This window comes from Phreatobacter stygius, assembly GCF_005144885.1.
GTDB classification, from domain to species: Bacteria; Pseudomonadota; Alphaproteobacteria; order Rhizobiales; family Phreatobacteraceae; genus Phreatobacter; species Phreatobacter stygius.
In genome coordinates this window covers 6,612,754-6,670,424 of record NZ_CP039690.1, presented here as the reverse complement: position 1 = coordinate 6,670,424, position 57,671 = coordinate 6,612,754, and the positions used below count along the sequence as shown (strand labels likewise).

Genomic DNA, 57,671 nt, shown 5'->3' with positions numbered 1-57,671 from the left:
CGTCAGGCTCACCGGCAATGCCACGACGCTGTGGCGCTGGGTCGCCCAGGGCGACGGCGACATCGTGATCACCGACGTGGTGATGCCCGATGAGAACGCCTTCGATCTGCTGCCGCGCATCAAGAAGCTCCGGCCGGAGCTGCCGGTGGTGGTGATGAGTGCGCAGAACACCTTCATGACCGCGATCAAGGCCTCCGAACGCGGCGCCTATGACTACCTGCCGAAGCCGTTCGACCTGAAGGAACTGGTGTCGATCGTCGGGCGGGCGCTGGCCGAGCCGAAAGGCAAGCTCGGCGGCAAGGCGCCGCTGGCCGACGCCGACACGATCCCCCTGGTCGGCCGGTCGCCGGCCATGCAGGACATCTATCGGGTCCTGGCCCGGCTGATGCAGACCGACCTGACGGTGATGATCGTCGGCGAAAGCGGCACCGGCAAGGAACTGGTCGCGCGCGCCCTGCATGATTACGGCAAGCGCCGCGCCGGGCCTTTCGTCGCGATCAACATGGCGGCCATCCCGCGCGACCTGATCGAGAGCGAGCTGTTCGGCCACGAGAAGGGCGCGTTCACCGGCGCGCAGGCGCGCAATCCCGGCCGGTTCGAGCAGGCCGAAGGCGGCACGCTGTTCCTCGACGAGATCGGCGACATGCCGATGGAGGCCCAGACGCGGCTGCTCAGGGTGCTGCAGCAGGGCGAATATACAACCGTTGGCGGGCGCACGCCGATCAAGGCCGATGTCCGGATCGTCGCCGCGACCAACAAGGACCTGCGCCAGCAGATCCAGCAGGGCATGTTCCGCGAGGACCTGTTCTTCCGGCTGAATGTCGTGCCGCTGAGATTGCCGCCGCTGCGCGAGCGCAGCGACGACGTTCCGGATCTGGTCCGCCACTTCTTCGCCCAGGCCGAGCGCGAGGGCCTGCCGGCCAAGCAGATCGATTCCGGCGCGATGGAGAAACTGAAGCGCTATCGCTGGCCGGGCAATGTCCGTGAACTCGAGAACATGATCCGGCGGCTGACCGCGCTCTATCCGCAGGAAATCATCACCGGGCCGATCATCGACAATGAATTGTCGACGCCGGAGCCGATGTCGTCGCGCGAGGCGGCACGCGAGGACGAGACCCTGATGGCCTCGGTGGAACGCCACATGGGAACCTATTTCAAATCGTTCGGCGACGACGTGCCGCCGCCCGGCCTCTATCACCGGGTCTTGCGCGAAGTGGAGATCCCGCTGATCTCGGCGGCGCTGGCGGCGACCCGCGGCAACCAGATCAAGGCGGCCGATCTGCTCGGGGTCAATCGCAACACATTGCGCAAGAAAGTGCGCGACCTGGACATCCAGGTGATCCGCACCTCGCGGTGACGTGAAGCCCGATTACGTGACTTTTCGGACACAGTTGTTGTAAGAGGGCCGCAGGATTCCTTTGCGATTGGGCTGTCGAGCTGCCAATAAGGGCTGCTCGACGCTCCGTCCGGAGAGCATTCACTGCATGACGGCTCAAGCACCGCCCGATCCCGCGATCCGTGTCATCGACAGCGCGGCGAGCATGCCGCGCCTGCGTTCCGGGCGGGCAGGGCCCGTCATGGTCGGCGTCGCCCTCTTGGCGGGGCTCGTCACCTTCCTGCTGGTCACCGGGCTCTCGCCGGTGACGCCGACCCACGAGGTCGTGCTCAGCGTCCTGGTGGTCGATGCCGTCCTGGTGCTGCTGCTGGTATTGATGATCGTCCGGGAGATCCTGGCGCTGAGGCGCGCCCGGCGCAGCGGCCAGGCCGCCTCGCGCCTGCACGAACGGGTCGTGCGGCTGTTCGCCTTCGTCGCCTCTATTCCCGTGGCGGTGCTGGCGGTGGCCGCCTCGGTGACGCTCGACCGGGGCATGGAGGGCATTTTCTCCGGCGGTGTGAGACGCGCCGTCGAGGCCTCGGCGCAGGTCGCCAATGCCTATGTCGGCGAGCAGATCGAGCTGGTCCGGGCGGAAGCCGGCGCGCTGACCCAGGATATCGAGCGGATCCGGGCGCTGGACAGCCGGCAGGTCGATTTCAAACGGTTCCTGACCGCCCAGGCGCTGGTGCGCGGTTTCGCGGTGGTCAGGCTGGTCCGCCCCGACGGCAGCGTGGTCGAGGCGGCCGACCTGCCGGTGCAGGTCGATTTCAGCATTCCGGCGTCGATTCTCGACGAGGTGAGCAAGACCGACGACATCATCGTCAATGTCGCCTCGCGCGGCGAGCGCGACTTCATCGAGGCGATCCTCAGGCTCAAGCGCGGGATCGACGAGTTCCTCTACATTGTCCGGCCGATCAATCCGCGCATTGGCGAGCACCTCAGGGCAACCCAGTTCGGGCTGTTCGAATATCAGCAGCTGCAGGACCGCAGGCTTGGCCTGCAGATCGCCTTCGCCCTGATGTTCGCGCTGATCGCGCTTTTGGTGACCCTGTCGTCGGTGTTCCTGGGCCTGAGCTTCGCCAACCGCCTGGTCCAGCCGATCCGGCGCCTGATCGGCGCCGCCGACCAGGTCGCGGCCGGCGATCTCGCCGTCGAAGTCCATATCCGCAAGTCGGAGGGCGATCTCGCCAATCTCGGCGACACGTTCAACAAGATGACCGCGCAATTGCGCCAGCAGCGCGAGGATCTGATCAGCGCCCGCGACCAGATCGACAGCCGCCGGCGTTTCACCGAAGCCGTGCTGTCGGGCGTGACCGCCGGCGTGCTCGGCCTGGACGAGGCCGGCCACGTCACCTTGATGAACCGCTCGGCCGCCGACATTCTGGGCCTTGCCAGTGCCGAACTGTCGGGGGCGGTGCTGGCCGAGAAAGTGCCCGAGCTCGCCGACCTGATCGGCCGCGCGGGCCAGGGCGGCGCCAATCTGGTCCAGGGCCAGGTCATGCTGGTGCGCGGCGGGCGCGAACGAACCCTGGTGGTGCGGGTCGCGCTGGAGGCCGACGAGGAGGGTGCCCATGGCGCGGTCGTCACCATCGACGACGTGACCGACCTGGTGGTGGCCCAGCGCACCTCGGCCTGGGCCGATATCGCGCGCCGCATCGCCCATGAGATCAAGAACCCGCTGACCCCGATCCAGCTGTCGGCCGAGCGCCTGAAGCGGCGATACGGCCGGGTGATCACCGAGGACCGCGAGGTTTTCGACCAGTGTACCGACACGATCATCCGCCAGGTCGGCGACATCGGCAGGATGGTCGATGAGTTCTCCTCCTTCGCCCGCATGCCGAAGCCGGTGTTCGAGCGCGAGGACGTCGCCGAGACCGTGCGCGAAGCCGTGTTCATGATGCGCATCGGCTATCCCGAGATCGATATCGCCGCGGATATTGCCGAAGGCCCGTGGCCGGCCTCGTTCGATCGCCGCCTGATCAGCCAGGCCCTGACGAATATCATCAAGAACGCAACCGAGGCGATCGCGGCGGTTCCTGAGGATGAGCGCGGCAAGGGACGCATCATGGTGCGCCTGGTCGCAAATCCGCCTTTCTTTGCGATAGACGTGATCGACAACGGAATGGGCTTACCTAAGGAGAACCGTCACCGGCTGCTCGAGCCCTATGTCACCACCCGCACCAAGGGAACGGGACTGGGGCTCGCGATCGTCGGCAAGATCCTCGAAGAGCATGGCGGCGGCCTCGGCCTGTTCGACGCGCCGCCAGATGCCGAGGGACGGATACGAGGGGCGTGCATCCGCTTGAGTTTCAAGGACCAGAAAGTCGTCGTGGCATCCGCCACGGCGGCCGAGTGAGATCGGAACGGGTTTCGTAGTATGGCAGGCGATATTCTGGTGGTCGATGACGAGGTGGATATCCGTGACATCGTCGCGGGTATTCTGGACGACGAAGGCTATCGAACCCGCACCGCCCGCAATTCCGACGAGGCGCTGGCGGTGATCGAGGCGCGTCGGCCCAACCTGATCTTCCTCGACATCTGGATGCAGGGCAGCCGGCTCGACGGCCTGCAGCTTCTCGACGTGGTCAAGGAACGCCATCCGGACGTGCCGGTGGTGATGATCTCCGGCCACGGCAATATCGAGACCGCCGTCTCGGCGATCAAGCGCGGCGCCTATGATTATATCGAAAAGCCGTTCAAGTCGGACCGGCTGGTGCTGGTCGCCGAGCGCGCCATCGAAACCTCCCGGCTGAGGCGCGAGGTCAAGGCGCTGCGGCAGATTTCCGGGCAGGCCACCGGGCTGGTCGGCCGCTCCTCGGCGATGAACCAGCTGCGCCAGACGATCGAGCGGGTGGCGCCGACCAACAGCCGGATCATGATTTTCGGCGCCTCCGGCGCCGGCAAGGAATTGACCGCCCGCACCATCCACACGACCTCGGTGCGCGCCAATGGGCCGTTCATCGTGATCAATGCCGCGGCGATCACGCCGGAGCGCATGGAAATCGAGCTGTTCGGGGCCGAGAGCCAGAACGGCGGGGGACGCAAGGTCGGCGCACTCGAAGAGGCCCATGGCGGCAGCCTGTTCATCGACGAGATCGCCGACATGCCGCGCGAGACGCAGAACCGCATCCTGCGGGTGCTGGTCGAGCAGAGCTTCCAGCGCGTCGGCGGGGCGACCCGCGTGCAGGTCGATGTCCGGATCATTTCGTCGACGGCGCGCGACATCCAGACCGAAATCTCCGAAGGGCGCTTCCGCGAAGACCTGTTCCACCGGCTGGCCGTGGTGCCGATCCGGGTGCCGTCGCTGGCCGAGCGGCGCGAGGACATCCCGGATCTGGTCGAGCATTTCCTCGACCAGATCTCGGCCGGCACGGGCCTGTCCAAGCGCAAGATCGGCGAAGACGCCATGGCGGTGCTGCAATCGCATGACTGGCCGGGCAATCTGCGCCAATTGCGCAACAATATCGAACGCGTGCTGATCCTCGCCGGCGGCGATCCCGACGCGGTGGTCGATGTCTCCATGCTGCCGCCCGATGTCGGCTCGGCGGTGCCCTCCATGCCGCAGGGCCAGGGGGGCGAACACCTGATGGCCCTGCCGCTGCGCGAGGCGCGCGAAGCCTTCGAACGCGAATATCTGGCAGCCCAGATCAATCGCTTCGGCGGCAATATCTCGCGCACCGCCGAGTTCATCGGCATGGAGCGTTCGGCGCTGCACCGCAAACTGAAGGCGCTGAGCGTCGGCTGATTCGCCGGCGATCGCCGCCGTCCGGGGCCCGCGCCGCGGCGATCCCCGCGGCGGCGTCCCGCAAATTCGTCAGGGCGGCTTTGCGCGGGCCGGGCATGTCCGGCCTTCGCTGACCGGCGGAACCGTGTCAGATTGGTGTTGCAGTGCGGTGCAACCGCACCGCGTTCTGCAAGGCGTCAGGCGGCCCGCGCTGCGAGCGTTGTCCCAACTGACGATCGGCAAGCCCGAACAGGAGCCCGACCATGTCCCGCATCGCTTATGTCAACGGCAGCTACCTGCCTCATGGTTCGGCAGCCGTCCATATCGAGGATCGCGGGTATCAGTTCGCCGACGGCGTCTATGAGGTCTGCGAGGTGACGGGCGGCCGGCTGGTCGACGAGACGCGCCATCTCAACCGGCTCGAGCGCTCGCTGAACGAATTGAAGATCGCCTCGCCGATGTCGCGCGGCGCGCTCAGCGTGGTGCTGCGCGAGACGGTCCGGCGCAACCGGGTGCGCGAGGGCCTCGTCTACATGCAGGTGACCCGCGGCGTGGCGCGGCGCGATCACGCCTTTCCGAAGCCCGGCACGCCGCCGGCCCTGGTGATCACCGCCAAATCGGTCGACATGTCCAAGGGCGACGCCAATGCCGCCAAGGGCGTCAAGGTCATTACCCTGCCCGACAATCGCTGGGAGCGGGTCGACATCAAGTCGGTCGGGCTCTTGCCCAATTGCCTTGCCAAGCAGGCGGCGCGCGAGGCTGGCGCCTACGAGGCCTGGCTGGTCGACAAGGACGGCTTCGTCACCGAGGGATCGTCAACCAATGCCTGGATCGTCACCAAGGACGGCGTGCTGGTGACCCGTTATGCCGATAACGGCATCCTCAAGGGCATTACCCGCACGACACTGTTCGATCTGTGCGCCCGCGAGGGCGTCCGGATCGAGGAGCGCCAGTTCAGCGTGGCCGAGGCCCAGGAGGCGCGCGAGTGCTTCCTGACCTCGGCGACGACCATCGTCATGCCCATCGTGGCGATCGACGGCCGGCCGGTCGGCAACGGCGCGCCCGGCTCGATCGCCACCGATCTGCGTTCGAAATTTCACGAGGTGGCGGAGATCGCTTGAAGCGCGAGGCATGAGGACCACACGAGGCCGTGACGGCCGCCCCGCTTGCGCGGGGAGGACCGATCGGCCTCTAATAGGCAGTCAAGAAGAAGCTCGGAGCCGGTCGAAAAGCCGGTTCTTCAACCTTCGCGGCGCACTTTCTGCCGCGGCAACAACGGAAAAACACAATGGCGGATCGAGCCCAGAACCTCCAGGACACCTTTCTCAATCACGTCCGCAAGAACAAGGTTCCTCTCACCATCTTCCTCGTCAACGGCGTAAAGCTTCAGGGCGTCGTCACCTGGTTCGATAACTTCTGCGTACTTCTGCGGCGCGATGGCCACTCGCAATTGGTCTACAAGCACGCCATATCGACTATCATGCCCGGCGCACCGGTCCAGCTGTTCGAACCGCAGGACGGGGAAGGCGAAAAGGGCTGAGACCACTCTCGAGGCCTGGCTTGGAAATACGACGTCCCGACATCATCTCGCTTTCCCAGTCCGGTGCGCCGGAAGAGCCGCGTGGCGAACCGACGCGCGTGCTCGTCGTGGTTCCGGTACGGCCGTTGCGCGGCCGTACCAGCGAGGGGCCGGAAACCGTGCGCTCGGCCGAGGCCAGGCGCGACGAGGCGGCCGGGCTTGCCGCCGCCATCGACCTGGACGTGGTCGAATCCCTGATCGTCACGCTCGCCATGCCGCGGCCGGCGACACTGCTCGGCAAGGGCAAGGTCGAGGAGATCGCCGGCCTGGTGACGGCCTACGAGACCGGCCTGGTGTTCGTCGACGCGGCATTGTCGCCGGTGCAGCAGCGCAATCTCGAAAAGGCCTGGAAGGCCAAGGTGGTCGACCGCACCGGCCTGATCCTGGAGATTTTCGGCCGGCGGGCGCGCACCAAGGAAGGCGCGCTGCAGGTGGAACTCGCCCATCTCAGCTATCAGAAGAGCCGGCTGGTCCGCTCCTGGACCCATCTGGAGCGCCAGCGCGGCGGCTTCGGCTTCCTCGGCGGCCCCGGCGAAACCCAGATCGAGGCTGACCGGCGGATGATCCAGGAACGGATCACCCGGATCGAGCGTGAACTGGCCCAGGTCACCCGGACCCGCCGCCTGCACCGGGAAAGCCGCAAGCGCGTGCCTTATCCGATCATCGCGCTGGTCGGTTACACCAATGCCGGCAAGTCGACCCTGTTCAACGCGCTGACCACCGGCGGCGTGCTGGCCCAGGACATGCTGTTCGCGACACTTGATCCGACGCTGCGGCAATTGCGGCTGCCGCACGGCGCCAAGGCGATCCTGTCCGACACCGTCGGTTTCATCTCGGACCTGCCGACCATGCTGGTGGCGGCGTTTCGCGCGACGCTCGAAGAGGTGATCGAGGCCGACGTCATCCTGCATGTGCGCGACGTCAGCCATGGCGACACCGAAGCCCAAGCCGCCGATGTCGCGGCGATCCTCGGCGAACTCGGCATTGCCGAGACGCGGGCCCTGATCGAGGTCTGGAACAAGGTCGACCTGCTCGACGGCGAGGCCCGCACCGAGGCGTTGAACCGGGCAGCCCGCAACGATCAGGAGAAGCGCCCCTATCTCGTCTCGGCGGTCACCGGCGAGGGCTTGCCGGAGCTTCTGGCGGCGATCGAGGAGCGTGTCGTCGCCGGCCACGACCGGCTGACCGTCACCGTCTCGGCGGCCGACGGGCGTACGCTCAACTGGATCCACGAGAATGCCGAGGTCGAAAGCCGGCAGGCGCTGGAAAGCGGCGAAACCCTGGTGACGCTCAGGATCGCGCCGGCCAAGCGGTCGCAGCTGGAGCGGCGGCTCCGACAGCCGGGCGAGGCGGCCTGAGACAGCCAGTGGCTGATAGCGAGTAGCTGATAGGGATGATGCCGTGCGGGCGGCGCATCGACCCTCGCCCACGCCTTCGTGGGAGAGGGTCGATGCGCCACGCGTTTCACCGGGACCCACCCGAAGCCGATGCCTCCGGCCACGCGGATCTGAGGGCTGACGAGCCTCGCCGGCATCGGGCGAACGATGGCCGAACGCGACGGCGACGGATCCCACGGTAACTCACGCTGAATTCACGCTGAAGTTGATAGCGATCAGGCCGATCGCCACGACAGTTGCGGGCCGACCGGGATCAATCTCTTCGAATGGCGGTGGGGGCTGGTTCAAGAGCATTGTCTGCTTGACCCGTGCGCGTTGAGCAAGTTCAGCGTCCCGAATAGTGAGCCATCGGATGGCCGGCAAAGCTTCCAGTCTGGCTACTATAAACGAATTGAAAATTTGATTATTCATAGAGAAATCATGACACCGAAGTGATGCAGATGTTGGAGTGGCTTGCGCGGAACCGGTGAGCAGAGGGATTACTTGGAGGGGGCTATGCACGACTTCTTCCGACGGCGCGACGGCGGTCCCTTCAAGATTCCGCCGCTCATGTATGCCCTCCTGATCGAAGGCGAGGATGGCGAATTTGTCCTGTTCGACGCGGTCGACGCGCAATTTTTCGACCAGACCTATGCGCCTGGCTATCGGATTGCGCCGGGCAACTGGCGCAGCCGCGTCAACCGCGCCCCGGTCTATGCGGTCGAGGTCCACGCCCGGGGCGGCACGCCGGCCGCGATTGACTGGCTCAAGCGCCACCCGCTGGGCGGCTTGCCGGAATGGTCGCAGATCGAGCTGGATCCCGATCCGAACGGCGCAGCCGACGTCTACGACACTATCGCCGGGCCGCCGCAACGTGCCAGGATTTCGGTGCGGCCCCTGTCCAGGAGGCGCGTGAAGGCGCTGGAGCGGGCCACAGACCTGACCCCGGATATCAGGCCCGAAGCAGAGATCGAGCGGGCGCTGCCGACATCCGCGATCGACCAGGTCTTCGTGCTCGACGTGGGGCAGGGGGCGGCCAACGCGCTGGTGACCTCCGCCGGAGAGGTGGTCGCCTATGTCGATCTCGGCGCCGGCGTGCTCAGGGATGTCGGGACCTGGCCGAACTCGATGGGCGGCCTTTGTCTCTGCCACCAGCCGAAGGTCATCCTCACCCACTGGCACTACGATCATTTCCAAGCCGCCAACATCTATCCGGCCGCGCAAAAGCTGACATGGATCGCGCCGCTCCAGAGGCTCGGGCCGGGCCCGCAATCGCTAATGGCCAGCTCCATCACCCGCGCCGGCGGCGCGCTGATGATCTGGAATGGCCATGGGATCCTCTCCACGAGCCAGATCGCTCTCGAACGCTGCACGGGCCCGACGGGTAACCAGAACAGGACCGGCATCTCGGTCTGGGTGTGGGGGCCGGTTGGCAAAGATCCGATCCTGCTGCCGGGAGACGCGGGTTACGCCGATGTCCCGACACTCGCCGCTGGAAAGGCGATCGGGGCCTTCGCCGTTGCCCATCACGGCGGCCGCGCTCCGGGCGTGGCTCCGGCGAGGCCGGGCGCCAGCACGCCGCGGGCGGCGCTCTCCTATGGTCACAAGAATAGCTACGGGCATCCGCTGACGCCTTCGCTGACAGGGCTGACCGCGTCGGGATGGCACATCGGCCATCCCGCAGCCGGCAAGGACGAGCGCCGCACCGAAGACCGGCCGGGGGGCGCCGGCGGCTCGGGCCTTGGCCATATCAGGCTGAACTGGGCCGGCGGCAGCAGCTCAGCGCATAGCTGCGCATGCGGCTGCACGCTCGACCCGACGCAATGACTGTTCAATGGGGAGGCAGAGATGAAATGTGTAGTGTTCGTGCCGGGAACGATGGGCTCCATCCTGTCGACCCCCGATGGCGAGGAGGTTTGGCCGCCGACGCCGCTCGAGGTCGCCTTTGGCTATAAGCGCAAGCAGAAACTGCTGCGCGAGGATCTCGTCGTCGGCGATATCGTGCGGGAGGTCTCCTGCTTCGACGTCTACAAGCCGTTGCTCGACACGTTTGGAGCGATCGGCTTCAAGGAAGGCGGATCGGGCGACCGGCTGCACCTCTTTGCCTATGACTGGCGGCGCGATCTCGAGGCGCTTGCCGCGCAACTGGCCGCCCGGCTCGATGCCTTGCCCGCCAATGCGACGTCGATCGCCATCGTCGCCCACAGCATGGGCGGCCTCGTCGGCCGCCTGGCGCTGGAGGCAGGCAAGTTCGACACCAGGCCCTGGTTCAGGAAGGTCAATGCCTTCATGACGCTGGCGACGCCGCATCTCGGCGCGCCGCTGGCGCTGGCGCGCATTCTCGGCCTCGACAGCGCCATGGGGATCAGCGCCGCCGATTTTCGCGAGATCGCCGCCGACCGGCGCTATCCCTCGGGATACCAGCTCTTGCCGGCGCCCGGGGAGGCCGCCTGCTGGGACATCAAGGCCGGTGGAACGCTCGGCGAGCTCAATATCTACGACCCGACGGTCGCCGGCAGCCTCGGGCTCGATCCCGTCCTGGTGGCACGCGCCGCCTGGGTTCATGCGACGCTCGCCAAGGCCAAGGCGCCTGCCCATATCCGCTATTTCTACTTCGCCGGAACCGGCCACAAGACCGCGACCCGCGTCAACGTCGGCTCCAGCTCGAAGCAGGTGACCCGCTCCGAAGATGCCGGCGACGGCACCGTGCCGATGTGGAGTGCGCTGCCGAAATCGGCGCAGAAGCAGCTGGTTGTCGGCGAACATGCCAGCTTCTTCTCCGAGACGACGTTCAACGCTGTCTTCTTTCGGCTCTTCGGTAAGAATTTTCCGACCCCGCCGCTCGGCGCGGCGGGCACCGAGACCGCAGCGCTTTCGGTACAGTCGCTCACCATTGGCAAGAGCGACGAGGTCGAACTGGTGATCGCGCCTTCGGCGCCCGTCGTCAGCGTCAAGGGCAAGGTGGTGCTGGAGAGCTCGGACGGGCCGGGCAAGCCCTTCACTGCCTTCGGCGCGGCGCTGAAGGTCAGCTATTCCGGCCCGCCGATCCCGATCCTGAAGCTGCGCCTGCCGGCCATCGGCAAGCCGGGCTTTTACCGGGTGCGCTTCGTCGGCAAGCCGTCGGCGCAAAGGCCGGTCCAGTTCGCCGTGACCGACAAGTAGGGAGAGACGCTCATGGCTGCGAAGAAGCCGCCCGTGCCGGACACCAAAGTCGTCAAGCTGAAATACATGGACACCGAACCCGGCCACGCCGCCGAGGGCGCGAAGACGCTCATGCAGGGCTGGGAATTTACCGCCACCGAGCCAATGCTCGATGGACCGGTGTCACGTCGCGTCGCGGTGATCGACCTCGACCCCGATACCGGAGCGGTGATGCCGGGCGCGCGTTTCGTTGCGCCCAAGGGCCGCACGCCCGGGCGCTACGAGGTCAAGAGCGAACTGGATTTCGACTCGGCCGGCTTCAAGCAGGTGAGCGTGTACACCGCGGTCATGAAGATGATGTCGATCTTCGAGACGCCCGACGTGCTCGGCCGCAAATTGTGTTGGGCCTTCAACGGCGAGCAACTGCTGGTCGTGCCCCGTGCGGGCAAGATGGCCAATGCCTTCTACCACCGGGATTCGCGCAGCCTGCAGTTCTTCTTTGTCGACGACCCGACCAAGCCGGGCAAACTGGTCCATACCTGCCTGTCGCCCGACATCGTCGCTCACGAGACGACCCATGCGATCCTCGACGGGATCGCGCCCGATCTCTACAACGCGACCTCGCCGCAGTCGCTGGCCATGCACGAGGCGATCGCCGATCTCGGCGCAGTCATGCTGGCGGTGCGCACCGATCGGCTGCTGCGTCAGGTGATGCTGGAAACCGGCGGCGAGATGAGGACGGCCGAGGCCTTCAGCCGGATCGCCCAGCAATTCGGCGAGGCGCTCTACGGTGAAGGCCGGCCGTTGCGCGAGCTGTTCAACCGGGCATCGATGTCGAAGCCCAGGGGGCTCGATCTCAACGCGCCCCACGATCTCAGCACCGTGCTCACCGGCGCGCTCTATGCACTGCTCGTCGACGAATATGAGACGATCAGAGAGGAAGATTACCAAGACAAGCTCAAGACGGAAAAGGCGAAGCGGAAGCAAGACGGCCGGCCGGCGCTGACGACGGAGGAAAAGGACGACCTCCGCTTCTCCGTTTCAGGTTTCGCGCTGTTCAAGGCCAGCGAAAAATTCAAGCGGATCGCCTTTCGCGCGCTGGACTATCTGCCGCCGGGCGAGATCGCCTTCGCCGACTATGGCCGCGCCATGGTCGCCGCCGACACCTATTCGAACCCGGACGATCCGGAGCCGCGGGAGTTCATCAAGAAGGAGTTCGTGCGCCGCGGCATGGTGGAGGATGCCGGCAAGCTCGATCCGGTCGAACCCGGTTTCGACCTGCCTGCCGACCTCGACCTGGAGCAGTTGGCGCGCAGCGACTGGGCCGCATACAAGTTCGCCGAGACCTGGCGCAAAGAGCTGCTGATCCCCAAGAACACGCCCTTCGAGGTGCGGCCGCGGCTCGATGTCACCCGCAAGACCTGGCGCAAGGACGGCGTGCCGGCGATGACGCGGGCGCTTCTGTTCAAAGTCGCCTGGCAGGATGCGCAGGTGTTTCAGTCCGGCGATTTCGTCAGCGAGGTGGCGGTCACGCGCGGCACGATGCTGGCGATCGACTGGGAGACACGCAAGGTGTGCACCCTGCTGTCAAGCAGCCCGGATCATTCGACGCAACGCGATGCCGCGACCGTGCGCAACAATGCGATGCGGGAGACTTTCCTCGCCAGCAACATCGCCGACGGCCTGCTGGAGCTCGGCTCGCCCAATGTCCAGATCCAGAACGGTACGCTGCGCGTGCGGGCGATGGGTCAGATGCTGCACATGATGGGGCATTGAGATGGCAAGCAAGCTCAGGGTGAGGATATACAACGTCCTGTTCGGCGACGCGATCCTGCTGACCATTCCGGAAATCGACGAGGCCGGCAACGAGGTCAAGATCAACGTGCTGTTCGACGTCGGCAACGCCCTTGCCGGGGACGGCGGCCGCGACGGGGTGTTCAAGGCGGTGCTCGAGAACATCAAGGACGAGCTCGATGACGCGCCGCTCGACCTCTACATCATGACGCATGAGCACATGGACCACGTCCAGGGGCTGCTCCACGGTTCGAAGAAGCTCGGCATCGAGTTCAAGGCGAGACATTTGTGGATGACCGCCTCTTCGGAGGGGCCGGCCTATTATAACCGTTTCCCCAAGGCCAAGACGAAGCGTCTCGCCGCGCTCGCCGCCTATGACAGCGTCGCGACCTTCCTGGCGAAGAGTGCCGCGCCGGTGCCGATCGGCATCCTGGCGCTGCTTGCGATCAACAATCCGCAATCCAGCAAGGATTGCGTCAAGCATATCAGCGAACGCGGCCTCGACGGAGTGAAGCCGCGCTATGTGCACCGCACCGCCAATGTGGGGGATCATCACCCCTTCAGGCGTACGAAAGTGCGGTTGCTGGCGCCCGAGGAGGACACCTCGATCTATTACGGCGCCTTGCCGCCGCGCACCTTGGGCGCGGTGCTCGATGGCGCGGCGCCCCTATCGCTCGACGGGAAGGCCATCACGCCGCCGGCCGGTGTCGCGGCGGGGCACTTCTTCGACCTCATGGAGTTCCGCTCGAATGGCATGACGGCCAATCTCAAGACGATCGACAAGGCCGCCAACAATTCGAGCGTGGCGCTGGAGGTCGAGTGGAACGGCTGGCGGCTGTTCTTCCCCGGCGACGCCGAGGAGAAGAGCTGGGAGATGATGGACCGGACCAACGGGCTCCGGCCCGTGCATTTCCTGAAGATCAGCCATCACGGCAGCAAGAACGGCACGCCAAGGCACCAGCTCGACAAGGTGCTGCCCGAGCGCGCGCCGGACGGCAAGCCGCGCTTCGCCGTCGTGTCGACGCGGGAGGGCGCCTATTCCGGCGTGCCCGACGCGGACACGCTGACCCTGGTGGCGAGCCGGGCGCATCTCGACGATACCCGCACGCTGCGCGAGGGCGGCTGGTTCGACATCACGTTTCCCGACCGTATCGACCAGATGCCGGAATCCCGTCACGGGCCGTGAGAGCGTGAACCCTCGCCCGCGTCTTCGCGGGACAGGGTTTGCGCGCTGCGCATTTCGCCAGATGTCACCCGCCGCCGGACGCCTTGGCGGCCCGCTCGCGCCGCTTGGCTTCATCCCACAGCGCGTCCATCTCGGCGAGCGAGGCCTCGCCGGGCGTGCGGCCCTGCGCCGCCAGGCTCGTCTCGATCTCGCCGAAGCGGCGCTCGAACTTGGCATTGGTGGTGCGCAGCGCGGCCTCCGGGTCGATCTCCAGGTGGCGCGCCAGATTGACCACGGCGAACAGCAGGTCGCCGACCTCGCCGGCGATGGCGGCCTTGTCCTGATCGTCACGGCGGGCTGCGACGATTTCCTGCGCTTCCTCGACTATTTTCTCAAGAACACTGTCTAAGTTATTCCAATCAAATCCAACTTTTGATGCTTTCTCCTGCATCTTGAGGGCGCGGGTCAGCGCCGGCAGGGCGCCGGGAATGCCCGACAGCGCGCCAGTGTCGTCACGCGCCGGCAGACCGGCCCTGGCATGGGCTTCGGCCTTCAGGCGTTTCTCTTCCAGCTTGATCTCGTGCCAGAGCGCCTTGACGGCCTCGGGCGACAGGTCGCGCGCGCCGCCGAAGACATGGGGGTGGCGGCGGATCAGTTTCTCGGTGATGGCGCGAACCACGTCGGGGAAGCCGAAAAGGCCCTGTTCCTCGGCCATGCGGGCATGGAACGCCACCTGCAGCAGGAGGTCGCCCAATTCGTCCTTGAGATCGGCGAGGTCGCCGCGCTCGATCGCATCGGCCACCTCATAGGCTTCCTCGATCGTATAGGGCGCAATGGTCTCGAAGCTCTGGACCAGGTCCCATGGGCAGCCTTGGCCGGGTGTTCTGAGCCAGGCCATGATCTCGGTCAATCTGGCGATGTCGCCTGACGGCTCGATGCGGCCGGGCGGTTCGGTCGGATGGGCTGGTCTGGCGGGATCGGTCATCTGAGGGCACTCGTCGCGCGTCTTGGCCAAGAAGGGCTGGAATTGTCGCCGGCATGCAAGCCGAACCGCGATCGATCCACAGGATCGGCGGTCGGGCGGGGCCGTGGTGGCAGGCCGGAACGTCATGGATGTTCTTTGATTGTTCTTCCGCCTGGCCCTTGCTAGCCTCGGCCTCGCTCGCGGATTCGGAGATCGCCATGCTGTCGCACCTGTCCTTCGGCGTCGCCGATCTCGCCCGGACGACCGTCTTCTACGATGCCGTCATGGCGGCGCTCGGCCATAGCAGGGTCTGGACCTCCGACAAGGGGGTCGGTTATGGCCCGAATGCGCGTGAGGAAAAGCTGACGCTGTTCCTCACGCCGGGGCCGGTGCAGCCGCCCGGGCCCGGCTTCCACCTGGCCTTCGCGGCGCCGGGGCGCGACGCGGTGGACCGGTTTCATGCCGCGGCGCTGGCGCATGGCGGCGCGGACCACGGCGCGCCCGGCCTCAGGCTCAACTATAGCCCGACCTATTATGCGGCCTTCGTGATCGATCCTGATGGCTACAAGCTCGAGGCGGTCTTCCAATAAGGCGCGCCGGCATCAGCCGGCGACGACTTCCGGCTCGCCGATCGCGTCGCGCCGATCCGGCTGCGGCTCGTCCAGCAATGCGCCGGTCGCGGCATAATGCACGGATTCGGCAATGTTCGAGACGTGATCGCCGATCCGCTCGAGATTTTTGGCGACAAAGACCAGCTGGGTGCAGGCGGTGATGTTGCGCGGGTCTTCCATCATATAGGTCAGGACGCCGCGAAACACCGAGGTATAGAGGTCGTCGACGGCATCGTCGGAGGTCCAGATCGCCACCGCCTTGTCGGGATCATGGGCATCGAAGGCCGAGAGCACCTCTTCCAGCCGCTCGACCACCAGCGCCGACAGGCCTTCGAGGCCGGAGATCAGCGGATGCGGCACCGGCACGTCGCCGAGCGCCACGACACGCTTGGCGATGTTGTTGGCGAGATCGCCGATCCGCTCCAGGTCATTGGAAATGCGCAGGGCGCAGACCACTTCGCGCAGGTCGAAGGCCACCGGCTGGCGCCGGGCGATGACCAGGATGCCGGATTCCTCGATTTCGCGCTGCAAGGCATCGATCTGGCGTTCGAGCGTGCCGACCTGACGGGCCAGATCGGGCGAGCGCTGGCCGAGCGCAGCGATCGCGATCGTGGTGCTCTGCCGGGCGAGCGTTCCCATCTCCTCGATGCTGTGGGCCAGGCTCTTCAGTTCGGTATCGAACGCGGTGACGATATGGTCCTTCATGGGCGTCGCTCGGTTCCACTTATCTGCTTGCAGGGCTCGCTTTAAGGCAGATCCCGGCAGGATCAGCCGAACCGGCCGGTCACGTAGTCGAGGGTTTCGCGCTTCTTCGGATTGACGAAGATGTCGTTGGTCGGTCCCTGCTCGATCAGTTCGCCGAGCAGGAAGAAGGCCGTGACGTCGGAGCAGCGGGCGGCCTGCTGCATGTTGTGCGTGACGATCACGATGGTGAACTCGCGCTTCAATTCGTCGATCAGCTCCTCGATGCGCGAGGTCGAGATCGGGTCGAGCGCCGAGGTCGGCTCGTCGAGCAGGATGACGTCGGGCTTCACCGCAATGGTGCGGGCGATGCACAGGCGCTGCTGCTGGCCGCCGGACAGGCCGAGCGCCGAGGATTTCAGGCGGTCCTTGACCTCGTCCCAGATCGCCGCCTTGCGCAGCGCCCATTCGACCCGTTCGTCGAGGTCCTCGCGGGACAGCCGCTCATGCAGCTTAATGCCGAACACGATGTTGTCGTAGATGGTCATCGGGAACGGCGTCGGCTTCTGGAACACCATGCCGATCTTCGCCCGGGTCATCGCCGCCGGGGTCTTCTTGTCGATGATGTTCTCGCCATCGACCAGGATCGCGCCCTCGGCGCGCTGGCCGGGATAGAGCTCGAACATGCGGTTGATGACGCGCAGCAAGGTGGACTTGCCGCAACCCGACGGGCCGATCATCGCGGTGACGCGCCGGTCGAGCATGTCGAAATTGATGTTCTTCAGGGCCTGCGACTGGCCATAAAAGAAATTGAGGTTCTTGACGCTGACACGGGCCGGCACGCCCTCGAGCGACGAGACGGTGCGGGCCTTGTTGATCAGCGTGTCCGAGACGGCGACGGTCATGGCTTATTTCCTCTGTCCGAGGGCGATGATGAGACGCGAGGTGATGTTGAGCGCGAGCACGCCAAGCGTGATGATCAGTGCGCCGGCCCAGGCCAGCGCGATCGATGACGGATCGGCGCTCAGCGTCAGGTTGAAGATCTGCACCGGCAAGGTCGCCATGGGCGAATTGAGATTGGCGGTGAATTGCGGATTGCCGAAGGCGGTGAACAGCAGCGGCGCGGTCTCGCCGGCCGCGCGGGCGATGGCGAGCAACAGGCCGGTCAGGATGCCGGCCCGGGCGGCTTTCCACTGGACCGACGACACGACGGTCCAATGCGAGGCGCCGAGTGCGAAGGCGGCCTCGCGCAGCTGGGTCGGCACCAGGCGCAGCATGTCCTCGGTGGCGCGCAGCACCACCGGCAGGATGATGATCGCCAGGGCAATGACGCCCGCCCAGCCGGAGAACCGCCCCATGGGGATGACGATCAGCGTGTAGACGAACAGGCCGATCAGGATCGACGGTGCCGACAGCAGCACGTCGTTGACGAAGCGGATGGCCTCGGCGATCCAGGAACCCTTGCCCTGTTCGGCGAGATAGGTGCCGGCCAGCACGCCGATCGGGGTGGCGATGACAGTGGCGATGCCGACCTGCAGGAGCGAGCCGACAATGGCGTTCATCAGGCCCTGCGGCCGGCCGAAGGCGTCATTGGTGAAGGTCGACAATCCCATGGCCGAGAGGCCGTTGTAGAGCAGCGTCCAGATGATCCAGAACAGCAGCACCAGGGCGATCACGGCGAAGGTGGTCGAAATGCCCTTGACGACCTTGTCGGTGGCGAGGCGCCGGTTCATGCGACCAGTCGATAGCGTGGTCATGATGATCCTCAGTCCAGACGGCTGCGCACGAGCCAGCGCGAGATCGCCAGCACGATGAAGGAGATGACGAACAGCGCGAAGCCGAGCTGCAGGAGCGAATAGAGCTTCAGGCTGCCGGACTGGGCCTCGCCGAACTCGTTGGCGATCACCGAGGCGATCGACGAGCCCGGGGCGAAGATCGACGTGCTGATGCGGTTGGCGTTGCCGATGACGAAGGTCACCGCCATGGTTTCGCCGAGCGCCCGGCCAAGCCCGAGCATGCCGGCTCCGACCATGGCGGTGCGGCCATAGGGCACGCGCACGTTGCGGAACACTTCCCAGGTCGTGGCGCCGATGCCATAGGCGGATTCGGCCAGCATGGCCGGCACGGATTCCAGCGTCTCGACGAACATGGCGGTGATGAAGGGCAGGATCATCAGCGCCAGGATGATGCCGGCGGTGAACACGCTGAACTGCTGCGGCGGGCCGGCGAAGACCTCGCCGACAACCGGCAGCCAGGACAGCAAGGCAACCAGCGGCGCCTGGATATAGGCGGCGATCAAGGGGGCGACGACGAGCGCGCCCCACATGCCGTAGATGATCGAGGGGACGGCCGCGAGCAGCTGGATGGTCACGCCGATCGGCTTGCGCAGGGCCTGCGGGCAGACTTCGGTGAGGAAGAAGGCAATGCCGAAGGACACCGGAACCGCCACCACCACGGCAATGACCGCGGTCACCAGGGTGCCGAACAGCATGGATGCCGCGCCGAAGCGCTCGGTCACCGGGTTCCAGATGGCGGTGGTGTAGAAGGCGACGCCGAAGTGGCGCAGCGCCGGCCAGCCATCATAGGCCAGCATGGCGATCATCGCGCCGAGGATCAAGAGAACCAGCGCGCCGGAGGCCCAGAGCAGGGCGTGGAAGACGGCGTCGGCCATCTGGCCGCGGCGGATGGTGCGCGCCAGGCTCGAACTTCGGTCACTTGCTAGCGAAGGCTCGGCGACAGTTGTCACGGATGGGTCTCACAAGCTCGATCGGGATTGGATGGCTGCGACTGTCGGAACAACCGTGCCTGCGCCGTTGAGCGCAGGCACGGGATTTGGACGGCTTACTGGGACGGCCCGGTCCAGACCGGCTGGCCCTGGGCGTTGTGGACATTGGCCCAGGCTGCCTTGACGCGGGTGACGACGGCGGCCGGGAGCGGGATGTAATGCAGACGCTCGGCGATCTGGCCGCCCTGCTGGGCGAACGACCAGGAGAAGAAGTCGAGCGCCGCCTTGGCGCGGGCGGCGTCACGCGGGTCGCGCGGGAACAGGATGTAGGTCGGGCTGACGATCGGCCAGCTCTGGGCGCCCGGCTTGTTGATCATCGAGGCGGCGAGGTCGCGGGCGTTTTCCCAATCCGCGGCCGCGGCTGCGGCCTGGAAGTTCGGGGTGGTCGGCTCGACGAACTGGCCGGCGACGTTCTGCAGCTGGGTGGTGGTCAGGCTGTTCTCGGCGGCGAAGGCATATTCGACATAACCAATGGCGCCCTTGGTGTTGCGCACCGCGCCAGCCACGCCGTCATTGCCGCGGGCACCGGCACCGGTCCGCCACTGCACCGAGGTGGCGGCGCTGACTTCGGCTTTCCACTTGGCGCTGGCTTCCGACAGGTAGCTGGTGGTCACGAAGGTGGTGCCCGACGCGTCCGAGCGATAGATCGGCTGGATCGCCAGGCTCGGCAGGGTGACGCCCGGATTGATCGCCAGGATGCGCGGGTCGTTCCAGGTCTTGATGGTGCCGAGATAGATGTCGGCGACGATTTCGCCGGTCAGCTTCAGCTGGTTCTTGTTGACGCCGTCGAGATTGACGATGAACACCACCGCGCCGATCACCGCCGGGAACTGGACCAGCTTCTGCTGGGTCAGGCGGTCGGTGGGAACCGGCGCGTCGGAGGCGCCGAAATCGACCGTGCGGTTCTGGATCTGGTTGATGCCGCCGCCGGAGCCGATGGCCTGGTAGTTGAGCGTGTTGTTGGTCGCCTGCTTGTAGGCGGCGGCCCAGGCGGCATAGACCGGGGCGGGGAAGGTGGCGCCAGCGCCAGTGAACTCGACGCCCTGCGCAGCGGCCGGCTGAGCGAAGAGTGTTGCAGCGGCCAGAACCGCCGCAGCTGAAATCCGCTTGAACATTGTGGGTACCTCGAGTGTCGAAAGATTGAGCGATCTGCTCGCACACGTCTGGCGACACTCGATGACAGGTGTGTGACGATCGTGACAAAAGCCGCAAATGGCGAATAGCGAGGGGCGAATAGCGTATGGGGAATAGGCAAGCGCGGCCTGATGAAGCGGGCTGCGCGAACCCTCGCCCGCGCCTTCGCGGGAGAGGGTGGCCGCGGAGCGGCCGGGTGAGGGTGGTTGCGTCGGCCCGCGCCGTGCATTCCCGCTGGAAATGACGGGCCGGCCCTCTTCAGACCCTCACCCGCCGGCTCCGCCGGCACCCTCGCCCGCGCCTTCGCGGGAGAGGGTGGCCGCGAAGCGGCCGGATGAGGGTGGTTGCGTCGATGCGCGCCGTGCATTCCCCCTGGAAATGATGGGCCGGCCCTCTTCAGACCCTCACCCGGCGCCTGACGGCGCCACCCTCTCCCGCAAGCGGGAGAGGGTTTACGCGCAGCGCTCGCCCGCCTGGCGGCGCCACCCTCTCCCGCAAGCGGGAGAGGGTTTACGCGCAGCGCTCGCCCGCCAAATGACGCGGCCGGAGCCATGACAGCTCCGGCCGGACCAACGATCGGGCAGGGCCCGATGTGCGATCACGCCCGCGGAATGAGCCGGCCGACCTCACGCGCCATGTCGCGCAGCACCTCTTCGGGGCTCGCCTTCTGTTCGGCGATGCGGGCGAGGTTGTCGACCATGATCTGGGTCACCCTGACCGAGTTCTGGCCCGGGAAGGCGTACCACGGGATCATCAGGTGGACCTGCCTGGTCGCCGCCTGGAACAGCGGATTGGCCCGGTAGAACTCGCCGAGATAACCGGGATCGTCGATGGCGAGCTGGTTGCACGGGACATAGCCGGTGTTGCGCGCCATGATCGAGGTGCCCTCGGCGGAGGAGGCGAATTTCATGAACTCCCAGGCGGCGGCCTGGCGGGCCGGATCCTTGGCGGTCAACATCACGCCGGCGCCGCCGGTCGGCAGGCGCCCCTTGACCGGATCGATCACCGGCAAGGTGGTGGTCTTCAGTTCGAAATTCCTGCCGACCATGCCGGAGACCTGGCGGACCTGGGCGGTGGTGCGGAACATGGTGCCGAGCTTGCCGGCACCGAAAGCCTGGAGATCGGCGGTCGCGGTGGCGGAAGCGCCGAAATTCGGCATCTTGCCTTCCTTCACCATGCGGTCGAGCAGTTTCAGGGCGGCGAGACCCTCGGGGCCGTCGAAGGCGACCTTGGTTTCGTCCACCGTCAGCATGCGGCCGCCATGGCCGTAGAGCAGGGCGGAGAACATCCAGTCGTCGCCCGGCCAGCGAAAGAACATGCCCTCATTGCCGTCGCCGAGCGCGTTGATCCTGGCCGACAGCTTGATCACGTCGTCCCAATTGGTCGGGAACTCCGCGGCGTTCTGGCCAACCCGCTTCAGGAGATCGGCATTGAGATAGCTGATCGGATTGGAGGTGGCGAAAGCGAGCCCGCATTGCACGCCGCCATGGAAGCCGAGGCCCAGCAGCGGATCGGAATAACCGAGCTTCTTCACATCGCCTTCGCGCTCCAGGAAGGGTTTCAGATTGGCGGCGATGCCGCGCTCGGAGAACAGCCGAAGCCGGTTCAGGCCCTGGAACGAGACATCGGGCAGGCCACCGGTGGTCGCCTGGCGCAGGATCAGCTGGGCGCCGTCCTCATAGGTCGGGGTCGGATTGACATAGGTGACCTTCACCTTGTCGCTCTTCTTGTTGAACGCTTCGGCGAGCGTCTCCTGGGCCTCCTTGAAGATCGGCGGCATGGAATAATGCGCGACGACCTCGATGGTCTGGGCGCGCGCGACATGCGGCATGGCAAGGGTCGCCGCGCCGGCCATCAGGCCGAGCGCCGAGCGGCGGTTATGAAGATTGGACATCACGTCCTCCAGAGGGGTCGATCAAGGCAAGGGTCCGCTTAGGGCCGCCCCACCGGCCCTGGCGGCAAGGCAAAAGCGGTCAGGCGCGCGCCAGAAGACGCCGGGTTTCGCGCGCGATATCGGTCAGCACCTGTTCCGGCGCCGCCTTCTGCTCGACCACGCGGGCGAGATTGTCGACGAAGGCCTGGCCGATGCGCACGCCGTTGGCGCCCGGAAAGGCATACCAGGGCAGGCTCAGCGGCAATTGCCTGGTGGCCGGCAGGAAGAGCGGGTTGGTCCGGTAGAAGTCGGCGAGATAGGCCGGGTCGTCGACCGCGATCTGGTTGCACGGCACATAGCCGGTGGCCTTGGCCATGATGGCCGTGCCTTCGGCGCTGGTGGAGAATTTCAGGAACGTCCAGGCGGCCTCGCGCCTGGCCGGGTCGCGCGCCAGAATCATGCCGCAGGACCCGCCGGTGGCGAGCCGCCCCTGCGCCGCGCCGGGGATCGGCACGGTTGCGGTGAGCAGTTCGAAATTGCCGGCGACGCCCGAGATCATGCCACGCAGCGCCGCGGTCGAGCGCATCATGATGCCGAGCTTGCCGGCGAAAAAGGCCTGTTGCGCCGCCCCCGAGGTGAAGCCGGACATGCCGCCTTGTTTGACCATGCGATCGATGAGGCGCGTGGCGGAAAGCCCTTCCGGTCCATCGAACGCGATCTCGCGTTCGTCCACCGACATCATCCTGCCGCCGTGGGAATAGAGCAGCGACGACCACATCCATTCCTGGCCCGGCATCCAGTCGATGTAGAAACCGTCGACGCCGCTGCCGACATCCTTGATCGCGCGGGCAAGCGGCAGGATCGCGTCCCAGCTGGCGCCGAGGGCTAAGGGATCCGCGCCGGCACGCCGGACGAGATCGGCATTGATATAGAGAATGGTGTTCGACATGGCGTAGGGCAGGCCGACCTGCGCCTCGCCAACCCGGCCCTGGCCAAGGATAGCAGGGGAATAGCCGAGCTTCGCCGCGCCGCCGTCGCGGGCGATCAAGGGTGCCAGATCGGTCGCAAGGCCCCGCTCGGCAACCGCCCGGACGCGGTTCAAGCCCTGATAGCTGAGGTCCGGCAGCGTTCCGGTGATGGCCTGCCGCAGCACATATTGCACGCCTTCTTCGTAGTTGGGCGTGTTGCTGATGAACGAGACCTTGATATCCGGATGGCGGCTGGCAAAGGCTGCGGCGAGCTGTTCCTTGGAATCCTTGAAGATGACCGGCTGGGAATAATGAACGACGATCTCGACCGCGGCGGCGCGGACGAGGCGGGGGCTTGCGAGAGCGGCGGCCGCGCCAAGGGCTGCGCGGCGGGTCAGGCTGATCGTCATCTGTCAGGGCTCCTGGCGGCTGAGACGGCGGGCGGATGCTTGCCGGTCTTGTCTTGGTGTCGTGGAGCTCAGCCTTTGAGGCCGGTCATGGTGATGCCCTCGACGAAGCGCCGCTGGGCGAACAAGAAGGCGGCGACGAGGGGAATGGTGGTCAGGGTGGCGGCGGCCATCAGCGCGCCGAAGTCGTCGCCGGCCTCTTCGGTGCGGAAATAGATGACGCCGAGCGCGGGAGTGGCGAGCTCGCCCTTGCCGGAGACCGCGATCAGCGGCCAGAACAGGTCGTTCCAATGGGCGACGACCGAAAAGATGGCGAAGGCCGTGGCGGCCGGCCAGGCATTGGGCAGCACGATGCGCCAGACGATCGACCATTCGCCCAAGCCGTCCATGCGCGCGGCCTGGATCAGCTCGTCCGGCATGGCGCGGAAGAACTGGCGGAACATGAAGATGGCGAAGACCGAGATGGTCGACGGCGCGATCAGCGCCGCGTAGCTGTTGAGCAGGCCGGTCTGGGCCAGGCCGATATAGAGCGGGATGGCCGGCACATGCGCCGGGATCAGCAGGCCGAGCATGACGAAGACGAACAGCGTGTCGCGGCCGCGGAAGCGCAGCTTGGCGAGCGCGTAGCCGGCGGGAATGGCGAAGGCGAGCTGAAAGGCCAGGATGCCGAAACAGACGATGACGCCGTTCAGGAGATAGCGGCCGATCGGCACCTCGCGGAACACCCGGCCGTAATTCTTGGCAATGGCGAAATTCTCGGGGATCAGCGACATCGAGGCGCGCCAGACCTCGTCCATCGGCTTCAGCGAAACCGAGATCATCCAGAGATAAGGCATCAGGAACAGGATGCCGAGCAGGCTCAGCAGGGCGAGCCGCGGCAGGTCGGCGATCAGGCTCTTGTCGTGGACCGTACGGGGTTTCATGACCTGTTCACCCGTAATGGACGCGGCGGTCGAGGAGGCGCGTCTGCAGCAGCATCAGCACCACCACGGCGATGAGAAAAACCACGGTGATGGCCGCCGAATAGCCCATGCGGAAGAAGGTGAAGGCCTCGCTATACATGGTGTAGAGCAGCACTTCGGAGGCCTTGTTCGGCCCGCCCTGGGTCAGCGTCGCGACGATCTCGAAGACCCGGAGCGAGCGGATCATGGTGATGGTCAGGACGAACAGCGTGGTCGGCCCGAGCAGCGGCCAGGTGACGGTCACGAAGCGCGACCACGCCGACCGGACGCCGTCGATTTCGGCCGCGGCATAGAGATCGCGCGGGATGGCGGTCAGCCCGGCCAGGAACAGCACCATGTTGAAGCCGATCTGCTCCCAGATGCCGATGATCGCGAGCGTCCACATGACGCTGTCGGAGGACCCGAGCCAGTTCGGCCCGACCAGGCCAAGCGTGCGCAGCACCGCGTTCACCGGCCCGATGGTCGGGTGGAACATGTATTGGAAGGCGGTCGCCATCGCGACCATCAGCGACACCACCGGCAGGAAGAACACCGCCCGGAACACGGCGCGGCCGCGCGTGCCGCCCTCGATCAGCATGGCGAGGCCAAGCCCGCCGAACAGCGAGACCGGCGTGGTGACGGCAACGAAGAAGGCGGTGTTGCGGAACGAGGTGACGAAGCCGCGGTCTTCGAGCAGCTCGGCGAAATTGGCCAGGCCGACGAACCTCAGCGAGCGGGCGCCGAGCTCGTAATCGGTGAAGGCAATGGCGACCACGGCGGCGGTCGGGAGCAGCAGCATCACGACGAAGGCGATGATCGCCGGCAGCGACAGCAGCCAGGCGGCAAGCGCCTCGCCGGTGCCGGCGCGGTCGGCGGCCGGAGCGGGCAGGGCGGCGGCGTGGGAGAGGGCGAGATCAGACAACGGCTTTCACCGCCGGTTCGTCGATACCGATCGCCAGCCGCAGGCCGTCGCCGTCGAAAGCGAGCAGCCTGGCGGCAGCGAAGGCGAGGCCAACCGCGCGGTTTCGATCGACCTTGGCCCAGGCCTCCGGCGTCAGCCGGGCAATCAGGTCGACGCCGGTCGTCGCCTCGCGGACATAGACCAGCACCTCGGCGCCGAGAAATTCGACATGGCGGATGGTGCAGGGGATGCCGTCGGCCTGCAGGCTGAGATGTTCCGGGCGAATGCCGAGCCTGACCTTGGCTCTCGCCTGATCGACCGCGGCACCGGTGCGGCGCCCGGCAAAGGCGAGCGCGCCGCGCCCGTCGGTTTCGGCGGGCAGGACATTGATGCGCGGCGAGCCGATGAAGCCCGCGACATCGATGGTCGCCGGCTGGTCATAGACTTCTCTCGGCGTGCCGAATTGCAGCACCTTGCCGCCGAGCATGACCGCGACGCGGTCCGACATGGTCATCGCCTCGGCCTGGTCGTGGGTGACATAGACAGTGGTCACGCCGACCCGGCGGTGCAGCTCGACCAGTTCCTTGCGCATGTCGTGGCGCAGCGCCGCGTCGAGGTTCGACAGTGGCTCGTCCATCAGGAAGGCTTGCGGATGGCGCACGATGGCGCGGCCAAGGGCGACACGCTGGCGCTGGCCGCCGGACAATTGCCCGGGCCGGCGCTGCATCAGATGGCCGATCGACAAGAGTCGCGCGGCCTCGCGCACCTCGGCGAGGATCGCCTGGCGGCGCTGATCGGTGCCGGGCACCAGGCGGCCGAGGAGAGGCGCCCGCTCCAGCGCGCGAAGCCTTCGCATGACCAGCGGCAGCGCGATGTTCTGCTCCACCGTCATATGCGGATAGAGTGCGTAGTTCTGGAACACCATGGCGACGTCGCGGTCGGCGGCCCGCCGGCCGGTGACATCGGCGCCGCCGATCGACACCCGGCCCTGGTCGGCGGTCTCGAGCCCGGCGATGATGCGCAAGAGCGTGGTCTTGCCGCAGCCGGACGGACCGACCAGCGAGACGAACTCGCCGGCCGCGAAAGACAGGCTGACGCCGCCGAGGACGCGGGTCGCGCCAAATGACTTCTCGATCCGGTCGAGAATGATGCCGGCCATGACTGTGGAACTCCGAGGATGGAGCTCCGGTTACGCGGACGGGGCGACAGTCCGGCGACGCCGCGATGACAATTCACCGACAGGAGGACGACAGTCCGGTGACGAAGCAGGAACCCTCGCCCGCGTCTTCGCGGGAGAGGGTGGCCGCGGAGCGGCCGGGTGAGGGTGGTTGCGCCGGTGCGTGACGTGCATTCCGGGCGCCAATGACGGGCGGGGCCTATTTCACGCCCTCACCCGGCGCCTGACGGCGCCACCCTCTCCCGCAAGCGGGCGAGGGTTTACGCGCGACGCGGTTGCGGCACACTCGCCACTCGCCACTCGCCACTCGCCACTCGCCACTCGCCATCAGCCATTCGCCCTGTCGTACCGGTGGGGTTCAGAGCGTGGCCTGAGCCGTCGCCACGCGTGACCGGAAGGCGCCATCGACCAGCATGTCGATCGCGGTCATGGCGAGCGCCTTCGCGCCGTCGACGACGGCCCGGTCGCCCTGCTCGGAGCCGGCCCAGCGGGTGAATTCCGGCGTGTGGATGATCACGTCAGCAGGCGCGCAGGAGATCAGGGCGTGCAGCACCGGCACGCGCTGGCTGACATTGCCCATGTCGGCGCCGCCGATCGGCAATTGAAGGTAGTCGGTAAACTCCCGACCGAGCCGGCTGGCATTGGCTTCGAAGGCATCGGCGAGCGGCAGGTTGACCTTCATCTGCTGATAGTCCGCATCCGACCAGGCGATCCGTGCTTCGCAGCCGGTCGCCGTCGCGCCGGCCTGCAGGCAGGCATCGACACGCCGCTTGAGTACCGCGAGGTCCTCTATCGTGGCGGCCCGGGCAAAATAGTGCGCCCTGGTCGAGACCGTGAAGACGTTGGGGACATCGCCGCCATCGGTGATGACGCCGTGAACATGTTCGCCCCGCTTCAGGTGTTGGCGCAGATTGGCGATCGCCTGGTAGGACATGACGACGGCGTCGAGGGCGTTCCGGGCTTGCTCGGGCGCCAGCGCCGCGTGACCGGACTGGCCGATATAGTCGACATGGACTTCGCCGAGGCACAGTGTCCGGAACGCCTTGGCGTTGACCCAGGCGGGATGCACCATCATGGCCGCGTCCAGGCCGTCGAAGGCGCCGTTGCGCGCCATGATCTCCTTGCCGCAGCCCCGTTCCTCGGCAGGCGTGCCGATATAGCGCACCTTGCCGGGCAGTCCGGCCGGCATTCCCTTCAGGGCCAGCGCGGCGCCCAGGCCAGTGGCGGCGATGATATTGTGGCCGCAGCCATGGCCGATCCCGGGCAAGGCGTCATATTCCGACAGAACCGCGATCACCGGCCCCTCGCCATTGCCGAATTCGGCGGCAAAGGCGGTCTGGAGGCCATAGGCCCGGCGTTCGACCGCCATGCCGGCCGCCTCGGCGATGGAGGCAAGCAGGGCGCAGGCCCTGTGCTCCTGAAAGGCCAGTTCGGGGTTGGCGTGAATCTCGCGGCTCACCGCGATCAGCCGGTCGGCGACGGCATCGACCCGTTCGCAGGCCTGCCGTTTCAGCATTTCGAGATCCGACATGGGACGTCCTCCCGGAGGTTTGTTGATTGGCGGTCGGGACGGACACGCTGCGGGATGGCAGATCGCGCGCGGCTTCGCTCCCATGCGTGAGTTTTAATGAGTGACCGTCAGTCAGTCAATAGATGATTTGACGAGCGGTCATTGCGCGGCTTGCCCGAGCCGGGTGGTTCGCTGGCCGCGCCGCCTCGCGCTGGGGCCCGTCGAAGCCGCATCGGCAGGTAGCGGCGCGAGCGAATGAGTGGGGCCGCCGATGGAGCGCGGCACACGCGTGAGGCGGCGCCATCAGGCGTTCCGCCGGACCTTCTTTCCTGCCGGCGCGGCGCTTTTCGGCGCGAAGGCTGTTCGGGGCAGGGACTGCGGCGAGAATGTCAGGCGCGCCAGTTCGCCGGCCGTCCGGATGCGCGCGTCGGCCCGCAGCGGTTGCCCGCCGGCGATGGCGTCGTGCAGCGACGTGCCGATGCCATGGTAGAGGACCTCGACCATGAGTTCGGGCTCGTCGGCATGAAGCTCGCCCGCCGCAATGCCCTGCCGCACCGCAGCCGCGATGGCGGATATGAACTTCTGCGTCATCGCCCGCCGCTCTTCGCTATGCGTGGCGTAGAACACGGTGCGGTGCAGGCCGGCATTGGCCAGAACATATTCGGTCAGTGCCTCGAAGACGGCGACCAGCCTGTCCAGATGCGAGCCGTGGTCGCGCGCGAGGATGTCCTCGCCGATCCTCAGGTAGCGATCGATATAGCGTTGCCAGAGCATGTCGGCGGCATGCTCCTTGGACGTGAAGTAGAGGTAGAACGTGCCCTTGGAAACGCCGGCCTTTTCGGTGATGTCCTCGACTTTGGCGCCGGTGACACCCTGTTCGCCGAAGATCGCGGCGGCGGCGGCGAGCAGGTCGTCGAGCCGCTCCTCTTGCGGTTTCGCCACGCGCTTGCGCTTCAAGGCCATCTGCTTGTCGACCACCCGCATTCTCCGATCCCGCACCACGGCGGACACGCCACCGCGAAGACATTCGACTGACTAACCGAAAGTCGACGGCTTGTCGCATGTTCGTTCGATGCGGGCAGGCCGGCGGCCGAATCTTTCCGGGCCCGCCGCCCTCAAAGGCGGCCGGGGGGCATCCCCGGCCCCAGATGTCCGGCTTCCAGATGTCCTGCTTCCAAGTGTCCTGCTTCCAAGTGTCCTGGCCGGTCGCGGCGCCTATTTCGGCGCCGGCCGGCCAGCCGGCCATTCCCGGCGGACACCGCGCATCATCGCGCCGGCGAGCGCGTCGAAATGGAGCTTGCCGCGCTCGGCATCGGCCCGGCGCGGATCGCCGAGAATGCCGGTGCCATGGGTCACCACGTCGATGCCTTGCCGGTCCTGGAGCAACCGCTTCACGGCATCCGACATGTTGCCGACGAAACCTTCTACCGTTCGATCCATGTGCACCAGGTCGGGCGTGAGAACCAGCATGATAGAGGTCTCCCATTCGCCAGCATGACCGCCGCTTTCTCCCTTACCAATGCCGAATTTCGCCGAAACGGCATGACAAGGGTCCAGAACATCAAGATCGAAATCCTTCATGGGGGCAATGACGGTGGCGCCTTCGATGTCGGCGCAGTCCTTGGCGGCATCGTCGAGCGGCTTGAAGTTGCCGCCATGGGTGCCGAGCAGGATGATCTGCTTGAAGCCGTGGCGTGCGAGGCATCGGGCATATTCACCGGCCATGCGCTGAATGGTTTCGTGGCTCACCGTCATGGTGCCCGCGAAGGGCATGTGGTGCTCGGCGCAGCCGACGCTCACGGTCGGCACGAGAAAGGCGTCGAGTTGATCGGCCAGGCGCCGGCCGAATGCGTCGCCCAGCATGGCGTCGGTGCCGATCGGCAGGTGAGCGGAGTGCTGTTCGAGCGAGCCGAACGGACAGACGACGGTGTCATGTCCGTCGTCGATCGCCTTGCGCACCTCGGGTGCCGTCATTTTCGCCAGTTCAAAGACAGACATGGACCAATTCCCTCAGGGTTTGCCTCTCGAGGGGACATCTCGACAGGACTGGATTGCCGCGCGGCCATCCGCGCGACATGATTGCTTCGATATGACTGGTAGCCAGTCAATAATGCGCGTGGGTCTGGATCAGCGAGCTGGCGGTACCTCCGTGGGAAGGCGGCATTCCGGTGTGGCCGCGGTGGATGGCATGGTGCGGACGCGCTGTTTCGTGCGGCCCTCGGGACAAGAGGGCGGCGCGTCGAGCCGTCAGCTTGCGGTCGGGCGCGGCAATCTCGGCGCCAGGGCCTGGAAGCCGGCGGCGATGTCGAGCAGGTCGCCGTCGCTGCCAGCAAGGCCGTCGAACATCAGGCCGACAGGCAGGCCGGAAACGGTCAGGCCGGCCGGGACGGAAATGCTGGGCATGCCGGCGACCGAAGTCGGGTCGGTGTTGCGCATATAGGTCGCGAGCGTCGGCACGTCCCGGCCGTTGAGTTTCACCGTCTCGTCCTGGCCCGCCGGCCGGGCCGGGATGGCGGTCGTCGGCAAGACCAGTGCGTCGAGATCGTGCCTGGCAAAGCAGTCGCGATAAGCTTGCTGAACCGCCGGGCGGCCGCGCGCGAGAATGTCGTTATAGGCGCTGGTCGGCAGGCTCTCGCCCCAGATCTCGGCCTCGAGCCAGCCGCGCTCCACCGTGCTTGCCATCTGGTCGACGATTTCCCAGGCCCGGACCGGGCAGCGGCTGCGGGCCAGGTAGACCGAAATGTCGCGCAGGGTCTCGTAGAAGATCAGGCCGAGCGTGATCGGGCCGACCAGCGCGCCGATGTCCCTGACCTCGGTGTCCACCAGGACCGCTCCGGCCTCGCTCAGCCGCCCGAGTGCCGTCTCGATGACGGCCTGTGTCTCGCTGTCGAGCGCTTCGTAGAAATAGGGGCGCGGCACGCCGAGCCGGCGGCCCTTCAGGCCCGACCGTTTCGCTGCCGCCGGACGCCCGGCGACGATGCCGTCGAGGTGCTGGGCATCGCTGACCGTGTGGGCGAAAATCCCGATGGTGTCGCGGGTCAGCGATAGCGGGATCACGCCATCGGTCGGATAACGACCGACGGTGGGACGAAACCCGACACAGCCGCAAAGCGAAGCGGGAACCCGGTTCGAGCCGGCGGTGTCCGAACCGAGGCTCGCCGGCACGATGCCGGCGGCAACCGCCGCGGCGCTGCCGCCACTGCTGCCACCGGCGATCAGGCGGCGATCATAGGGGTTGAGCACGGGGCCGAAGGTCGGGTTGTTCGAAGTCATGCCGGCGGCCAGTTCGTGCAGATTGGCCTTGCCGATGACGATGGCGCCGGCCGCCTTCAGGCGCGCCACGGCGGTTGCGTCGGTCGCCGGCCGCCAGTCGCGGAGCGCCGGCGTGCCGCCGGTGCAGGGGAAGTCGACGGCATCGGTATTGTCCTTCACCGCGATCGGAATGCCGGCCAGGGGCTTGTCCGCGGCCGCCGCGATCAACGCGTCGGGGATCGCATCGGCGATCGAGATGAAGGCATTCAGCGGGCTCGCCGCGCGTGCCCGCTGAATGGCGGCGTCGACGACGTCGCGCGGCGACGTCCGGCCTGACCGGACCGCCGCGATGATATCCGCGACGCTGTCGAAGGCGCCGGTTGACGATGTGGTCATGGGTGTCATCCTCTCTCGCTTGTGGGTGCGTGGCCCGGCCCGTCAGCTCGGCTCGGGCTGCAGGGCCTGGTGTCGTGCAAACCGCTCGCGCAGCTTGGTTTTCTGGATCTTGCCGGTCGCGGTGTGCGGGATGTCGTCGACGAAGGCGATGTCGTCGGGCAGCCACCACCTGGCGACGCGCGGCGCCATATGGCCGAGAATGTCGCTCGCCGAGGCGGCCATGCCCGCGCGCAGCCGGACGATCAGCAGTGGCCGCTCCTGCCATTTCGGATGAGCCATGGCGATGACGGCGGCCTCGGCGACGGCCGGATGGCTCGCCGCCACGCCTTCGAGCTCGATGGAGGAAATCCATTCGCCGCCGGACTTGATCACGTCCTTCATGCGATCGGTGATTTCGAGATCACCGGAAGGATCGATCGTCGCGATGTCGCCGGTCTCGAAGAAGCCATCGGCGTCGAGCAACGGCTCGTCGTGGCGGAAGTAGCCGGACGTGACCCACGGGCCGCGAACCAGCAGCCGGCCGGCGGCGCGGCCATCGCGGGGCAGGGGGCGCCCGTCGGCATCGACGATCTTCATCGTGACGCCGAACACGGCGCGTCCCTGCTTGGCGAGGCGCCGGCGCCTTTCGTCCTCATCGGCCAGCTCGCCCTTGCGTGGGACGCGGCCGATGCTGCCGAGCGGGCTGAGTTCGGTCATGCCCCAGGCGAGAATGACGTCGCAGCCCAGAAGGTCCTGAAGGCCGTCGATGAGCGCGGCGGGAGCCGCGGCGCCGCCGATGACGATGCGCTGCAGCCTGAGCTCGTCGCGCGGGCGGAGCTGCGGATTGTTGCTGACATGATCGAGCAGTCCCATCCAGACCGTCGGGACGCCGAAGGCCACGGTGCAGAGCTGGCTGCGCATCAGCTCGTAGATGCTGGCGCCGTCGAGCCTCGGGCCCGGGAGCACGAGCGTCGCGCCGCTCAGCGCACAGACATAAGGCAGGCCCCAGGCGTTGACGTGGAACAGCGGTACCACCGCGAGCACGACGTCATCCCGGGTCACGTCGAAACCGCCGGGTCCGCCTGCGCTCAGCGCATGCAGAACCGTCGAGCGGTGCGCATAGAGGACGCCCTTGGGGTCGCCTGTCGTCCCGGAGGTGTAGCAGAGCCCGGAAGCGGCGCGGTCGTCGAGCTGCGGCCAGGCGAATTCGCCGGCATGGCCCGCCAGCAGCCGCTCATAGCTGTGCCGGACGACATGGTCGCCCAGCGGCGGGACGGTGGCGTCGTCGGCCATCTCGACGACATGGCGAAGACCGGAAAGGCCAGGGGCCAGTTCAGCGACCATGGCACCGAAGCCCGGATCGAAGAACAGGCAGACGCTCTCCGCATGGTTCAGAATGAAGCCGATCTGCTGCGGGAACAGGCGCGGGTTGACGGTATGGATCACCGCGCCGATGCCGGAGACGGCATAATAGAGCTCCATGTGGCGGTGGTCGTTCCAGGCCAGTGTCGCGACCCGGTCGCCAGGTCTGACGCCGAGTTCGATCAAGGCCCGCGCCAGTGCCCGCGCGCGCGCCGCCAGCTCGCGATAGCCGAAGGCACGGATGCGCCCCTCGGCGTCGCGCGACACGACCTGTCGATCGGCATGCGCCTCGGCGGCATGTTCGATCAGCGACGAGATGAGGAGCGGCTGCTCCTGCATGAGTCCAAACATGGGTTCCTCTTGAAGGTTGTTCTGGAATGCCGGGCGACGGGGCCGTGGGCCGGCGACCTCAGCCGACGGCCGACCGCAGAAATGGCAGCAGGGCGCTGAGGAAGAGGTCCGGATCCTCGTAGGGCGGCAGGTGCGCGGCCTCGAGCACGCGGTATTCGGCATCGGGCATGACCGGCCTGATGCGATCCATGATCGCGACCGGCGTGGTGCCGTCGCGACGCCCCCACAGGACCAGGGTCCTGGTCCGGTTGGCGGCGACCGCGCGATAGGAGGCTTCGGCCGTATGGATCGGCATCTCGCGGATCGAGGACAGGACCGAACGCTTGTAACCCTTGACCGCAAAGCACTCGCTGATGCGCCGGGTGAGATCGGCGACCACGGCGCGGTCGTCGGAATAGGTCGGCATGCGCTGCAGCAGGAGGTCGTTGCCGACGAGGTCGAACAGATAGTCGCCGAGCCCGGGCGTGAGCGTCAGGCCGAGCCCCGGCGAGACATTGGTGCCCATGCCGTCGGGGGCAATGAGCGTCAGAGACGCGACCCTGGCGGGGGCCTGTTCGGCGTAGAGCAGGCCGACGAGAGCACCGAAGGCGATCGAGACGATGTGAAAAGGCGGCCGGAGCGCAAGCGCTTCGGTGAGTTCGGTGATCTGGGCGTTGAAAAAGGCCGGATCCTGCGGATCGAACGGACAATCGGAACAGCCACGGCCGTAATAGTTGAAGCGCAGCACCCGGAACCCGACGGCGGCGAGCGGCGCCATGACGGGATCCCAGACCCACATGGGCAATGTCGCGCCCGAGAGCAGAACCGCGACCGGGCCATCGTCCGGGCCGACCAGTTCGTAGTGAAGCGCGCCGCGCGACAGGCTGACCGTGCTTGCCTTCGCGCTCCGGCGCATGTCGTCGGTCATCTCGACCATTTCGGAATTCCGTATCGCGCGGATCTCGGTGAAAGCGGCGGCGAACAGGTCGAGAATGTTCGGCGATGCCGCCTTGGTTTCCATGGTCATGGCCGGTGTCCTTGTTGCCTCCAGGCCCGAATGCAGCGGGCTTGCGAGGGTGTGGTGTTGCCCGCGCATGGCGGTGCCGTCGGCGGCCTGGTCGGCCGTCGCGGCATTCGTCGTGTGACTGATCGTCAGTCAAAATACCGGCCCGGATCCGCCGAAGCCGCGGCGTGTCGCCCGGTCCGGCCGCGAGGCGCGGGCGGGGCCTCAGGTCATCTCGTCGAAGGCCGTTTCACGCATCCTGAACACGACGACGGAGGTGATCGCGGCGGCCGCGATGGCGTAGAACGCCGGCGCCAGCGGCGTGTTGAACGTCGCAATCAGATAGGTGCCGAGGAACGGCGCGAAGCCGCCGAAGATGGTGATCGAAAAGGCCACGCCGATCGCCACCACGGTCGAACGGACCTTGGCCGGGGCGGCCTCGGCGCAAGCCGCCGAGATCGGCCCGCCGGCGAAACCGAGAAGGGCGGCCATGACGATCTCGGCGAACAGAGCCAGGGCGAATTGGCCCGAGGCGACCAGCAGGAACAGCGGGTAGGTGAGAACGACATAACCGATGCTCGAGATCAGCAGGAGCGGCTTTCGGCCCCAGCGATCGGACAGTGCGCCGGCGATGAAGCAGAAGACCATGTAGGACACCAGGCCCGCGCTGGTGATGAGCAGGGCATCGGCGCGGGTCAGCCGGCTGACCAGGCCGAGATAGGTCGGCATGAAGGTGAGGACGATGTAAAAGCCGACGGCGAGCTGCAGGACCATGGCGAAGACCAGAAGCGTGTTGCTGCGATAGGTGGTGGCGACCGCCCGAAGCGGGGTGACCGCCTTGGCGGATTGCAATTCGAGCTTCTCGAAGACCGGCGTGTCGGGCAGGCGCAGGCGAAGATAGATGCCGACGACCGCGGGCAGGGCGCCGAGGATGAAGGGAATGCGCCATCCCCAGTTCTTCAGGTCCTCGGCGGACAGGCTGGCGGTGAGCGCATAAGCAAAGAGCGCGCCGAGCAGCAGCCCCAGGCCATTGCCGATCTGCTGCCAGCTGCCGACGACGCCTCGCTTCCCCTTCGCGGCGAATTCGACCAGGAAGGGGATGGCGCCGCCATATTCTCCGCCCGCGGAAAGGCCTTGCAGGAGCCGGGCGCAGACCAGAGCGACGGTTGCCCAGACTCCGACGGTCTCATAGGTCGGCAACAGTCCTATCGTGAGCGTCGCGAGCCCCATCAGGATCGATATCGCCGCGAGACTTGCGCGCCGGCCGGCGCGATCGCCGTAGATGCCGAACAGGATCGCGCCGAGCGGACGCGTGACGAAACCGGCACCGAATGCAGCAAAGGCGAACAGGATCGAGAGGAGCTCGGTCTTGGCCGGAAAGAACAGGGACGAAATGACCGGCACCAGGAAGGCGTAGACCGCGAAATCATACCATTCCAGGACATTGCCGACCGATCCGGCGACGATCGCGCGGGTTCGTGACGGCTGCTCGACGGTGGTTGTCGAATGGATTGCGACGCTCATTCCCCTCTCCTCATTGTTGATTCTTGGTCCGCCGATACAGGCCGGTTTCCATTCATGATAATGACTGGCGGTCAGTCAATGTCAATGCGGATGACGGGCCCAAGACGTCCGAAGTCGCCGGGGCCCGCCACGGCATCGTCAGGCCGCGCGGCTCGCCCAGGCGTCATCGACCTTGGCGGCCAAGGCCTGGAAGATCAGATGGTCGGAATAGATCCGGTTCTCGATGACCCGTCCTTGCGAGACCCGGATGCGATCGACGCCGGTGCAATGGAAGGGGCCCTCGACGCCGGTTCCCTTGCCGCTCCAGCGGATGAAGGTGCTGTCGCCCTCGGTGACGTGCTCCTCCATGGTCAGGCGGAGATCCGGCACCAGCGCCAGCAGCTGCAGGATATAGTCGCGATAGTCGTCGACGCCGCGCACCGGCGCGCTGCGGTGCGGCCAATGGGCCGTCACATCCGGCCTGACGACATTGGGGACGCGGCGGCGCGCCACCTCCGGGTCCGGATTGGCCCAGAACGCCGCCCAGCTCGCGGCCGACCAGGCCGGCTTGCCGGCGTCCGCCTTGTGCGGCTGGAGGTCGAAGAAGCTGACGGCGGCCTCCAGCCTGCCGTCCGGCGACCGGGTGCCGATATCGGTCCCTCTCGCAACGGTCGACCCGTCGACTTCCGCCAGGATCCAGGGCAGGCGCAGATAGGCGCCGATGGCGTCGGCGGGACCGGCAAGCCGCAATGAATGGCCGGCAAAGCGCCGCTGGACCGCGGCGAGCGCCGCATCGATCCGGTCATGGCCACGGCCTTCGGCGAGCGAGCCGGTGAAATGGGCGTCGGGCATCCAGATCTCGGTGACCAAGTTTCGGCGCGGGCCGACGTCCGTCTCGTTCCACATGGCGACATAACGATCGGCGAATTCGGCGGTGGTTCTCATGCTCGTCTCCTCACGGCGGAAGGCACGGATCATGACGCGGCGGCCGGCGGGCTCCCATTACCGCGGAGGTCAAGTCGCGGCGAGGGCGGCGCACCAACCCTCGCCCGCGTCTTCTTAGGGTGAGGGTTTTCGCGCGACGCGCTTGCGGCACACTTGCCACTTGCCACTTGCCACTCGCATCGTCGTCGTTCTGTCATCACCGAGGGCTAGGCGACGGCCATCACCCTTGCGAGCTCATCATGCTGATTGCCCATCTGACCGATCTCCACATCCGCCCTGTCGGCCTGCCGGCCTATCGCACCGCCGAGACCAATGCCCTGACCGAAAGGGCGCTCGAAGCGGTGCTGGCGCTGGCCCCGCGCCCCGATGTCGTGGTGATTTCCGGCGACCTGACCGATAATGGTCTCGTCGCCGAATATGAGAACCTGAAGCGCCTCCTGGCGCGGCTGCCCATGCCGGTCTGGCTGATCCCCGGCAATCACGACCGGCGCGAGAACCTGAAGGCCGTGCTGGCCGACTTTCCGGGCCTTGCCCAGCACGACAAATATGCCCAATGGGCCACCGACCTCGGGCCCCTCAGGTTGATCGGCCTCGACACGGTGATCCCCGGTTCGGGTGCCGGCCGGCTCTGCCCGCGGCGCCTGGAATGGCTCGCCGAACGGCTGGCCGAGGACAAGGCCAAACCCACCGTCATCGTCATGCACCATCCGCCCTTTGCCTGCGGCCTGCAGCTCATGGACAACATCATGCTGGTCGAAGGTGTCGATGAACTCGCCGCGATCATTCGCGCCAACAGCCAGGTCGTGCGCATTCTGTGCGGCCATCATCACCGGCCGATCCAGACGATGTTCGCCGGCACTCTGGCGATGATCGCGCCGAGCGTCGCCCACCAGGTGGTGCTCGACATGCGCGAGGGTGCGCAGCCCGCGTTCAATTTCGAACCGGCGGCCTTCCACCTGCATTACTGGAGCGTCGAGACGGGGCTGATCAGCCACACCGCCTATGTCGAGAAGGCTGCCGGGCCTTACCCGTTCCTGCCCGATCCGGATTATCCCGGACGCAGCCGCGAGGCGTGAGCCGCCAGCTTGCCGCCGGGATCAGGCCGCGGCGGGCGCGGCATCCGGTAGCGTCGCCGCCGGCTTGCCGGAGGCGACGCTCGCCATCAGGTGCCGGGCATAGGCGCCGCTCGGCTGGCTGACGACGCGCGCGGCCGGGCCGTGGTCGACCACCCGGCCCAGATGCATCACCGCGATGTCGTCGGCGACCCAGCGCACCACCTCGATGTCATGGCCAATGAACAGCATGGCGAAACCGCGCTCCTGCTGCAGGCGCTTCAGCGTGGTCAGCACCTGGACCTGGATGGTGGCGTCGAGCGCCGAGACGATCTCGTCGCAGACCAGCAGGTCCGGCTTGCTCAGGAGCGCCCGGGCGATGCAGATCCGCTGGCGCTGGCCGCCCGAGAGCTGATGCGGATAACAGCCGAGGTGCTCCGCCCCGAGCCCGACCGCTTCGAGCGTCTCGATGATGCTGGTGCGGTGTTCGGCCGCCGATCCGATACGCAGCAGTTGCAGCGGCTCGCGCATGGCGGCTTCCACCGTCAGCCGCGGATTGAGCGCGCCATAGGGGTTCTGGAAGACGATCTGGCAACGCGGCCGGAGCGCCGGCGGCATGCGGAAACCGTGGGCCGCGAGCGAGGTGCCGAACAGCCTGATATCACCGGAGGCGCCCTGGACCAGCCCGGCGACAAGGCCGGCCAGCGTGCTCTTGCCCGAACCGGATTCGCCGAGGATGCCGAGCGTCTTGCCGGCCGCAAGCGTCAGCGACACGCCGTCGAGCGCGCGGAAGCGGCGGTCGAACAGCCGGCGCGCCGGATAGTCGAAGCGGAGATCATCGACCGATAGGACGAGCGGGCGATCGATCGGGTCCGGCGCGGGTGGCGTCGCCAGCATGCGGCGGACCGAGACGAGGCTCCGCGCATAGGGATGGTCCGGGCGTTCGAGCACGCGCCGTGCCGGCCCCTGCTCGACGGCCGAGCCGGCCTGCAGGACGATGACGTCATGGGCGAGGCGGGCCGCGGCGCCGAGGTCATGGGTGATGAACAGCATGGCCATGCCGAATTTGGCCTGGAGCCGCTCCAGCAGCGCCAGGATGTCGGCCTGGACGCTGGCGTCGAGCGCGCTGGTCGGCTCGTCGGCAATCAGCAGTTTCGGCTCGGCCGCCAGCGCCATGGCCAGCATGACGCGCTGCTGCTGGCCGCCGGAGAGTTCGTGCGGGTAGCGCCGCAGGACCGCGCCCGGGTTTGTCAGCTCGACCGCTTCGAGCAGGGCCGCGGCGCGCACGCGGCGTGCCGAAGCTGCCGCCGAGCCAGACCGGCGCAGGGCTTCGTCGATCTGGCCGCCAACCGCCATGGTGGGATTGAGGCAGCTCATCGGGTCCTGAAAGACCATGGCCATGGCGCGGCCGCGCAACGGCCGCATGGCGGCCTCGTCATCCGGCTGAAGCGTCGCGCCATCAAGCGCGACGTGGCTGCCGGGCGCGATCGACAGGCCCGCGGGAAGCAAGCCCATGATGGCGGCGGCGGTGGACGACTTGCCCGAACCGGACTCGCCGATCAGCGCCAGCGTGCGGCCGGCGTGAAGGGTGAAGCTCAGGCGGTCGACGACCACCCGCGCGGCGGAGCGGATGACCAGGTCGCGGACCTCGAGAACCGGTGTGCTCATCGAATCCTCGGATCGATCAGGCGGTGCAGGACATCAACCACGGTGTTGATCGCGACCAGGGCGACCGCCACGGTGGCGACGGCGGCGAGGATGACCGGATAGTCGCGGCCATAGACGGCATTGAGCATCAGGCTGCCGACCCCCGGCAGGCCGAACAGCACCTCCATGGTGAGCGTGCCGGAGACGAGGCCGGCGAGCACCAGGCCGGTGAGCGCCAGGAGGACCGGGGCCGCGGCCGGCAGCACATGGGCGGTGGCGATCCGCCAGGGCGTCAGGCCCTTGGCGCGGGCGGTGCGGACATGCGGCAGGGTGACCGCCTCCTTCAGCTCCTCGCGCAGCGGCTTGACGATCTGCCCGGCATTGTCGAGGCCAATGATGAGGATCGGCAGGACCAGGCTGCCGATGACCGGCAGCCAGCCGAGCCAGAGCGAGAAGACCATGATGCCGGCGACCCCGGCGCAGAAGGTCGGAACCGCGATCGACCAGAGATTGAGCGCATCGACCGCGCCCTCGGCGAGCCGCGAGCGGAAGGCGGTAGCGCCGATCGCAATGATCAGCGCAAGGCCGAGGCCGAGCACGAAACTGCCCGAGGCCAGCCGGAAGGTCACCGGCAGGGCATGAACCAGCATGTCGGCGACCGGCCGCTCGAAGCGCAGCGATTGGCCGAAATCGCCCGAAAGCGCCTTGGCCGACCAGTCGATGAACTGGCTGGCGAGCGGCTTGTCCAGGCCAAGATCGCGGCGCATCTCGACCTGCTGGGCCTCGGTCAGGCCGCCCTCGAGCCCGAGCACGTCGACGACGTCGCCCGGAATGACGCGGCAGAGGAAGAAGGTCAGGGCCACGATGGCGGCGGCTTGCGCCAGCCCGCGCAGGACGGTGACTGCAACCGGCAGGACGCGGTTCATGACGTGCCCGTCCGTGTCGCCGGGGTCAGGCCAATGGCGGAGCGGTCGGCATCGCCGCGGGTCGGGTCGAGCCGGCGGCGCAGCGCACCGCCAATCACCGAGAGGCTGAGGGTGACCAAGAGCAGGGCGGCCATCGGGCAAAGGATCGCGTGCGGCGCCTGCTCGATGAACCGGCTGGCATCGGCGATCATCCGGCCCCAGGTCGGGGCATCGGGCGAGGAGCCGAGGCCGAGGAAGCTCAGGACCGATTCGGTGACGATCGAGCGCGGCAGGATGATCGCCACCTGGGTCACCAGCGTTCCCGCGAGATTGGGCAGGATGTGGCGCGTCAGCAGATGCAGCCGGCTGCCGCCGAAGCTGCGGGCGGCCCGGATATAGTCGCGCGCGACCTCGCGCCGGTAGGCGGCGCGGGCGACATAGGCAATCAGCGGCGCAAAGGACAGGCCGAGCGCCGCGATGACCGGCGCCGGGCCGCTGCCGAGCGCCACCACCAGCAGCAGCGCCAGGAGCGTTCCCGGCAGGGCGCGAATGAGGTCGATGACCGAGAACAGCATGGTCTCGGTGACCCGTCCGAAGACCATGGCCAGGAGGCCGAGGCCGGCGCCGAGCGCAAAGGCGAACAGCGTGCCGAGCGTGCCGATGGCGAGCGTCGTGCGGGCGCCGACGACGAGCCGGGCAAAGACATCGCGGCCGAGATTGTCGGTGCCGAGGAGATGCTCGCCATCGGGCGCCCGGTTGATCGCCAGCAGGTCCTGGTCGAGCGGCGACTGGATCGCGATGACCGGCGCGGCGAGCGCCGCGGCGACCATGACGGCGATGACCGCACAGGCGAGAACCAGGCCCGTGCCGGGCCATGGCCAGGCCTGGCGCGCGGGCAAGGGGGCCACGGTCATCGCCTGTCCCAGTTTCCCGCCGGTCAACCGGAAATGGCCGCGTGGGCGACCCCGCCGCTGGCCCAATGGCAGGCCCAGGTGAAGCCCGGCTCGTAATTGCGCACCTCCTTGCGCACGGCGATCAGGTCCGGGGCATGGCCGAGCACGACGAAATAGGACTTTTCGGCGATCCTCTTGGTGGCCTCGAGATAGGCCGCCTTGCGCTTGGCCGCGTCAGGCTGCTTCACCGCCGTGGTGATCAGCTGGTCGAGCGCCGGGTCCTGAATGCCGCCCCAGAGAACCGGGTTCGGCCCGTCGCTCATCAGCCGGACGTAACGCAGGAAAATGTCGGCGCGCGGCCCCGAGGACATGACGTTCATGTCCCAGTCCCATTGGCCGAGCCGTTTCTGGGCGCCGATGTCGTCGAGCGCCTGGTGGTTCACCTTGAAGCCGAGCTTGCGCACCATCTGCACGACGATCTGGGTATAGGTCCCCTGCCAGGAGACGAATTCGATGGTGTGGTCCTCGGGTTTCACGCCGGCTTCGGCGAGCAACGCCTTGGCCTTGGCAAGATCCGGCCGGCGGAACGGATCGGCGTCGTGCAGGGCCTGGTCGAAATAGAGATTGCCGGGCGCGACCAATTGGTTGGTGACCACGCCTTCGGCGCCGCCGATGAAATTCATCAGCGCCGCCTTGTCGACGGCATGGGCGAGCGCACGGCGCACGCGCGGATCGTCGAAGGGCGCGCGCGGCCGGCGGTTGTTGAAGCCGAGGAAGAACCAGGCGGTGTCCTTCAAGGTCTTGATCTCGGCGGCGCCCGCCTTCTTCAGCACTTCGGCGGCGTCGCGTTCGACGGAAGCGATATGCAGGTCGCCGGCACGCAACGCCAGGCTCTTGTCGGCGCCGTCACGCAGGTCGAATTCCACCGCACGCACCACCGGCAGGCCGGCGCGCCAATAGCCCGGGAAGGCCGGCGCAGTGAATTTCACTTTTGGCTGCCAGGCGCCGAAGGTGAACGGGCCGGTGCCGATGGGGGTCTTGATGGTGTCGTCCCAGCCCTCGGACTTGGGCGAGAGGATCCAGAGTTCGGACAGGAGATTGAGCAGCGGGGCATAAGGCTCGGTCATCCGCAGCGTGACGCCGTCCGGCCCGTCGGCCTCGACCTTGTCGACCAGCTTCATGGCCGAAACCAGCCAGCCGCCGCGCACCTTGGTCTTGACCCGTTCGATATTGGCGACGATGTCGGCTGATGTCAGCGGGTCGCCATTGTGGAATTTCACGCCGGCCCGCAGCTTGAAGCGATAGGTGAGCCCGTCGGCCGAGACCTCGAAGCTCTCGGCCAGGAACGGCTCGACCCCGCCATTGACGCCGATCGAGGTCAGGGCTTCGACGAAGCATTGCTGCACGGCAATGCTGCCGGTGTGGCGATGCGGGTCCGAGGTGTCGAGGCCAAGGGTGGCATATTTCAGCACGCCGGCTTGGCCCGGGCTTTGCGCGAAAAGGGCCGAAGGAGCGACCGAAAGGCCAAGCCCGAGGCTGGCAGAACCGGCGAGCAGACGGCGCCGGGTGAGGGACGGGAAGACAGGGGCGGTCATCACGAAATCCTTGTCGGGTCAGAGCTCTTGCAGCGGGCGCCCATCGACACCGCCAATGGGCCGGCCGAGGAAGCGCAGAATGGTCGGGGCGATATCGATGACCGAGGTGTCGGCCGTGACGGTCCGGCCGGCGGTGAAACCGCCGCCGTCGAGCATCAGCGTCGGCAATTGTTCGAAGGTGCCGAGCCCGCCGTGCTGGCCGCAGCCGAGCCGGTCGGCCTTGCCGTCGGCGGGCTTGGCGGCATAGCTCAGGCCGGGCACGCCTTCGGCGTTCGGCTCGTCGCTGGCGGCGAGCGCGATGGCGAAGGCGAGGCCGCCGCCGGCGGGCAGGCCAGCCTCGGCCAGGCTGTCGCGGGTGAACAGGCGGCCGACCCAGGGACGCTCGGCCAGGAAGCCTTCGATGGCGGCGATACGGTCCTCGGCCGATCCGTCGACATAGACCAGCGCGGCGGTGCCGTTCGGCGCCACCACCACGTCGGTCGAACCCGGCCCCGCCTTGAGCCCGGCCTCGATCAGTTCGGCGTCGATGTCGATCACCGCGCGAACGGTCTGATGGCCGTGGTCCGAGCCGACCAGCAGCAGGATGTCCTCGCCTTCGGCGCGCGCCCGCGCGACCGCCGCGATGATCATGGCGGCGTGGCTGTCGGCGGTCGCGAGGATGGCCCGGTGGGTGGCCGACCCGAGCGGCGCGGCGTGCTGGGTGGTGTCGGGTTCGCACAGCCAGATGAGGCCGAAGGCCGGACGGCCGCCGTGCACGACCTCGGCGATGAACCGTTCGGCGGCGGCGCGGTCGCCGGCCGCGTCGGGCGTCACCTCGAGCGCGCGATCGCCCTGGATCGGCCGGCGGCCCGGGCCGAAGGAGCCGGCCCGGTGGTAGACATGGCCGTGGCCGTCGGGGTCGTGCATATAGGCGGCGCCGGGCGAGACATTGTTGAAGATGACGGCGCCGCCGTGATCGGCGAGACGCTCGGCAAGCGTCGGCCGGGCCAGCACGGTGCCGGTCAGGCGGCGCTTGGTCTCGACAAACTCCGGCCGGCCGACATCGTGCAGCCCCAGGCGTCCGTCTTCGACGAGCGCAACGGTATTGCCGGCAAGCCCATGATGCGCCGGCCGGCAGCCGGTGGCGAAGGATGACGAGACGACGCGGGTGACGGATGGAAACACCGTGCGATGAGCGTCGAACCAGGTGGCGCGGGCGCGCAACGCCGCCAAGGCGGGGGTTGCGTCCGGCGTGATGAAATCGCGCCGGAGGCCGTCGAGCATGACGGCGATGACCCGGCGCGGTGCGGTGGCCGGCGCTTTGTCTTGCGGGCTCATGCGGTCTCCGTTCCGTTCAGGGCGAAGTCGAAAATGTCGTAATTGTAGAGCGGCGCGGCCCGCGCCCTGGCGCGGTAGTCGGGGTTGAGCGGCTGCGACAGCACGAAGGGTACCGGCCGTTCCGCCAGGCTGCCATGCGAGCGCAGGCGCGCGCCGGCGAGTTCATCCAGCCGGTGTTCGCCTTGCCGGGTGCCGAGCGCCACGCCTTTTTCAGCCACCACCGTGACATCGCCCTCGCGCTCGGGCGGCAGGTCGAAACGGGCGCAGGCCTCGTCCCGGGTCAGCGCCAGATGCACGCCGGGCAGGCCGGCCACGAAGTCGCGCAAGGGCGCCGGGTCGCTGCCGTCGAGAACATGGACGCGGACGAAGCCGCCGAGCGCGCCGTGATGGCGCACGAAGGGGTCGGTGATCGGGCAGATCACCTTGAAGCGGCCGGCGCCGAAGCGCTGATCGAGGAGGTCGCCGAGATAGAGGATGTTCGGGCTGCCGTCGTGAAGCGACAGGTCGGTCATGCCGTGGTCGGCGACGACGCCGACAATGGCGCCGGCGGCGAGGAAAGCCGCCATGCGCGCGTCGACGGCGCGGATGAAGTCGTCGGAAGCCGCGGCGCCCGGCGCATGGGCGTGCTGGACGAAATCCGACAGGGAGAGATAGACAAGCTCGCTGCCGCGCTGGCCGAGCAGGCGCAGGCCGGCGTCGAGCACGAACAACGACAGCTCAGGCGAATATTGATCGGGGACCTTGGCCGGCCCGAGCGCTTCCGCCGCGTCCAGGCCATGCTCGCCGACCGTGCAGGTATCGGCGCGCTCGGCCGAAAAGGCGAGGCCCGGCAGGCCGGGGCCGGCAAGGCCGGCGGCCAGCACCTTGCGCAGCTTGTCCTTGGCGGTGACCGCCGCCACCTTGACGCCGGCGGCGGCGAGGCGCGCCAGGATGGTCGGCGCGCGCAAGGGGCCGGCATCGGTCATCATGACCTCCTTGCCGGTGTCGCGGTCGAACCAATAATTGCCGGAGACGCCGTGGACGCGCGGCGGCGCGCCGCAGACGATCGAGACATTGTTCGGATTGGTGAAGCTCGGCATGGCCGACAGGGCGCTCGAGTAGAAGCCTTCCGCCATCATCGCCGACAGGGCCGGGGTCAGTCCGCGGATCGCGGCATCGGCGAGATAGGCGGGATCGCAGCCGTCGTAACAGATCACCACCACGGGCCGCCCCGGCGCGCGGTAGGAGCGGCCATTGACCTCGACCTGGACATTGCTTCGGGCTGCGTTCATGCGGTTGATGCTCTCGAGCCTGGCTGCCGGCGTCACACGGGTGACATGTGCGGCAACTAGTATCATCCGTTTTGTTCGAGTATTGACGCTCAAATACTATGATATGCGATCTTGTTATTGACGAAAAGCGAGTTTAAATCTGTCGTATGTGAGTTTTTGGCAAGATGAATGATGCAACATCTTCCGTCGTTCCGGGCTTTGCGCGCCTTGGAAGCCGTGGTGCGCAACGGCAATGTCATGCGCGCGGCGGAAGAGATCGGCGTCACGCCGGGCGCCATCAGCAAGCACCTGACCCAATTGGCTGACGAACTGGGCACGGCGCTGTTCGAGCCGGGCCATCGGTTGAAACCCACCGCCGGTGCCCAGGACCTGGCGCGCGCGGTGGGGCTCGCCATTGGCCAGTTGCGCCGGGCCTGCGAGGACGCGGCCGATGTGAAGTCGACGGCTGTCCTGACCGTTGTGGCGCACACCACCTTGACGATGCATTGGCTGGTGCCGCGGCTGGTGGCGGCGCAGGAAGCGGTCGGCGGCCGGCCGGTCCGGGTCCATCCGGTGCACAGCACCGACGACTGGCGGCAAACGCCTTTCGATGTCGCCATTCTCCGGCACGACCGCATCCCGCCGGGCTGGGAGAGGCGGGTGCTTGGCCGCGAACGGCTGACGCTGTTCGCAGCCCCCGAACGCGCCGCGCGCCTGGCCGCCGGTGGGCTCCAGGCCCTGGCCGGCGAAACCTTCCTGGTCTCCGATACCCGCCACGGCGAGCTGCAGGCCTGGCTTGCCGCGGCGGGCCTGGCCGGCAACCTCGAACCCAAGGTCTTCGCCCATTTCTACGTCGCGCTGGAAGCCGCGGTTGCGGGCCAAGGGGTGATCGTCGGCCCGACCTGGCTCGCCGATGCCGGCTTTCGCCAGGGCCGGCTGGCCCGGCCGTTTCCGGCGGTCGCGACCGACGGCACGCGCCTGGTCGGCGTCTATGACCCGGCGGTCTGCGACGGCAAGACCGCCGACCGCCTGCTGGCCTGGGTTGGCCAGGAATTGTGCGAGAGCGTCGCCGCCTGACCATGAAAGACGCCAGCGCATGAAAGAAGTCTGGCCATCCCCCGCGATGACCAGAGCAGAGGCGGTTCACGGTCGCGTCGATCCCGGCATCCGGGTTGAGATGCGGCGCGTGTCATTATACCGGCGCCGCCTAGACTGATGATGTCGCTGAATTGGTCGGGCCGGCGCCTCGGCAAGTCTCGCTGCCGGGCCGTAATATTTGGCTAAAATCCGGCTCATTTGACGCGGGCGATTACTATTCATGCGAGCCGATAATGCTTGTCAGGCTGGCGTTTTGCTTATCTAATTCGCCCGATGATGGCTAGCGGTGAGGGTGGATGATATGCCTCTGTCCCATTCCCTGTGCGACATCTGCGGCGAGCGGCCGGCAACCGTGCGGATCACCGTCGTCCAGGACGGCGAGAGGCGGCCACTGGATGTCTGCGACTATCACTATGCCCAGCTGACCCGGCACCAGCGTTACGTCTCGCCGCTCGAGGCGCTGTTCGGCAGCGGCGCGTTCGGGCTGTCGTCGCAGGCACCGCAAGAGCCGCAGCCGGCGGTGCCGCGGCGCGGTTTCGGTGGAGCCGAACGCGATGCGCTCAACCTGGAGCGCCGGTTCAGCGACAAGGCCAAGGAACTGCTGCAGCGGGCCGCCGAGCGGGCGGTGCAATCCGGCAAGCGCGAGGTCGATACCGAGCATCTCCTGCAAGCCCTGCTCGAAAGCAATGTGGTGCTGGCGATCCTCAAGCAGTTCAAGATCTCGCCGGCCGAGCTCAGCCAGCAGATCGATCGGCATTCGGCCGCCGTGGCGGCGACCGGGTCGTCGAAGCAGAGCGAGGTCGGCGTCTCGCCCCGGGTCAAGCGCGCGCTGGAACGCGCCTTCATCGCCTCGCGCGCCTTCGGCCATTCCTATATTGGCCCGGAACACCTGCTGCTCGGCCTCGCCGAGGTGCCGGACAGTTTCGCCGGCGACCTCCTGCAGAAATATGGCCTGTCGGTCCAGGCGCTCAGGCAGATGACCGACCGGGTGGTCGGCAAGGGCGCCGAGGAAGGCCGGGTCGAGGTTCCCACCAATACGCCGCAGCTCGACAAGGTCGGCCGCGACCTGACCCTGATGGCGCGGGAAGGGCGCCTCGATCCGGTCATCGGCCGCTCCAAGGAGGTCGAGACCACCATCGAGGTGCTGGCCCGGCGCAAGAAGAACAATCCGGTGCTGATCGGCGAGCCGGGCGTCGGCAAGACCGCCATTGTCGAGGGATTGGCGCAACGGATCGTCCATGGCGACGTGCCGGAAGTGCTGCGCGACAAGCGGCTGGTCGAGCTCAATGTCAATTCGCTGGTCGCCGGCGCCAAATATCGCGGTGAGTTCGAAGAACGCGTCAAGCAGGTGATGGAAGAGGTCGTGGCCAACCAGGACCAGCTCGTGCTGTTCATCGACGAGGTCCACACCATTGTCGGCGCCGGCCAGGGCGGCGGCGAGGGCGGTCTCGACATCGCCAATGTGTTCAAACCGGCCATGGCGCGCGGCGAGATGAACCTGATCGGCGCCACCACGCTCGGCGAGTACCAGAAACATATCGAGAAGGACGCGGCGCTGGAGCGGCGCTTCCAGCCGGTGCTGGTGTCGGAGCCGACGGTCGAGCAGACCGTCAATATTCTCAGAGGCCTCAGAGACAAGCTGGAGGTCCACCACAAGGTGACCATCCAGGACCAGGCCATCCTGGCGGCGGCGGAGCTGTCCAATCGCTATGTCACCGGCCGCTTCCTGCCGGACAAGGCGATCGACCTGATCGACCAGGCGGCGGCGCGGGTGCACCTGTCGACGACCTCGCGGCCGATCGAGATCCAGGAGCTGGAGGCCGAGATCGCCCAGATCCGGCGCGAGCAGGACTATGCCACGACCCGCAAGCGGTTCGACCGGGCCAAGGCCCTGGAACAGGAGGGCGCGGTCAAGGACAAGGCGCTGGCGGAAGCCAACAGCGCCTGGAAGAAGAAGCTCGGCTCGAGCACGGCCGAGGTGACGGTGGAAGACGTCGCCGAGATCGTCTCGAAACTATCGGGCATTCCGGTGACCGAGCTGACCGCCCAGGAAAAGGACAAGCTCCTGAAACTGGAAGCGCGCCTGCATGAGCGCGTCATCGGCCAGAACGTGGCGATCGGCGCGGTCAGCGACGCGATCCGGCTGGCTCGTGCCGGGCTCACCCGCGGCGGCCGGCCGATCGCCACCTTCCTGTTCCTCGGCCCGACCGGCGTCGGCAAGACCGAACTCGCCAAGGCGCTGGCCCAGGTGGTGTTCGGCGACGAGGGCGCCATCGTCCGCGTCGACATGAGCGAATATATGGAGCGCCACGCGGTGGCCCGGCTGATCGGCGCACCGCCGGGTTATGTCGGTTATGACGAAGGCGGCCAGTTGACCGAACGGATCCGCCGGCGGCCCTATAGCGTCATCCTGCTCGACGAGATCGAGAAGGCCCATCCGGAAGTCTATAACGTGCTGCTGCAGGTGTTCGACGACGGCCGGCTGACCGATGGCAAGGGCCGGGTGGTCGATTTCACCAATACGCTGATCATCGCGACCAGCAATCTGGGGTCGGAGATCATCACCGGCGCGACCCGCTCGACCATCGGCTTCACCCAGAACAACACGGTGCGCGAAGACATCATGCAGGTGCTGCGCCGGCATTTCCGGCCGGAATTCATCAACCGGATCGACGAGATCATCATTTTCGACGCGCTGAACCGGGAGCAGATCAAGACGATCGTCAAATTGCAGCTCGACCAGGTCCGCCAGGCCGCCCGTGGGCAGGATGTCGAGCTGGTCTTCGAGGACAGCCTGATCGAGCACCTGGCCGAGGTCGGTTATCAGCCGGAATTCGGCGCGCGCGAATTGAAGCGGCAGATCCGCCAGCTGATCGAAACCAAGCTCGCCAAGGCCATGCTGAAAGGCGAGATCAAGGAGGGCAACCGGGTCAGCTGCGCCTACAAGGACGGCCAGGTGAGCCTGCAGGTGATCGCGCCGGCCAGGAAAGCGCCGGCCAAACCGGCGCCGACGAAACGGGCGGCGGCCAAGGCCAATGGCGCGGCGCAGAAGAAGTCCGCCAAGCCGAAGCCGCCCACCCGCAAGGCGGCGAAGGCGAGCGGCGGCCGGGCGGCCAAGCCCGGCGGGTGAACCCGGCTCGGGCGATGCAATTCGGGGGCAAGACAGCGCAACCGGCGGTCGAGAAATGCTCTACGTCATCCCCGGCCGAGCGCAGCGAGGGGAAGGGGATCCAGGGGCTGCAGGGCAGTCTAGGTGGACATGTCGAAGCAAGCGGGACCGACGAATGGCTTGAGAAATCTACGCACGGAAGGCGCCGCCTGTTGGCTCCTGGATCCCCTTCCCCTCGCTTCGCTCGGCCGGGGATGACGTCGAGAATATGCCGGCAGTCGTCCTGCCTGACGTCACCAGTGAGCTCGCTCGGAACTCTCCTCTTCCGGGAGCGAATCGCCCCTTGAACGCGGGCCAAGCCCGTTGTGCGCGCCTCTCAACCACCCGTGCGGGCCAGCGCCTGGGCGACATCGGCGACGAGGTCGTCGGGATGTTCGACGCCGATCGACAGCCGGATCGTGGTGTCGAGAATGCCGATGCGCTGGCGCACCGCCAGCGGCACGCCCGAATGGGTCATGGCCGCGGGATGGCTCGCCAGCGATTCGGTGCCGCCGAGGCTGACCGCCAGCTTGAAGATTTCCAGCGCGTTGAGGAAAGCGAAGGCGGCGCGCTCGCCGCCCTTGATGTCGAACGAGAAGGTCGAGCCGGCGCCGAGGCATTGCGCGTCGTAGACCCGCCGTTCCGCGCTGTCCTGACCGAGGAAGGGCAGGTAGAGCACTTTTTCGACCTTCGGATGATCGCGCAGGAATTCGGCGACGATGCGGGCATTGTCGTTGGCTCGCTCCATGCGCAGGCTGAGCGTTTCCAGCGAGCGGCCGAGCATCCAGCAGGAATGCGGGTCGAGCTGCGTGCCGATGGCGCCGCGCAGCGCCTTGATCGGCTTGGTGACGGCGTGGCTGCCCAGCGCCGCGCCGGCGATCAGGTCGGAATGGCCGCCGACATATTTGGTCAGCGAATAGAGCGAGATGTCGGCGCCATGGTCGAGCGGCCGCTGGAACACCGGTCCGAGCAGCGTGTTGTCGCAGGCAATCACCGGACGATGGCCCTGCCGCGCGGCGATCGCGTCGGCGATGCGGCCCATCAGGGCAATGTCGATGACGCTGTTGATCGGGTTGGACGGCGTCTCGATCAGGATCACCGAGACGCGGCCCTTGCCCGCGGCCTCTTCCGCCGCCGCGCGCACCACCGCTTCGCTGACCCCGTCGGCGAAACCGACCGCGCCAATGCCGAGATTGGCGAAGGTGCGCGACAGCAAGGTTTCGGTGCCGCCATAGAGCGGCTGCGAATGCAGGATCACGTCGCCTGGCTTGGCGAAGGCGAGCAGGGTGGTGGCAATGGCCGACATGCCCGAGGAAAACAGGATGCAGGCGTCGGCGCCTTCATAGATCGCCAGGCGATCCTCGACGATCTCGCTGTTGGGATGGTTGAAGCGGGAATAGACCAGGCCAGCCCCGGTGCCTTGCGGCGGCTCGCGGCGGCCTGAGACGAAGTCGAAGAAATCGCGGCCTTCCTCGGCCGATTTGAACACGAAGGTGGAGGTGAGGAAGACCGGCGGCTTGACCGCGCCCTCCGACAGCTGCGGATCGAAACCATAGCTGAGCATCAGGGTTTCGGGGTGCAGGCGATGATTGCCGACATGGGTCTTGGAGGCTCTCGGAGCGGTCACGGCAGTCCTCGCTGAGTTGGTCGTTCCGGCGCAATCCTAGCAAATCATGGCGACCGATCCTTGCGACTTTCAAGCGGAAATGGCTTAGCTGTCGCAAGCTTTTGCCAAACAAGAGAGATCATGCAGCAGAAAATTGCCGACGAGGTCGACCGGCGCATTTTGCGCGAATTGCAGGCCAATGCCCGCATCACCAATAACGAGCTGGCCGAACGGGTCGGCCTGTCGCCGTCACCTTGCCTGCGGCGCGTCAGGCGGCTCGAAGAGACCGGCGTGATCCGTGGTTATACCGCGCGCGTCGACCCGGCCGCCCATGGCTGGTCCATGGCGGCGATCGCCACCATCCGGCTCAGCCGCCAGAACGAAGACGAGATCGTCATGTTCGAAGCGGCGGTGCGTGGCTGGGACGAAGTGCTGGAATGCCACCTCGTCACCGGCTCGCGCGACTATGTGCTGAAGGTCATGACCGGCGGGCTCGAGCAGTACGAGCGCTTCATCAAGGAGAAGATCGCCCGGCTGAAATGTGTCGCCTCGATCGAGACGAGTTTTGTCATGAACACGATCAAGGACAGAAGGGTTTAGCTTTCAGACTGAAACACCTGCATATAGCACCGGCGTCCTTCGAGGCTCGCAAGAGCTCGAAGGACGGCCAACTTCTCTGCAGAGCTATGGTCTAGGCGCCGGCCCTCGCCCCACGAAGCCGGTCGATCAGTTCCAGGGGATCGGCCGGCGCGGCCCGGCCGCGCCAGGCGACGTGCTGGTCCGGGCGCGACAGGATGAGCCCGTGGCCGTCGGCCTCGGGCATGGCATCCGGGTCGATGTCGATCAGCCGCAAGGGCAGGGCGCGGCGGGCAGCCGCCTGCATCAGCCCGTCGACGGCGAGCGCCGGATCGAGCCGGAGCAGCGCGTGGTCCGGCCCGGTCGCGTCATAAAGCGAACGGCCGCCGCCGAGCCAGAGATGCGGCGTGCGGCAGCCGGGCACGGTCGAGGGGGTGAAACTGCCCATGGTGTAACCGGGATGGGCGGCGCCGTCATAAGCGATGATTGGCGACTGGTCGTAATAGGAGCCGAAATTGAGCCCGGCGCAGCAATATTGCTGGACGTTGAGGTCATAGGTCGCCTGGCCTAGCGCCACGCGCGCGGCCGCGCCGGCCGGGTCATCGGCCTCGATATTGTCGGGCACGCCGCTGCGGTTGCGGATCTCCTTGTGGGCGTGGTCCATGGCAAAACGCGAGACCTGGGTGGTGATCGGCAGGCGCTCGCGTTGATAGGCGTCGAGAATGCCCGGCGGCGCCCAGCCGGCGAGACGGGCCGCCAGCAGCCAGGCGAGGCCGGCGGCGTCGGCTATTCCGGCATTCATGCCGTAACCGCCATAGGGCACCCAGATATGGGCGGCGTCGCCGGCGATGAACAAACGCCGGTCGCGAAACCGGTCGGCGACCAGGCGGCGGCCGATCCAGTCTTCCCGCGAGATCACCTGATAGTCGAAAGCCGCGCCGACGCCGAGAATGGCGCGGATCGCCCAGTCGCGATCGACCGCGTCGAAATCGGTTTCGCCGGGTGTGAGGTAATTGTGCACGAGCCAGGTCTCGCGTCCGTCGATCGCATAGACATTGCCCGCGCGGCGCGGATTGAGCGAAAAGGTCGCCCAGGCATTGCCGTGCTGCTGCAGACCGATCAGTTCCGGCGCGCGGATGAAGGTCGACTGGACGCGCTGGATCATCGCGTCGCCGGTGAGGGTCGCGCCGATCGCCTTGCGGACGAGCGAGCGGCCGCCGTCGCAGCCGGCGAGATAAGCCGCGCGGATCGCGATCGTCTCGCCGGTGTCGAGATCCCGGGCGGTGGCGCTGACGCCATGGTGGTCCTGGCCGACCTCCGAGATCTCGGTGCGGTTGAGGATGCGGATGCGCGCCATGGCGGCGGCATGGCCGAACAGGATCGGCTCCAGGTAGATCTGGTTGATCCGGTGCGGCGGCTCGGGTGTCGGCCACCAGCCGTCCGGCCCGTCCTTGCGCCTATAACGGTCGCGCCGGCACGGGATCGGGATGCGGGTGATTTCCCGGCCGGTAAACGAGGTGCGGTAGCTGATGTCGTTTGGATAGTCTTCGGGCAGCCCGGCCTCGCGCAGGGCCTTGGCCAGGCCGAGCCGCCGGAAGATCTCCATCGAGCGCGCCGAGACGTGGTTGCATTTCGGCTCCGGCCGGGCGCCGCGCGGGCGCAGCTCGACCAGCGTCACATCGACGCCGCGGCCGGCCAGGTCGATCGCCAGCGTCAGGCCGACCGGGCCGGCGCCAACCACCAGCACGTCGGTTTCGATCGTTCTCGCCATGTTTCGCTGTTCTTTCAAACTTGCCGCGGGCGCTCGGCGGCCCAAGATCACTCGACCCGGGCGCCGGAACTGCGGACGACCAGGGCCCACCGGGCGATCTCGGACTTGATGTAGGCGACCAGGTCCTGCGATGAGCCGCCGAGCGGCTCCAGCCCGATCTGAATGAGCTTGTCGCGGTTGGCGGGGCTTGAGAGGAAGCTCGAGATCTCGGCATGCAGCCGCGCGACGATCTCGCTCCGGGTTCTGGCCGGCACGACCACGGCCTGCCAGGCCACCGCCTCGTAGCCGGGATAGCCGGCTTCCGCGACGGTCGGGATAGTCGGCGCGGCGGCGACACGCCGGGGCGCCGAGACGGCCAGCGCCGTCAGCTTGCCCGCGGCGATCAGCGGCAGGGCCGGAGCCATGTCCATGAACATGAAGGGGATATGGCCGCCGATGACATCGTTCATCGCCACCACGCTGCCGCGATAGGCGACATGGCGCGCCTCGATGCCGGCGACCGTCTTCAGGAGCTCGCCGGCAAGGTGATGCGGCGTGCCGTTGCCGGCCGAGCCGTAGGCCAGTTCGCCGGGCTTGCTCTTGGCATAAGCGACGAACTCGGCCAGCGTCTTGATGTTGAGCGCCGGGTTGACGATCAGGATCAGCGGCACGCCGGCGACCAGGGAAACCGGCGCGAAATCGGCGACCGGATCATAGGGCAGGCGCTGGAACAGGCTGGCATTGATGGCCAGCGTCGTGCTGGTCGCCATCAACAGCGTATGGCCGTCGGGTTCGGCGCGCGCCGCCATGCCGGCGCCGATCGTCGTGCCGGCGCCCGGCCGGTTGTCGATGACCACGGGTTGGCCGAGCTTTTCCTTCAGGTGTTCGGCGAGCAGGCGCGCCAGGATGTCGGTGGTGCCGCCGGCCGGATAGGGCACGATGAAGGTGACCGGCCGTTGCGGATAGCCGGTCTGGCCGGTCGCCGCGAAGGACAACGGCAGCAGGGCCAAGAGGCAGAGGACGAAGCGGGCCGTCCCGGCGCCGATCGTGGTCATCAGGCATTCCTCCTCGAAGGCGCCGGGGCGGAATGACCGAAGTCATCCGGCGCCCGGGCGCGGCCGGTCCCTGCCGGCTGGTGAAAAGTCACGGATCTCATGTCCGTCGGGTCGGGCAGGACCATGCCTGGTTCAGGCAAGGCCGCGAATTCTCGGCATGTCGAGGAACCGCCATGGGCTCGGCATTTCGCCGACCGGCACTTCGATCAGGGCGGGCTTGCGCCGTTCCGCCGCGGCGGCGACCGCCCGGCGCAACTCATCCGGCCGCTGTACCCGGCTCGCCTCGACGCCGAAGCTCTCCGCCAGCGCCACGAAATCCGGATTGGCGAGGTCGGTGGCGATGACCCGGTTGTCGTGGAGCTCCTGCTGCATGCGCCGGACATTGCCGAAGGCGCCGTCGTTGAAGACGATGGCGACGAGCGGAATGTCGTGGCGCACGGCGGTCGCCAGTTCCTGCACGTTGAACATGAAGCCGCCGTCGCCGCTGATCGAAACGACGGCGGCATCACGCCGCGCGTCCTGCACGCCGAGCGCGGTGGCGTAACCCCAGCCGAGCGTGCCCTGATAACCCGACGAGATGAATGTCCGCGGTTTGTGAACGGGATAGGCGAAACGCGAGACGTAACCGCATTGGGTCATTTCCTCGACCAGAATGCCGTCGTCGCCAATCGCCTCGCGGATCGCCGTCAGGAACGGGATCTGCGGGTCGAGACAGGCCATTTCACCTGCGATCTCGGCCTTCAGGGCGGCGACCGCGGCAATACGCGAGGCGCGTTTCGGCGCTTTCAGGTCGAAGGCCTCGACCAGCCGCGGCAGGATGGCCTCGACCCGGCCGACCAGGGCGACGTCGGGTGCGCGGATGGTGTCGAGCACGCTTGGGTCGACCTCGATCCGGACGATCTTCATCGCGGCGTCGGTGCCCCAATTGCTCAAAGGAATCTGCGCCCGCGAGCCGATCATCAGCACGGCGTCGCAGTGTCGCCACAGCCGGTGGCCGACCGGCATGGTGACGCTCAAGGGATGGCGGTCGTCGAGCACGCCACGCCCCATGCGATAGGCGAGCACCGGCGCCTGCAGGCGCTCGGCCAACAGGCGGACCCACTCACTCGTGTCCTGCGCGCCGCCGCCAACCACGATCAGCGGCCGTTCGGCAGCGGCAAGCAGCGTGACGGCTTCGTCCAGCAGCCCGGCATCGACATCCGGCTGCGCGTTCGGGATCGACGGCAGGGCGGGCGCGAAATCGCCACGCGCGGCCAGAATGTCGGGTGGGATCTCCAGGCCGACCGGCCGCGGGCGTCCCTCGGTGAGTGCGGCGATGGCGGCGGCAAGCTCGCCCGCGGCACGGGCGGGATCGGTGACCCGGCTCGCCTGTTTGGTCAGGCGCTCGAGAATGCCGAGCTGGTCGGGGAGTTCGTGCAGCAGGCCAATGCCGCGGCCAATGGCGCGGCTTGGAATCTGTCCGGTCAGGCAGAGCACCGGGGCATTGGTCGAATAGGCGGTGGCCAGCGCCGCGGCCGTGTTGAGCACGCCGGGGCCCGGGACCACCGAATAGGCCGACGGCCGGCCGGTCGCCAGCGCCGCGCCCAGCGCCATATAAGCCGCGCCCTGTTCGTGGCGCGTATGCACGACGGTGACGGCGCCGGCGCTGTCGTAGACCGCGTTGAAGAACCAGTCGTTCTGGATGCCCGGCACGCAATAGATGCGGTCGAGCCCATGGGCCTTGAGGGTTCCGACGACGGCGCCGGCACAGGTGGTCGGGGAGGCGACGGCCATGGCTTCTCTCTTCACGCCGTGCCGGCCGACATTTCTTGACTTCTCGGCCGGCATGTCCAACTATCGGATGAATGTTTCAGAGAGCATGCTACGATATGAGGCCCGGCTGTCAACCGAATGACGTATGTCGATCAATGGACGACAGCGCCGCGGTCGCGGCCGTGGGCGATGTCACGGCATTCATATCCAGTTATCGGACATTGCGGCGGTCAGCCAATCCATCGCCGCGGCGGGTGGAGCGGTGACCGAAGCGGCGGGCAGCCTGCATCGCTCGGTCGCACTGGTGCGTGCGATCGCCCGCGGCGGGGAGGGCGGTGCTGCCCTCGCCGATATCGTCGCCTGGACCGGCTTGCCGCGGCCGACCGTTCATCGTGTCCTGGACATGCTGATCGAGACCGGCTGGGTCGAACGCGACCAGGCCTCGCGACGGTTCTTCCTCGGCCGCGAAATCTATGCGCTGGGACTGGTCGCCGCCGCCCATCATCCGATCGAACGGATTGCCGCGACCGAACTCGCGGCCCTGGTCCAGGACATCGAGCAGACGGTCTATCTCAGCGTCCGCGCCGGATTGGACACGGTCTGCGCGGCGCGCCAGGAAAGCACGTCACGGATCCAGACGCTGGTGCTGAAGGTCGGCAGCCAGGTGCCGCTCGGCCGCGGCGCGGGCAGCATGGCCATTCTCGCGGCGCTGCCGGTGGCCGAGGCCGAGGCGATCATCCGGGCCAATCTCGCGCGTTACGGGCAGGAGACCGAAGGTTTCGACGAGGCGGCGTTCCGTCTTGCGCTCACCGAGGCGCGCGTTGCGGGATTTGCCAGCCATGACAGCCTGTTCACCCGCGGCATTGCCGGCATCGGCGTGCCGGTGCGCGACGCCACCGGCTATCCGGTCGCCGCGATCAGCACGGCTTTTGTCGCCGACTGGCTCGACGACGCGCAGCGCCGACGCTGCGTCGCCCGATTGAACGAAACGGCGGAGCGGATCGGCGCGCGGCTCATCGCGCTCAGAAGCCGGCCATAGGGCTGGTGGCCGGGCCCGTCACGGGCCGCCATAAGCACACCAGCCGCCATCGACCGGCAAGGTCGCGCCGGTGACATAAGAGGCCGCCTCCGATGCCAGGAAGGCGACGACG

At 67.1% G+C, this 57,671-nt stretch carries 46 protein-coding genes (2 of these 46 only partly in view); 16 read left to right on the top strand and 30 right to left on the bottom strand.

The window, feature by feature from the left end:
* The 10 genes from ntrC to E8M01_RS31510 all read left to right on the top strand — a co-directional run.
* A protein-coding gene (gene ntrC / locus E8M01_RS31555; RefSeq protein WP_136963785.1) for a nitrogen regulation protein NR(I) crosses the window boundary here: on the top strand, nucleotides 1-1,357 show its 3' portion. The gene continues 86 nt to the left of window position 1, outside the view; 1,357 of the gene's 1,443 nt are visible here — the last part of the coding sequence; its start codon lies beyond the left edge, outside the window; the stop codon is at nucleotides 1,355-1,357.
* Nucleotides 1,358-1,484: 127 nt separating this feature from the next.
* Nucleotides 1,485-3,731, top strand: a complete 2,247-nt coding sequence (locus E8M01_RS31550; RefSeq protein WP_136963784.1) for a sensor histidine kinase NtrY-like — start codon at nucleotides 1,485-1,487, stop codon at nucleotides 3,729-3,731.
* 21 nt (nucleotides 3,732-3,752) lie between these two features.
* A complete protein-coding gene (gene ntrX, locus E8M01_RS31545; protein ID WP_136963783.1) occupies nucleotides 3,753-5,120 on the top strand; it encodes a nitrogen assimilation response regulator NtrX in 1,368 nt (455 codons plus the stop codon).
* Nucleotides 5,121-5,362: 242 nt separating this feature from the next.
* Complete coding sequence (locus E8M01_RS31540) at nucleotides 5,363-6,220, top strand: D-amino-acid transaminase (protein ID WP_136963782.1); 858 nt, start codon at nucleotides 5,363-5,365, stop codon at nucleotides 6,218-6,220.
* A 167-nt stretch (nucleotides 6,221-6,387) separates the two neighbouring features.
* Nucleotides 6,388-6,639, top strand: a complete 252-nt coding sequence (gene hfq / locus E8M01_RS31535) for an RNA chaperone Hfq (RefSeq protein WP_136963781.1) — start codon at nucleotides 6,388-6,390, stop codon at nucleotides 6,637-6,639.
* 20 nt (nucleotides 6,640-6,659) lie between these two features.
* Nucleotides 6,660-8,036 carry a GTPase HflX gene (gene hflX, locus E8M01_RS31530; protein ID WP_136963780.1) on the top strand — a complete coding sequence of 459 codons (1,377 nt, stop codon included), beginning with the start codon at nucleotides 6,660-6,662 and terminating at the stop codon, nucleotides 8,034-8,036.
* 534 nt (nucleotides 8,037-8,570) lie between these two features.
* Nucleotides 8,571-9,881, top strand: a complete 1,311-nt coding sequence (locus tag E8M01_RS31525) for an MBL fold metallo-hydrolase (protein WP_136963779.1) — start codon at nucleotides 8,571-8,573, stop codon at nucleotides 9,879-9,881.
* A 21-nt stretch (nucleotides 9,882-9,902) separates the two neighbouring features.
* Complete coding sequence (locus E8M01_RS31520; protein WP_136963778.1) at nucleotides 9,903-11,216, top strand: PGAP1-like alpha/beta domain-containing protein; 1,314 nt, start codon at nucleotides 9,903-9,905, stop codon at nucleotides 11,214-11,216.
* A 12-nt stretch (nucleotides 11,217-11,228) separates the two neighbouring features.
* Nucleotides 11,229-12,971, top strand: coding sequence for a gluzincin family metallopeptidase (locus tag E8M01_RS31515; RefSeq protein ID WP_136963777.1), 1,743 nt, complete (start codon nucleotides 11,229-11,231; stop codon nucleotides 12,969-12,971).
* Nucleotide 12,972: 1 nt separating this feature from the next.
* Complete coding sequence (locus E8M01_RS31510; RefSeq protein ID WP_136963776.1) at nucleotides 12,973-14,175, top strand: ComEC/Rec2 family competence protein; 1,203 nt, start codon at nucleotides 12,973-12,975, stop codon at nucleotides 14,173-14,175.
* A 64-nt stretch (nucleotides 14,176-14,239) separates the two neighbouring features.
* Here E8M01_RS31510 and mazG read toward each other — a convergent pair whose 3' ends face one another.
* Complete coding sequence (mazG, locus tag E8M01_RS31505; protein ID WP_136964928.1) at nucleotides 14,240-15,091, bottom strand: nucleoside triphosphate pyrophosphohydrolase; 852 nt, start codon at nucleotides 15,089-15,091, stop codon at nucleotides 14,240-14,242.
* 245 nt (nucleotides 15,092-15,336) lie between these two features.
* Here mazG and E8M01_RS31500 point away from each other — a divergent pair, with 245 nt between their 5' ends.
* Complete coding sequence (locus E8M01_RS31500) at nucleotides 15,337-15,708, top strand: VOC family protein (protein ID WP_136963775.1); 372 nt, start codon at nucleotides 15,337-15,339, stop codon at nucleotides 15,706-15,708.
* A gap of 12 nt (nucleotides 15,709-15,720) precedes the next feature.
* Here E8M01_RS31500 and phoU read toward each other — a convergent pair whose 3' ends face one another.
* From phoU to E8M01_RS31410, 18 genes are all read right to left on the bottom strand, one after another.
* Nucleotides 15,721-16,434: a phosphate signaling complex protein PhoU gene (gene phoU, locus E8M01_RS31495; protein ID WP_136963774.1), complete on the bottom strand. Its 714-nt coding sequence runs from the start codon at nucleotides 16,432-16,434 to the stop codon at nucleotides 15,721-15,723.
* A 62-nt stretch (nucleotides 16,435-16,496) separates the two neighbouring features.
* Entirely contained in the window at nucleotides 16,497-17,315 is an 819-nt protein-coding gene (pstB, locus tag E8M01_RS31490) for a phosphate ABC transporter ATP-binding protein PstB (RefSeq protein WP_136963773.1), read from the bottom strand.
* Between the two features lie 3 nt (nucleotides 17,316-17,318).
* Nucleotides 17,319-18,167, bottom strand: coding sequence for a phosphate ABC transporter permease PstA (gene pstA / locus E8M01_RS31485; protein ID WP_170182156.1), 849 nt, complete (start codon nucleotides 18,165-18,167; stop codon nucleotides 17,319-17,321).
* 8 nt (nucleotides 18,168-18,175) lie between these two features.
* On the bottom strand, nucleotides 18,176-19,081 hold the full coding sequence (gene pstC, locus E8M01_RS31480) for a phosphate ABC transporter permease subunit PstC (protein WP_136963772.1): 906 nt from the start codon (nucleotides 19,079-19,081) through the stop codon (nucleotides 18,176-18,178).
* A gap of 170 nt (nucleotides 19,082-19,251) precedes the next feature.
* A complete protein-coding gene (pstS, locus tag E8M01_RS31475; protein WP_136963771.1) occupies nucleotides 19,252-20,310 on the bottom strand; it encodes a phosphate ABC transporter substrate-binding protein PstS in 1,059 nt (352 codons plus the stop codon).
* Between the two features lie 617 nt (nucleotides 20,311-20,927).
* Nucleotides 20,928-22,223: an ABC transporter substrate-binding protein gene (locus E8M01_RS31470; protein ID WP_136963770.1), complete on the bottom strand. Its 1,296-nt coding sequence runs from the start codon at nucleotides 22,221-22,223 to the stop codon at nucleotides 20,928-20,930.
* Between the two features lie 79 nt (nucleotides 22,224-22,302).
* Nucleotides 22,303-23,580 (bottom strand): ABC transporter substrate-binding protein, encoded by a 1,278-nt coding sequence (locus tag E8M01_RS31465; protein WP_136963769.1) that lies wholly within the window; start codon nucleotides 23,578-23,580, stop codon nucleotides 22,303-22,305.
* A 68-nt stretch (nucleotides 23,581-23,648) separates the two neighbouring features.
* A complete protein-coding gene (locus E8M01_RS31460) occupies nucleotides 23,649-24,500 on the bottom strand; it encodes a carbohydrate ABC transporter permease (protein WP_136963768.1) in 852 nt (283 codons plus the stop codon).
* Between the two features lie 7 nt (nucleotides 24,501-24,507).
* Nucleotides 24,508-25,440, bottom strand: a complete 933-nt coding sequence (locus E8M01_RS31455; protein WP_425467689.1) for a carbohydrate ABC transporter permease — start codon at nucleotides 25,438-25,440, stop codon at nucleotides 24,508-24,510.
* On the bottom strand, nucleotides 25,433-26,578 hold the full coding sequence (locus E8M01_RS31450; protein ID WP_136963767.1) for an ABC transporter ATP-binding protein: 1,146 nt from the start codon (nucleotides 26,576-26,578) through the stop codon (nucleotides 25,433-25,435). The genes E8M01_RS31455 and E8M01_RS31450 overlap by 8 nt, the downstream gene beginning before the upstream one ends.
* A gap of 376 nt (nucleotides 26,579-26,954) precedes the next feature.
* Nucleotides 26,955-28,127: a M20 family metallopeptidase gene (locus tag E8M01_RS31445; RefSeq protein ID WP_170182155.1), complete on the bottom strand. Its 1,173-nt coding sequence runs from the start codon at nucleotides 28,125-28,127 to the stop codon at nucleotides 26,955-26,957.
* Between the two features lie 282 nt (nucleotides 28,128-28,409).
* Complete coding sequence (locus tag E8M01_RS31440; RefSeq protein ID WP_136963765.1) at nucleotides 28,410-29,090, bottom strand: TetR/AcrR family transcriptional regulator; 681 nt, start codon at nucleotides 29,088-29,090, stop codon at nucleotides 28,410-28,412.
* A gap of 231 nt (nucleotides 29,091-29,321) precedes the next feature.
* On the bottom strand, nucleotides 29,322-30,104 hold the full coding sequence (locus E8M01_RS31435) for a creatininase family protein (RefSeq protein WP_136963764.1): 783 nt from the start codon (nucleotides 30,102-30,104) through the stop codon (nucleotides 29,322-29,324).
* A 249-nt stretch (nucleotides 30,105-30,353) separates the two neighbouring features.
* Nucleotides 30,354-31,754: an amidase family protein gene (locus tag E8M01_RS31430; protein WP_136963763.1), complete on the bottom strand. Its 1,401-nt coding sequence runs from the start codon at nucleotides 31,752-31,754 to the stop codon at nucleotides 30,354-30,356.
* A 42-nt stretch (nucleotides 31,755-31,796) separates the two neighbouring features.
* The gene (locus E8M01_RS31425; protein WP_136963762.1) at nucleotides 31,797-33,446 is read right to left on the bottom strand and encodes a long-chain-fatty-acid--CoA ligase; all 1,650 of its coding nucleotides are present in this window, start codon (nucleotides 33,444-33,446) and stop codon (nucleotides 31,797-31,799) included.
* A 58-nt stretch (nucleotides 33,447-33,504) separates the two neighbouring features.
* Nucleotides 33,505-34,452, bottom strand: a complete 948-nt coding sequence (locus tag E8M01_RS31420; RefSeq protein WP_170182154.1) for an alpha/beta fold hydrolase — start codon at nucleotides 34,450-34,452, stop codon at nucleotides 33,505-33,507.
* Between the two features lie 201 nt (nucleotides 34,453-34,653).
* Nucleotides 34,654-35,952, bottom strand: coding sequence for an MFS transporter (locus E8M01_RS31415; protein WP_136963760.1), 1,299 nt, complete (start codon nucleotides 35,950-35,952; stop codon nucleotides 34,654-34,656).
* A gap of 138 nt (nucleotides 35,953-36,090) precedes the next feature.
* Entirely contained in the window at nucleotides 36,091-36,876 is a 786-nt protein-coding gene (locus tag E8M01_RS31410) for a nuclear transport factor 2 family protein (RefSeq protein WP_170182153.1), read from the bottom strand.
* Between the two features lie 239 nt (nucleotides 36,877-37,115).
* Here E8M01_RS31410 and E8M01_RS31405 point away from each other — a divergent pair, with 239 nt between their 5' ends.
* Nucleotides 37,116-37,952: a phosphodiesterase gene (locus E8M01_RS31405; protein ID WP_136963758.1), complete on the top strand. Its 837-nt coding sequence runs from the start codon at nucleotides 37,116-37,118 to the stop codon at nucleotides 37,950-37,952.
* Between the two features lie 21 nt (nucleotides 37,953-37,973).
* On the opposite strand, the gene E8M01_RS31400 is transcribed toward E8M01_RS31405, so the two are convergent.
* Genes E8M01_RS31400 through phnA form a run of 6 tightly spaced genes read right to left on the bottom strand, consistent with a single transcriptional unit; the run spans nucleotide 37,974 to nucleotide 45,556 of the window.
* Entirely contained in the window at nucleotides 37,974-39,596 is a 1,623-nt protein-coding gene (locus E8M01_RS31400; protein ID WP_136963757.1) for a dipeptide ABC transporter ATP-binding protein, read from the bottom strand.
* Nucleotides 39,593-40,501, bottom strand: a complete 909-nt coding sequence (locus tag E8M01_RS31395; RefSeq protein ID WP_136963756.1) for an ABC transporter permease — start codon at nucleotides 40,499-40,501, stop codon at nucleotides 39,593-39,595. The genes E8M01_RS31400 and E8M01_RS31395 overlap by 4 nt, the downstream gene beginning before the upstream one ends.
* Nucleotides 40,498-41,394 (bottom strand): ABC transporter permease, encoded by an 897-nt coding sequence (locus E8M01_RS31390; protein ID WP_136963755.1) that lies wholly within the window; start codon nucleotides 41,392-41,394, stop codon nucleotides 40,498-40,500. The genes E8M01_RS31395 and E8M01_RS31390 overlap by 4 nt, the downstream gene beginning before the upstream one ends.
* A gap of 23 nt (nucleotides 41,395-41,417) precedes the next feature.
* Nucleotides 41,418-42,968: an ABC transporter substrate-binding protein gene (locus E8M01_RS31385; protein WP_136963754.1), complete on the bottom strand. Its 1,551-nt coding sequence runs from the start codon at nucleotides 42,966-42,968 to the stop codon at nucleotides 41,418-41,420.
* An 18-nt stretch (nucleotides 42,969-42,986) separates the two neighbouring features.
* A complete protein-coding gene (locus E8M01_RS31380; RefSeq protein WP_136963753.1) occupies nucleotides 42,987-44,285 on the bottom strand; it encodes an alkaline phosphatase family protein in 1,299 nt (432 codons plus the stop codon).
* Nucleotides 44,282-45,556 carry a phosphonoacetate hydrolase gene (gene phnA / locus E8M01_RS31375; RefSeq protein ID WP_136963752.1) on the bottom strand — a complete coding sequence of 425 codons (1,275 nt, stop codon included), beginning with the start codon at nucleotides 45,554-45,556 and terminating at the stop codon, nucleotides 44,282-44,284. Before phnA ends, E8M01_RS31380 begins: the two co-directional genes overlap by 4 nt.
* A 168-nt stretch (nucleotides 45,557-45,724) precedes the next feature.
* On the opposite strand from phnA, the gene E8M01_RS31370 reads away from it, so the two are divergent.
* Together E8M01_RS31370 and E8M01_RS31365 are read left to right on the top strand one after the other, a co-directional pair.
* The gene (locus E8M01_RS31370) at nucleotides 45,725-46,612 is read left to right on the top strand and encodes a LysR substrate-binding domain-containing protein (RefSeq protein WP_136963751.1); all 888 of its coding nucleotides are present in this window, start codon (nucleotides 45,725-45,727) and stop codon (nucleotides 46,610-46,612) included.
* 328 nt (nucleotides 46,613-46,940) lie between these two features.
* Complete coding sequence (locus E8M01_RS31365; protein ID WP_211596756.1) at nucleotides 46,941-49,763, top strand: ATP-dependent Clp protease ATP-binding subunit; 2,823 nt, start codon at nucleotides 46,941-46,943, stop codon at nucleotides 49,761-49,763.
* A 355-nt stretch (nucleotides 49,764-50,118) separates the two neighbouring features.
* Here the strand turns inward: E8M01_RS31365 and E8M01_RS31360 are convergent, their stop codons facing one another.
* Nucleotides 50,119-51,408: a cystathionine gamma-synthase family protein gene (locus tag E8M01_RS31360; RefSeq protein WP_136963749.1), complete on the bottom strand. Its 1,290-nt coding sequence runs from the start codon at nucleotides 51,406-51,408 to the stop codon at nucleotides 50,119-50,121.
* 120 nt (nucleotides 51,409-51,528) lie between these two features.
* On the opposite strand from E8M01_RS31360, the gene E8M01_RS31355 reads away from it, so the two are divergent.
* Nucleotides 51,529-51,987 (top strand): Lrp/AsnC family transcriptional regulator, encoded by a 459-nt coding sequence (locus tag E8M01_RS31355; protein ID WP_136963748.1) that lies wholly within the window; start codon nucleotides 51,529-51,531, stop codon nucleotides 51,985-51,987.
* 91 nt (nucleotides 51,988-52,078) lie between these two features.
* Here the strand turns inward: E8M01_RS31355 and E8M01_RS31350 are convergent, their stop codons facing one another.
* From E8M01_RS31350 to E8M01_RS31340, 3 genes are all read right to left on the bottom strand, one after another.
* On the bottom strand, nucleotides 52,079-53,734 hold the full coding sequence (locus E8M01_RS31350) for an FAD-dependent oxidoreductase (protein WP_136963747.1): 1,656 nt from the start codon (nucleotides 53,732-53,734) through the stop codon (nucleotides 52,079-52,081).
* Nucleotides 53,735-53,781: 47 nt separating this feature from the next.
* Nucleotides 53,782-54,768: a Bug family tripartite tricarboxylate transporter substrate binding protein gene (locus E8M01_RS31345; protein WP_136963746.1), complete on the bottom strand. Its 987-nt coding sequence runs from the start codon at nucleotides 54,766-54,768 to the stop codon at nucleotides 53,782-53,784.
* Nucleotides 54,769-54,900: 132 nt separating this feature from the next.
* Nucleotides 54,901-56,541 carry a thiamine pyrophosphate-dependent enzyme gene (locus E8M01_RS31340; RefSeq protein WP_136963745.1) on the bottom strand — a complete coding sequence of 547 codons (1,641 nt, stop codon included), beginning with the start codon at nucleotides 56,539-56,541 and terminating at the stop codon, nucleotides 54,901-54,903.
* Between the two features lie 241 nt (nucleotides 56,542-56,782).
* Here E8M01_RS31340 and E8M01_RS31335 point away from each other — a divergent pair, with 241 nt between their 5' ends.
* Complete coding sequence (locus E8M01_RS31335; protein ID WP_170182152.1) at nucleotides 56,783-57,559, top strand: IclR family transcriptional regulator; 777 nt, start codon at nucleotides 56,783-56,785, stop codon at nucleotides 57,557-57,559.
* A gap of 18 nt (nucleotides 57,560-57,577) precedes the next feature.
* Here the strand turns inward: E8M01_RS31335 and E8M01_RS31330 are convergent, their stop codons facing one another.
* Nucleotides 57,578-57,671: the 3' portion of an SDR family NAD(P)-dependent oxidoreductase gene (locus E8M01_RS31330; protein WP_136963743.1), read on the bottom strand. 686 nt of this gene lie beyond the right edge of the window; the window shows 94 of its 780 coding nt (coding positions 687-780); its start codon lies off the right edge, out of view; its stop codon occupies nucleotides 57,578-57,580.

Coding starts and splice junctions, on each gene's coding strand:
- E8M01_RS31370 (WP_136963751.1), top strand. CDS start 45,725: ATGATGCAACATCTTCCGTCGTTCCGGGCTTTGCGCGCCTTGGAAGCC.
- E8M01_RS31450 (WP_136963767.1), bottom strand. CDS start 26,578: ATGGCCGGCATCATTCTCGACCGGATCGAGAAGTCATTTGGCGCGACC.
- E8M01_RS31440 (WP_136963765.1), bottom strand. CDS start 29,090: ATGCGGGTGGTCGACAAGCAGATGGCCTTGAAGCGCAAGCGCGTGGCG.
- E8M01_RS31445 (WP_170182155.1), bottom strand. CDS start 28,127: ATGTCGGATCTCGAAATGCTGAAACGGCAGGCCTGCGAACGGGTCGAT.
- E8M01_RS31380 (WP_136963753.1), bottom strand. CDS start 44,285: ATGAGCCCGCAAGACAAAGCGCCGGCCACCGCACCGCGCCGGGTCATC.
- E8M01_RS31420 (WP_170182154.1), bottom strand. CDS start 34,452: ATGACCATGGAAACCAAGGCGGCATCGCCGAACATTCTCGACCTGTTC.
- phoU (WP_136963774.1), bottom strand. CDS start 16,434: ATGAAGGACCATATCGTCACCGCGTTCGATACCGAACTGAAGAGCCTG.
- pstA (WP_170182156.1), bottom strand. CDS start 18,167: ATGACCACGCTATCGACTGGTCGCATGAACCGGCGCCTCGCCACCGAC.
- E8M01_RS31355 (WP_136963748.1), top strand. CDS start 51,529: ATGCAGCAGAAAATTGCCGACGAGGTCGACCGGCGCATTTTGCGCGAA.
- E8M01_RS31350 (WP_136963747.1), bottom strand. CDS start 53,734: ATGGCGAGAACGATCGAAACCGACGTGCTGGTGGTTGGCGCCGGCCCG.
- hfq (WP_136963781.1), top strand. CDS start 6,388: ATGGCGGATCGAGCCCAGAACCTCCAGGACACCTTTCTCAATCACGTC.
- E8M01_RS31520 (WP_136963778.1), top strand. CDS start 9,903: ATGAAATGTGTAGTGTTCGTGCCGGGAACGATGGGCTCCATCCTGTCG.
- E8M01_RS31540 (WP_136963782.1), top strand. CDS start 5,363: ATGTCCCGCATCGCTTATGTCAACGGCAGCTACCTGCCTCATGGTTCG.
- E8M01_RS31500 (WP_136963775.1), top strand. CDS start 15,337: ATGCTGTCGCACCTGTCCTTCGGCGTCGCCGATCTCGCCCGGACGACC.
- E8M01_RS31390 (WP_136963755.1), bottom strand. CDS start 41,394: ATGACCGTGGCCCCCTTGCCCGCGCGCCAGGCCTGGCCATGGCCCGGC.
- E8M01_RS31465 (WP_136963769.1), bottom strand. CDS start 23,580: ATGACGATCAGCCTGACCCGCCGCGCAGCCCTTGGCGCGGCCGCCGCT.
- ntrX (WP_136963783.1), top strand. CDS start 3,753: ATGGCAGGCGATATTCTGGTGGTCGATGACGAGGTGGATATCCGTGAC.
- E8M01_RS31470 (WP_136963770.1), bottom strand. CDS start 22,223: ATGTCCAATCTTCATAACCGCCGCTCGGCGCTCGGCCTGATGGCCGGC.
- pstC (WP_136963772.1), bottom strand. CDS start 19,081: ATGGCCGACGCCGTCTTCCACGCCCTGCTCTGGGCCTCCGGCGCGCTG.
- E8M01_RS31395 (WP_136963756.1), bottom strand. CDS start 40,501: ATGAACCGCGTCCTGCCGGTTGCAGTCACCGTCCTGCGCGGGCTGGCG.
- E8M01_RS31415 (WP_136963760.1), bottom strand. CDS start 35,952: ATGAGCGTCGCAATCCATTCGACAACCACCGTCGAGCAGCCGTCACGA.
- E8M01_RS31400 (WP_136963757.1), bottom strand. CDS start 39,596: ATGAGCACACCGGTTCTCGAGGTCCGCGACCTGGTCATCCGCTCCGCC.
- E8M01_RS31550 (WP_136963784.1), top strand. CDS start 1,485: ATGACGGCTCAAGCACCGCCCGATCCCGCGATCCGTGTCATCGACAGC.
- E8M01_RS31345 (WP_136963746.1), bottom strand. CDS start 54,768: ATGACCACGATCGGCGCCGGGACGGCCCGCTTCGTCCTCTGCCTCTTG.
- E8M01_RS31515 (WP_136963777.1), top strand. CDS start 11,229: ATGGCTGCGAAGAAGCCGCCCGTGCCGGACACCAAAGTCGTCAAGCTG.
- E8M01_RS31435 (WP_136963764.1), bottom strand. CDS start 30,104: ATGTCTGTCTTTGAACTGGCGAAAATGACGGCACCCGAGGTGCGCAAG.
- E8M01_RS31460 (WP_136963768.1), bottom strand. CDS start 24,500: ATGAAACCCCGTACGGTCCACGACAAGAGCCTGATCGCCGACCTGCCG.
- E8M01_RS31405 (WP_136963758.1), top strand. CDS start 37,116: ATGCTGATTGCCCATCTGACCGATCTCCACATCCGCCCTGTCGGCCTG.
- E8M01_RS31525 (WP_136963779.1), top strand. CDS start 8,571: ATGCACGACTTCTTCCGACGGCGCGACGGCGGTCCCTTCAAGATTCCG.
- phnA (WP_136963752.1), bottom strand. CDS start 45,556: ATGAACGCAGCCCGAAGCAATGTCCAGGTCGAGGTCAATGGCCGCTCC.
- E8M01_RS31385 (WP_136963754.1), bottom strand. CDS start 42,968: ATGACCGCCCCTGTCTTCCCGTCCCTCACCCGGCGCCGTCTGCTCGCC.
- E8M01_RS31425 (WP_136963762.1), bottom strand. CDS start 33,446: ATGTTTGGACTCATGCAGGAGCAGCCGCTCCTCATCTCGTCGCTGATC.
- pstS (WP_136963771.1), bottom strand. CDS start 20,310: ATGTTCAAGCGGATTTCAGCTGCGGCGGTTCTGGCCGCTGCAACACTC.
- E8M01_RS31340 (WP_136963745.1), bottom strand. CDS start 56,541: ATGGCCGTCGCCTCCCCGACCACCTGTGCCGGCGCCGTCGTCGGAACC.
- pstB (WP_136963773.1), bottom strand. CDS start 17,315: ATGACCGTCGCCGTCTCGGACACGCTGATCAACAAGGCCCGCACCGTC.
- E8M01_RS31510 (WP_136963776.1), top strand. CDS start 12,973: ATGGCAAGCAAGCTCAGGGTGAGGATATACAACGTCCTGTTCGGCGAC.
- E8M01_RS31410 (WP_170182153.1), bottom strand. CDS start 36,876: ATGAGAACCACCGCCGAATTCGCCGATCGTTATGTCGCCATGTGGAAC.
- E8M01_RS31430 (WP_136963763.1), bottom strand. CDS start 31,754: ATGACCACATCGTCAACCGGCGCCTTCGACAGCGTCGCGGATATCATC.